Source organism: Brachybacterium sp. AOP29-B2-41 (genome assembly GCF_052378395.1).
Classification (GTDB): domain Bacteria; phylum Actinomycetota; class Actinomycetes; order Actinomycetales; family Dermabacteraceae; genus Brachybacterium.
This window is the reverse complement of record NZ_JBQSXR010000007.1, coordinates 1-56,309: the sequence shown is the minus strand read 5'-3', so window position 1 is coordinate 56,309 and position 56,309 is coordinate 1. Positions and strand designations below refer to the sequence as shown.

Annotated in this window: 48 protein-coding genes (1 of these 48 running past the window's edge); 25 read left to right on the top strand and 23 right to left on the bottom strand. The window is 71.3% G+C overall.

The window, feature by feature from the left end:
* The 6 genes from ACT3T9_RS08640 to ACT3T9_RS08615 all read left to right on the top strand — a co-directional run.
* Positions 1-1,593: the 3' portion of a TIGR04028 family ABC transporter substrate-binding protein gene (locus tag ACT3T9_RS08640; RefSeq protein WP_444606326.1), read on the top strand. Its footprint begins 57 nt before the window's first position; 1,593 of the gene's 1,650 nt are visible here — the last part of the coding sequence; its start codon lies off the left edge, out of view; its stop codon occupies positions 1,591-1,593.
* Between the two features lie 8 nt (positions 1,594-1,601).
* Complete coding sequence (locus ACT3T9_RS08635; RefSeq protein ID WP_444606325.1) at positions 1,602-2,597, top strand: ABC transporter permease; 996 nt, start codon at positions 1,602-1,604, stop codon at positions 2,595-2,597.
* Entirely contained in the window at positions 2,597-3,577 is a 981-nt protein-coding gene (locus ACT3T9_RS08630; RefSeq protein ID WP_441443775.1) for an ABC transporter permease, read from the top strand. Before ACT3T9_RS08635 ends, ACT3T9_RS08630 begins: the two co-directional genes overlap by 1 nt.
* Positions 3,574-5,289: a dipeptide ABC transporter ATP-binding protein gene (locus ACT3T9_RS08625; protein WP_444606324.1), complete on the top strand. Its 1,716-nt coding sequence runs from the start codon at positions 3,574-3,576 to the stop codon at positions 5,287-5,289. Before ACT3T9_RS08630 ends, ACT3T9_RS08625 begins: the two co-directional genes overlap by 4 nt.
* On the top strand, positions 5,286-6,335 hold the full coding sequence (locus ACT3T9_RS08620; protein WP_444606323.1) for a putative FMN-dependent luciferase-like monooxygenase: 1,050 nt from the start codon (positions 5,286-5,288) through the stop codon (positions 6,333-6,335). Before ACT3T9_RS08625 ends, ACT3T9_RS08620 begins: the two co-directional genes overlap by 4 nt.
* A gap of 147 nt (positions 6,336-6,482) precedes the next feature.
* Positions 6,483-7,013, top strand: coding sequence for a Dps family protein (locus ACT3T9_RS08615; RefSeq protein WP_444606322.1), 531 nt, complete (start codon positions 6,483-6,485; stop codon positions 7,011-7,013).
* A 9-nt stretch (positions 7,014-7,022) separates the two neighbouring features.
* On the opposite strand, the gene ACT3T9_RS08610 is transcribed toward ACT3T9_RS08615, so the two are convergent.
* On the bottom strand, positions 7,023-8,540 hold the full coding sequence (locus tag ACT3T9_RS08610) for an FAD-binding oxidoreductase (RefSeq protein ID WP_444606321.1): 1,518 nt from the start codon (positions 8,538-8,540) through the stop codon (positions 7,023-7,025).
* 217 nt (positions 8,541-8,757) lie between these two features.
* Here ACT3T9_RS08610 and ACT3T9_RS08605 point away from each other — a divergent pair, with 217 nt between their 5' ends.
* Both ACT3T9_RS08605 and ACT3T9_RS08600 read left to right on the top strand, forming a co-directional pair.
* Positions 8,758-9,951, top strand: a complete 1,194-nt coding sequence (locus ACT3T9_RS08605) for a MalY/PatB family protein (RefSeq protein WP_444606320.1) — start codon at positions 8,758-8,760, stop codon at positions 9,949-9,951.
* Positions 9,952-10,035: 84 nt separating this feature from the next.
* Positions 10,036-11,559, top strand: a complete 1,524-nt coding sequence (locus tag ACT3T9_RS08600) for a hypothetical protein (RefSeq protein ID WP_444606319.1) — start codon at positions 10,036-10,038, stop codon at positions 11,557-11,559.
* 82 nt (positions 11,560-11,641) lie between these two features.
* Here the strand turns inward: ACT3T9_RS08600 and ACT3T9_RS08595 are convergent, their stop codons facing one another.
* From ACT3T9_RS08595 to ACT3T9_RS08575, 5 genes are all read right to left on the bottom strand, one after another.
* The gene (locus tag ACT3T9_RS08595; RefSeq protein ID WP_441443782.1) at positions 11,642-12,061 is read right to left on the bottom strand and encodes a type II toxin-antitoxin system VapC family toxin; all 420 of its coding nucleotides are present in this window, start codon (positions 12,059-12,061) and stop codon (positions 11,642-11,644) included.
* On the bottom strand, positions 12,058-12,294 hold the full coding sequence (locus ACT3T9_RS08590) for a type II toxin-antitoxin system Phd/YefM family antitoxin (protein WP_441443783.1): 237 nt from the start codon (positions 12,292-12,294) through the stop codon (positions 12,058-12,060). The genes ACT3T9_RS08595 and ACT3T9_RS08590 overlap by 4 nt, the downstream gene beginning before the upstream one ends.
* A 323-nt stretch (positions 12,295-12,617) precedes the next feature.
* Positions 12,618-13,271, bottom strand: coding sequence for a dihydrofolate reductase family protein (locus ACT3T9_RS08585; RefSeq protein WP_444606318.1), 654 nt, complete (start codon positions 13,269-13,271; stop codon positions 12,618-12,620).
* A 207-nt stretch (positions 13,272-13,478) separates the two neighbouring features.
* Positions 13,479-13,691 (bottom strand): CsbD family protein, encoded by a 213-nt coding sequence (locus ACT3T9_RS08580; RefSeq protein WP_345081079.1) that lies wholly within the window; start codon positions 13,689-13,691, stop codon positions 13,479-13,481.
* A gap of 175 nt (positions 13,692-13,866) precedes the next feature.
* A complete protein-coding gene (locus ACT3T9_RS08575) occupies positions 13,867-15,813 on the bottom strand; it encodes an aconitate hydratase (protein ID WP_444606317.1) in 1,947 nt (648 codons plus the stop codon).
* Positions 15,814-16,157: 344 nt separating this feature from the next.
* On the opposite strand from ACT3T9_RS08575, the gene ACT3T9_RS08570 reads away from it, so the two are divergent.
* The 4 genes from ACT3T9_RS08570 (at position 16,158) to ACT3T9_RS08555 (ending at position 20,490) form a co-directional block, all read left to right on the top strand.
* Positions 16,158-17,267, top strand: a complete 1,110-nt coding sequence (locus ACT3T9_RS08570) for a 3-deoxy-7-phosphoheptulonate synthase (RefSeq protein WP_442332235.1) — start codon at positions 16,158-16,160, stop codon at positions 17,265-17,267.
* Positions 17,268-17,323: 56 nt separating this feature from the next.
* A complete protein-coding gene (locus ACT3T9_RS08565) occupies positions 17,324-17,950 on the top strand; it encodes a DUF5701 family protein (RefSeq protein ID WP_442332234.1) in 627 nt (208 codons plus the stop codon).
* A 119-nt stretch (positions 17,951-18,069) separates the two neighbouring features.
* On the top strand, positions 18,070-19,623 hold the full coding sequence (locus tag ACT3T9_RS08560) for a DUF1990 domain-containing protein (RefSeq protein ID WP_441443788.1): 1,554 nt from the start codon (positions 18,070-18,072) through the stop codon (positions 19,621-19,623).
* Positions 19,624-19,818: 195 nt separating this feature from the next.
* A complete protein-coding gene (locus ACT3T9_RS08555; RefSeq protein ID WP_441443789.1) occupies positions 19,819-20,490 on the top strand; it encodes a hypothetical protein in 672 nt (223 codons plus the stop codon).
* A gap of 15 nt (positions 20,491-20,505) precedes the next feature.
* On the opposite strand, the gene ACT3T9_RS08550 is transcribed toward ACT3T9_RS08555, so the two are convergent.
* From ACT3T9_RS08550 to ACT3T9_RS08535, 4 genes are all read right to left on the bottom strand, one after another.
* Positions 20,506-20,982, bottom strand: coding sequence for an AAA family ATPase (locus ACT3T9_RS08550; protein ID WP_444606316.1), 477 nt, complete (start codon positions 20,980-20,982; stop codon positions 20,506-20,508).
* A gap of 34 nt (positions 20,983-21,016) precedes the next feature.
* Positions 21,017-22,588, bottom strand: a complete 1,572-nt coding sequence (locus ACT3T9_RS08545; protein ID WP_444606315.1) for a DHA2 family efflux MFS transporter permease subunit — start codon at positions 22,586-22,588, stop codon at positions 21,017-21,019.
* Positions 22,589-22,921: 333 nt separating this feature from the next.
* Positions 22,922-23,650, bottom strand: a complete 729-nt coding sequence (locus tag ACT3T9_RS08540) for a response regulator (protein ID WP_441443792.1) — start codon at positions 23,648-23,650, stop codon at positions 22,922-22,924.
* Positions 23,647-25,008, bottom strand: coding sequence for a sensor histidine kinase (locus ACT3T9_RS08535; RefSeq protein WP_444606314.1), 1,362 nt, complete (start codon positions 25,006-25,008; stop codon positions 23,647-23,649). Before ACT3T9_RS08535 ends, ACT3T9_RS08540 begins: the two co-directional genes overlap by 4 nt.
* Positions 25,009-25,111: 103 nt before the next feature.
* Between ACT3T9_RS08535 and ACT3T9_RS08530 the strand changes: the two genes are divergently transcribed.
* The 5 genes from ACT3T9_RS08530 to ACT3T9_RS08510 all read left to right on the top strand — a co-directional run bounded on the left by ACT3T9_RS08530 (position 25,112) and on the right by ACT3T9_RS08510 (position 29,441).
* Positions 25,112-25,858, top strand: coding sequence for a GAP family protein (locus ACT3T9_RS08530; RefSeq protein ID WP_441443794.1), 747 nt, complete (start codon positions 25,112-25,114; stop codon positions 25,856-25,858).
* A 102-nt stretch (positions 25,859-25,960) separates the two neighbouring features.
* Complete coding sequence (locus ACT3T9_RS08525; protein ID WP_441443795.1) at positions 25,961-26,092, top strand: hypothetical protein; 132 nt, start codon at positions 25,961-25,963, stop codon at positions 26,090-26,092.
* Entirely contained in the window at positions 26,089-27,135 is a 1,047-nt protein-coding gene (locus ACT3T9_RS08520; RefSeq protein WP_444606313.1) for a LacI family DNA-binding transcriptional regulator, read from the top strand. The genes ACT3T9_RS08525 and ACT3T9_RS08520 overlap by 4 nt, the downstream gene beginning before the upstream one ends.
* Positions 27,136-27,140: 5 nt before the next feature.
* Positions 27,141-28,421 (top strand): alpha/beta fold hydrolase, encoded by a 1,281-nt coding sequence (locus ACT3T9_RS08515; protein WP_444606312.1) that lies wholly within the window; start codon positions 27,141-27,143, stop codon positions 28,419-28,421.
* A gap of 81 nt (positions 28,422-28,502) precedes the next feature.
* A complete protein-coding gene (locus tag ACT3T9_RS08510; RefSeq protein ID WP_444606311.1) occupies positions 28,503-29,441 on the top strand; it encodes a hypothetical protein in 939 nt (312 codons plus the stop codon).
* Between the two features lie 437 nt (positions 29,442-29,878).
* On the opposite strand, the gene ACT3T9_RS08505 is transcribed toward ACT3T9_RS08510, so the two are convergent.
* Positions 29,879-30,829: a ribokinase gene (locus ACT3T9_RS08505; RefSeq protein WP_441443799.1), complete on the bottom strand. Its 951-nt coding sequence runs from the start codon at positions 30,827-30,829 to the stop codon at positions 29,879-29,881.
* A gap of 202 nt (positions 30,830-31,031) precedes the next feature.
* Between ACT3T9_RS08505 and ACT3T9_RS08500 the strand changes: the two genes are divergently transcribed.
* The gene (locus ACT3T9_RS08500; RefSeq protein ID WP_444502445.1) at positions 31,032-32,417 is read left to right on the top strand and encodes an exo-beta-N-acetylmuramidase NamZ family protein; all 1,386 of its coding nucleotides are present in this window, start codon (positions 31,032-31,034) and stop codon (positions 32,415-32,417) included.
* 13 nt (positions 32,418-32,430) lie between these two features.
* Positions 32,431-34,194, top strand: a complete 1,764-nt coding sequence (locus ACT3T9_RS08495; protein WP_444606310.1) for a glycoside hydrolase family 3 protein — start codon at positions 32,431-32,433, stop codon at positions 34,192-34,194.
* A gap of 11 nt (positions 34,195-34,205) precedes the next feature.
* Here ACT3T9_RS08495 and ACT3T9_RS08490 read toward each other — a convergent pair whose 3' ends face one another.
* A complete protein-coding gene (locus ACT3T9_RS08490; protein WP_441443802.1) occupies positions 34,206-34,595 on the bottom strand; it encodes a tautomerase family protein in 390 nt (129 codons plus the stop codon).
* 42 nt (positions 34,596-34,637) lie between these two features.
* Positions 34,638-35,894, bottom strand: coding sequence for an MFS transporter (locus tag ACT3T9_RS08485; protein ID WP_442332894.1), 1,257 nt, complete (start codon positions 35,892-35,894; stop codon positions 34,638-34,640).
* 145 nt (positions 35,895-36,039) lie between these two features.
* Between ACT3T9_RS08485 and ACT3T9_RS08480 the strand changes: the two genes are divergently transcribed.
* From ACT3T9_RS08480 to ACT3T9_RS08465, 4 genes are all read left to right on the top strand, one after another.
* Complete coding sequence (locus ACT3T9_RS08480; protein WP_441443804.1) at positions 36,040-36,603, top strand: helix-turn-helix domain-containing protein; 564 nt, start codon at positions 36,040-36,042, stop codon at positions 36,601-36,603.
* 99 nt (positions 36,604-36,702) lie between these two features.
* Complete coding sequence (locus ACT3T9_RS08475; protein ID WP_441443805.1) at positions 36,703-37,110, top strand: GNAT family N-acetyltransferase; 408 nt, start codon at positions 36,703-36,705, stop codon at positions 37,108-37,110.
* A gap of 37 nt (positions 37,111-37,147) precedes the next feature.
* Complete coding sequence (locus ACT3T9_RS08470) at positions 37,148-38,032, top strand: aldo/keto reductase (protein WP_442332893.1); 885 nt, start codon at positions 37,148-37,150, stop codon at positions 38,030-38,032.
* A 249-nt stretch (positions 38,033-38,281) separates the two neighbouring features.
* Entirely contained in the window at positions 38,282-38,779 is a 498-nt protein-coding gene (locus ACT3T9_RS08465; RefSeq protein WP_441443807.1) for an FBP domain-containing protein, read from the top strand.
* Between the two features lie 7 nt (positions 38,780-38,786).
* On the opposite strand, the gene ACT3T9_RS08460 is transcribed toward ACT3T9_RS08465, so the two are convergent.
* The 9 genes from ACT3T9_RS08460 to ACT3T9_RS08420 form a co-directional block, all read right to left on the bottom strand.
* Complete coding sequence (locus ACT3T9_RS08460; protein ID WP_444606309.1) at positions 38,787-39,434, bottom strand: nucleoside/nucleotide kinase family protein; 648 nt, start codon at positions 39,432-39,434, stop codon at positions 38,787-38,789.
* Positions 39,424-42,711: a UvrD-helicase domain-containing protein gene (locus ACT3T9_RS08455; RefSeq protein ID WP_444606308.1), complete on the bottom strand. Its 3,288-nt coding sequence runs from the start codon at positions 42,709-42,711 to the stop codon at positions 39,424-39,426. Before ACT3T9_RS08455 ends, ACT3T9_RS08460 begins: the two co-directional genes overlap by 11 nt.
* The gene (locus ACT3T9_RS08450) at positions 42,708-45,455 is read right to left on the bottom strand and encodes a PD-(D/E)XK nuclease family protein (protein ID WP_442332535.1); all 2,748 of its coding nucleotides are present in this window, start codon (positions 45,453-45,455) and stop codon (positions 42,708-42,710) included. The genes ACT3T9_RS08455 and ACT3T9_RS08450 overlap by 4 nt, the downstream gene beginning before the upstream one ends.
* An 87-nt stretch (positions 45,456-45,542) precedes the next feature.
* Positions 45,543-46,562, bottom strand: a complete 1,020-nt coding sequence (glsA, locus tag ACT3T9_RS08445) for a glutaminase A (protein WP_444606307.1) — start codon at positions 46,560-46,562, stop codon at positions 45,543-45,545.
* A 104-nt stretch (positions 46,563-46,666) separates the two neighbouring features.
* Positions 46,667-47,725, bottom strand: coding sequence for a hypothetical protein (locus ACT3T9_RS08440; RefSeq protein WP_444606306.1), 1,059 nt, complete (start codon positions 47,723-47,725; stop codon positions 46,667-46,669).
* Between the two features lie 75 nt (positions 47,726-47,800).
* Complete coding sequence (locus tag ACT3T9_RS08435) at positions 47,801-48,778, bottom strand: zinc-binding dehydrogenase (protein ID WP_441443813.1); 978 nt, start codon at positions 48,776-48,778, stop codon at positions 47,801-47,803.
* A 146-nt stretch (positions 48,779-48,924) separates the two neighbouring features.
* The gene (locus ACT3T9_RS08430; protein ID WP_441443814.1) at positions 48,925-50,094 is read right to left on the bottom strand and encodes an SPFH domain-containing protein; all 1,170 of its coding nucleotides are present in this window, start codon (positions 50,092-50,094) and stop codon (positions 48,925-48,927) included.
* A 50-nt stretch (positions 50,095-50,144) separates the two neighbouring features.
* Positions 50,145-50,636 (bottom strand): glutathione peroxidase, encoded by a 492-nt coding sequence (locus ACT3T9_RS08425; RefSeq protein ID WP_441443815.1) that lies wholly within the window; start codon positions 50,634-50,636, stop codon positions 50,145-50,147.
* Between the two features lie 79 nt (positions 50,637-50,715).
* On the bottom strand, positions 50,716-51,627 hold the full coding sequence (locus ACT3T9_RS08420; protein WP_441443816.1) for a PfkB family carbohydrate kinase: 912 nt from the start codon (positions 51,625-51,627) through the stop codon (positions 50,716-50,718).
* Between the two features lie 30 nt (positions 51,628-51,657).
* On the opposite strand from ACT3T9_RS08420, the gene ACT3T9_RS08415 reads away from it, so the two are divergent.
* Positions 51,658-53,535: a penicillin-binding transpeptidase domain-containing protein gene (locus ACT3T9_RS08415; protein ID WP_444606305.1), complete on the top strand. Its 1,878-nt coding sequence runs from the start codon at positions 51,658-51,660 to the stop codon at positions 53,533-53,535.
* Here the strand turns inward: ACT3T9_RS08415 and ACT3T9_RS08410 are convergent, their stop codons facing one another.
* Entirely contained in the window at positions 53,536-55,599 is a 2,064-nt protein-coding gene (locus tag ACT3T9_RS08410; RefSeq protein WP_444606304.1) for an oxidoreductase, read from the bottom strand.
* 91 nt (positions 55,600-55,690) lie between these two features.
* Here ACT3T9_RS08410 and ACT3T9_RS08405 point away from each other — a divergent pair, with 91 nt between their 5' ends.
* Positions 55,691-56,308 (top strand): isochorismatase family protein, encoded by a 618-nt coding sequence (locus tag ACT3T9_RS08405; RefSeq protein ID WP_444606303.1) that lies wholly within the window; start codon positions 55,691-55,693, stop codon positions 56,306-56,308.
* Position 56,309 lies beyond the last annotated feature (1 nt).

Here is a 56,309-nt window from a genome sequence, read left to right as displayed (position 1 = left end):
GCCACCCTCGCGGCGTGCGGTGCGAGCAGCGGTGGGGCGGCGGCCGGCGGGGAACCGGCCAGCGGCGGCACACTCGTCTACCTCGAGCCGCAGACCTGGACCACGCTGTACCCGCCGTCGGCCGGCTTCTATCCCAACGGTGGGATCGTCAACAACGTCACCGACCGCCTGCTGCACCAGAACCCGGAGACCCTCGAGCTGGAGCCGTGGATCGCCACCGCCCTGCCCGAGGTCAACGAGGACGCCACCGAGTACACCTTCACCCTGCGTGAGGGCGTCACCTACTCCGACGGCAGCCCGCTGGATGCCGAGAACGTGGTGAAGAACCTCGACCTCTTCGGCCTCGGTGACGCCGCTCGCGCCCTGACCGTCTCCGAGGCGATCAACAACTACGACCGCGGCGAGGTCATCGACCCCGTCACCGTGCGCTTCCACTTCACCGCCCCGGCGCCGGGCTTCGCCCAGGCCGTCTCGACCATCAACTCCGGCCTGCTCTCCTCGGCCACGCTGGACCGTGACGGGCAGCAGTTCGGCCCCGGCAACGCGACGGAGATCATCGGCTCGGGGCCCTTCGTGATCGCCGAGGAGAAGCTCGGCACCCAGGTCAACCTCGCCGTCCGTGAGGACTACGACTGGGCGCCCGCCTCCCTGCAGCACACCGGCCGCGCGCGCCTGGACGGGATCGACATCATCGTCGCCGCCGAGGACAGCGTGCGCGTGGGCACCGTGACCTCCGGCCAGGCCCATCTCGCCCGTCAGATCGAAGCACCGGACGAGCCCCAGTTCGCCGCCGAGGGGCTGTCCCTGCACGCCGCGGCGACCAACGGCGTGAACAACGGCCTGAACTTCCGCTTCCGAGACCCGCTCTTCGAGGACATCCGCACCCGGCAGGCACTGATCGCCGCGATCGACCGGCAGGCGATCGTGGACACCCTGTTCACCGCGAACTATTCGCTGGCCACCGGGGCGCTGGCCACCACGGCGCTGGGCCACCTCGACACCTCCGCGCACTACGCCCACGACCCCGAGCTCGCGATCTCGCTGCTCGAGGAGGCCGGCTGGGTCGCCGGGGCCGATGGCACCCGGGCCAAGGACGGCGTCCCGCTCACCCTCACCGCCAACGAGGCCCTCCCGCAGCCGCGCTCGCGCGAGGTGATCACCCTGATCCAGGAGCAGCTGGCCGAGTTCGGGATCACCGTGACCCTGCTGTCCGGGGACCAGGCCGCGCAGGACGCCGCCCGCGCCGAGCCCGGCACCGTGCAGGTGTACCACTCGATGGTGGGCCGCGCGGACTTCGATGTGCTGAAGTCCCAGTACGCCTCCGACAACCGCAACGTCCTGCTGAACCTCGAGCCCGACGGCAGCATCGGCGACCCGGAGCTGGACGAGCTGCTGGCCGCGGTCGCCTCCACCCCGGGCGCGGAGGGTCGCACCGAGGCGTCGGCCGCCGCCCAGACGCACCTGGCCGAGCAGGCCTATATCCTGCCGCTGTTCGAGGAGCCGCAGGTCTTCGGCCTCGCCGACGCCGTGCAGGGCTTCGCCACCGAGTCCGTGGGCCGGCCGAGCTTCCTCGGCACCTGGCTCGCCGGCTGAGGGCCCCGGTGCACTACGTCCTGCGCCGCACGGGCGGCGCCGTGCTGGTCCTGGTCCTCGCGTTCACCGCCGCCTACGTGATGCTCACCGCCCTGCCCGGGGATGCGGTGATGGCCCGCTACGGCAGCCCTGACCTGGGGCTCTCCGCCGCAGAGCTCGCCGAGATCCGTGCCGCCTACGGGGCCGACCAGCCTGCCCTGGTGCAGTACTTCGACTCGGTCACCTCGTTCCTGCGCGGCGACCTGGGCTACTCCGTGCAGACCGGTGCCTCCGTCTCCGCTCTGCTCACCGAGGCGCTGCCTGCCACGCTGACCCTCGCGGCGCTGGGCCTGGTGGCCGCGGTGACCCTCGCCGTGGTCATCGCCTTCATCGCCACCCACGGGAGCCTCCGCCACCTCGGCGCCACCCGGGCCCTGCGCGGCGCTCTGCGGGGCCTGCCCCCGCTGATGGTCTCGCTGCCGGTGTTCTGGATCGGGATCATGCTGCTGCAGGTGTTCTCCTTCCAGCTGGGACTGGTCCCGGTGCTCAGCGCGAGCCCGCTCCAGGCGCTGATCCTGCCGGTGATCACCCTCGCGATCCCGATCGCGGCGCCGCTGGCCCAGGTGCTGATCCGCTCGATCGACGAGGTCTCCTCCCAGCCCTTCGTCGCCGTCACCCGCGCCCGCGGCGCCTCCACCTGGTGGGTGCTCACCCGCAGCATCGCCCGCAACGCCCTGCTGCCCAGCCTGACCATGGCCGGACTGCTGTTCGGAGAGCTGGTGGGCGGTGCGGTGGTCACCGAGACCGTGTTCGGCCGGATGGGGGTGGGGCAGCTGACCGCGCAGGCGGTCGCCGCCCGCGACACACCCGTGCTGATGGCGGTGGTGGTGCTCTCCGCGGTGGTGTTCGTGCTGATCAACCTGGTGGTGGACCTGCTCTACCCGGTGCTCGATGCCCGACTGCGCAGCTCCGCCTCCGCGCCTGCTGCTCCTGTTCCCGCCAAGAGAGCGATGGTGCCGGCCTGATGAGCATCCTGACCCGCACCACCGCCCCGCGCCCCCGCACCCCCCTCGGGGCCGACGAGCCCGCCCCCGGGGCCGACACCGGGGCCTCCCCCGGGGCCGCCCCGGGGGCCGTCGGGGGCGACCGTTCACCGCTGCAGCGAAATGGCACCCAGCGACTGACTGCCCGGCGCCTCGCCCGGCGCCTCACCAGCCTGCGCCCCACCGTGGCGCTCTCCGCGCTGGTGCTGCTGCTCGCGCTCGCCTGGGCCCTGGCCCCGGGCCTGTTCACCGGCTTCAGCCCCACCGCCTCGACCACCGAGGCGCTCCAGGCCCCGAGCGCCGCACACTGGTTCGGCACCGACTCCACCGGACGGGACCTCTACTCCCGCGTGGTCCACGGCGCCTCCCACTCGATCACCGCCGCGCTGATCGCGGTCGCCGTGGGACTCGTCGCCGGCACCACGATCGGGGTGCTCGCCGGGACCGTCGGCGGACTCGTCGAGGAGGCGCTGATGCGCCTGGTCGACGTGCTGCTGGCCATCCCGGGCCTGCTGCTGTCGCTGTCGGTGGTGATCCTGCTCGGCTTCGGCACCACGAACGCCGCGATCGCCGTGGGGATCACCTCCATCGCGACCTTCGCCCGGCTCTCCCGCTCCCGGGTGCTCGAGGTGCGGCGCAGCGAGTACGTCGAAGCCGCCTACGGCTCCGGCGGCACCCTGCCCGCCATCCTCTGGCGCCACATCCTGCCCAACTCCGCAGCCCCCGTCCTGGCGCTCGCCGCGCTGCAGCTGGGCTCCGCGATCCTGCAGATCTCCACCCTCGGATTCCTCGGCTACGGTGCCCCGCCGCCCACCCCCGAATGGGGGCTGCTGATCGCCGAGGGCCGCGACTACGTCGCCACCGCCTGGTGGTTGACCCTCCTGCCCGGCCTGGCCGTGGCCGCCGTGGTCCTGTCCACCAACCGCCTCAGCGCAGCCCTGGGACAGGGGGAGCAGTCATGAGCAACCCGCCCCTGCTCGAGATCACCGACCTGTCCATCAGCTACCGCAGCCGCCGCGGCGCCGTCGACGCGGTGCGAGGGATCGACCTGTCCGTCGCCCGCGGCCAGGTCACCGCGCTGGTCGGCGAATCCGGGTCCGGCAAGTCCTCCGCCGCCCACGCCGCGATCGGGCTGCTGCCCGGTAACGGCCAGGTCATCGGCGGATCGATCACGCTCGGCGGCCAGCACGGCGCGCGCGAGCAGCTGGTGGGCCTGCCCGAGCATGCCTGGCGCGAGCTGCGCGGCACCCGTATCGGCCTGATCCCGCAGGACCCCACCAGCTCGCTGGACCCCGTGCGCACCATCGGCGCGAGCGTCGCCGAGCCGTTGCGGATCCACGGCTGGCGCGACCGCGACCAGATCACCGTCCGCGTGCACGAGCTGCTGGAGCGGGTGGGCCTGGACGACCCCGAGACCCGCGCCCGCCAGTACCCCCACGAGCTCTCCGGCGGGATGCGCCAGCGGGTGCTGATCGCTGCCGCCCTCGCCCTGGACCCGGATCTGCTGATCGCCGACGAACCCACCAGCGCGCTGGATGTCACCGTCCAGGCCACGGTGCTGGATCTGATCGACGAGCTGCGCGAGGCGACCGGCGCGGGAGTCCTGCTGATCACGCACGACCTCGCCGTCGCCGCTGACCGCGCCGATGAGCTGGTGGTGATGCGCAGCGGCCGCATCGAGGAGTCCGGCCGCTCCGCGGAGGTGCTCGCCGCCCCGTCGGCCGCGTACACCCGCACCCTGCTGGCCGACGCCCCCTCCCTGCGGCAGGTCGTCGAGCGCAGCCCTCACCGACCCGACCCCGGGACCACCCCGCTGGTGCGGGTGCGGGAGCTGCGCCAGGAGTTCACCCGCCCCGGCGGGGAGCCGTTCGTCGCGGTCGACGGGATCTCCTTCGACATCGCCCCCGGCACTACCCACGCCCTGGTGGGGGAGTCCGGCTCCGGCAAGACCACCACCGGGCGGGCGATCGCCGGCTTCCGCCGTCCCACCGCGGGCAGCATCGAGGTGGCCGGCACCGAGGTGACTGCGATCGGGAAAGGCAGGGCGCTGCGGGAGTTCCGCGCCACCGTGCAGCTGGTCCACCAGAATCCCTTCGGTTCCCTGGACCCGAGGCAGTCCATCGCCGCGATCCTCGAGGAGCCGCTGCGCAACACCCGCCGCGGCACCCGGGCCGAGCGCCGCACCGCCGCCCTGCACCACCTCGAGCTGGTCTCCCTGCCGCCGGAGGTCGCCGACCGTCGGCCGCGCGAGCTCTCCGGCGGGCAGCGCCAACGGGTCGCGATCGCGCGTGCCCTGATCCTGCAGCCCGAGCTGGTGGTGCTCGACGAGGCGGTCTCCGCTCTGGACGTCACCGTGCAGGCGCAGATCCTGCGCCTGCTGGCCCGCCTGCAGGAGGAGCTCGGCCTCACCTACCTGCTGATCTCGCACGACCTCGCCGTGGTGCGCCAGGTCGCGGACACCGTCTCGGTGCTGCGCCGCGGCCAGCAGGTCGAGGCGGGCCCCGTGGGCCGGGTCCTGGAGAACCCCCAGCACGAGTACACCCGGGCGCTGCTCGCCGCGATCCCCGGCGCGGACCGTCCCGCGGCGGCACCCGGCCCTTCATCCGCCTCCAGCTCCGCACCCGCCACTGCACCCGCCCGCAGCTCTCTCCCCGAAGAGGTTTCCGCCCCATGACCGGACCCCGATTGGGCCTGTTCACCCGCCTGCTCGAGAACGCCCCCGCTGCCGATCGCTACCGCTTCGCCCTCGAACAGATCCGCCATGCCGATCAGCTCGGCTTCGCCTCCGCCTGGGTGGCCCAGCACCACTTCGGCGAGCACGAGGGCGGGCTGCCCTCACCCTTCGTGCTGCTCGCCGCCGCGGCGCAGCACACCACCGACATCGCGCTCGGCACCGCCGTGCTCACCCTGCCGATCGATGACCCGCTGCGCGCCGCGGAGGACGCCGCCGTGCTCGACGCCCTCTCAGGCCGCCGGGTGCAGCTGGGCATCGCCGCCGGCGGCACCCCCAGCTCCTTCCCGGCCTTCGGCCGCGACCCCGCCGCACGCCGGGAGCTGTACGCCGAGCACCTCGAGGTGCTGCGGAACACGCTCGCCGGGCGCGGGATCCGCGGTACGGACTCGCAGATCTACCCGCCCGCCGGCGACCTCGACGAGCGGATCTGGCAGGCGACGTTCTCCGCCGACGGCGGCCGCCGCGCCGGGCAGGCGGGGGACGGGCTGTTGCTCTCGCGCACCCAGCCGCGCCCCGACGGGAAGCACGACCTGCCGCTGCACGCCCTGCAGCTGCCGATCATCGAGGCCTATCGCAGCGCGCTGCCCGACGGTGCTGCGCCGCGGATCCTCGCCTCCCGCACCGCACTGGTGGTCGACCCTGCGCAGCGTGCCCGCGCCCTGCAGCTCGCCGAGCCCGGGCTGAGGAAGCTCGCCGCGACCCAGCCCGGCTTCGACGCCTCCGGGGCGAGCCACACGGAGCTGATCGCCGTGACCGACACCCACGTCGGCACCGCCGAGGAGGTCACCGCGTCGCTTGCGGCCGACGCCTCGCTGCGCGAGGTGACCGACGTATCCTTCCAGGTCCACTCGATCGACGCCGGGCACGAGCTGACCCTGCGCAGCCTCGAGCTGCTGGCCACCGAGGTCGCCCCGCAGCTCGGCTTCGCGACCGGTCCGGCTGCCGCGCGGGAGCTCCGCGAGGCGCATCGGGTGCCTGTCGCCTGAGCGCCGGGCCGGGCCGGGTGCGGGGCCACGCCCGTTACCGCCCCGGTTCTACCGTTCGGCCCGGAGAGTTGCCGCCCTCTCCCGCACTGAATAGCGTGGAGAGCAGTCCGAGCAGTTCATCGACATGATCGACCAGGAGGAGCTCCCATGAACGACACCGTCAAGGTCCCCACCCCCGCCGGCGCGAAGCGTACGAAGAAGGAGAACGCCGAGAGCGGCTTCCTCGCTCCCGCCGCGCTCGCCAAGAACCTCCAGGCCGTGCTCGTGGACCTCACCGCGCTGCAGCTGGTGGGCAAGCAGGCCCACTGGAACATCGTGGGCCCGAACTTCCGGGACCTGCACCTGAACCTCGACGAGATCGTCGACATCGCCCGCGCCAGCGGCGACCAGGTCGCCGAGCGCATGCGTGCCCTCCATGCCACGCCCGACGGTCGGCCGGCCGTGGTCGCCGAGCAGACCTCCCTGCCCGAGTTCCCCCAGGGCGAGGTGCTCACCCACGATGCGATCGACCTGATGGTCACAGCGATCGAGAGTGTGGTCGGCACCATGCGCGACGTCCACGACGAGGTCGACGAGGCTGACCCCACCTCGGCGGACATCCTGCACGGCATCCTCGAGCAGCTCGAGCAGCAGGCCTGGTTCCTCAGCGCGGAAACCCGCACCCCGAAGACGAGCTGAGGCCGCGCCCTACCCCTCCGGCGCCACGTTGTAGTTCCCGCGGAACAGGTTCCCGGGGTCGTAGCGCTGCTTGACCCGCTGCAGCCGGCGATAGGTCTCCTCGCCGTAGATGCGGCGGGAGTAGTCGTTCAGGGGATGGGCGAACTCGCGGGCCCGGAAGTTCACGTACTCACCCCGCTCGCTGAGCTGGTCCATCACCGCGTGGGCCTGCTCGGCGAAGGCGGTGAGGCGAGCATCCTCCTCCGCGTCCTGCCAGAACCCGTAGATGGCCATCCAGAAGCGGGAGCTGCGATTGGGGAAGGCGGTGGACTCCTCGGGCACGCGGGCGAAGGCTCCGCCGAGGTGGTGGATGTCCACGGCGGTGCCCCTGCCGGGGATCGCCGAGGCGATCGCGGTGAGCGCATCCAGCGCGTCCTCGTCCATCCGGGAGAAGGCCGCGTTGCGCCAGAACCCGCGGGCACCGTCCGGGAACAGCTCGTCCATGGCGCTCTGCCACTGCGGCCAGGAGATCGGGCCCGAGGTCTGGTCATCCGGCGGAGCGGCCCGGCGCAGGCGGTCCAGCAGCAGGTTCCCCGCCCTCACGTCATCTCCCACGTACGCGCAGCGGATGATCAGCCATGCCTCACCGCCCATCCCGAGGTTCTCGGGCATGACCATCACCGTGAGGATCGTGGTGAGCGTATCGGGCAGGTCACGGCTCCAGCGCTCGAAGGCCGCGAGTGCGCGGCGCCAGCGGGCGGGCTGGTAGAACAGGGTCGCGCCGAGCACCGTCTCCGGCAGCGGCACCGCACGGTAGGTGAAGGAGGTGACCACGCCGAAGTTGCCGCCGCCTCCGCGCAGGCCCCAGAACAGATCGGGGTTCTCGCTCGTGCTCGCGGTCAGGTGCGTGCCGGCGGCGGTGATCACCTCGGCGCGCTCCAGCCGGTCCAGCGCCAGCCCGGCTCGTCGCACCAGCCAGCCCACGCCGCCGCCGAGCGTCATCCCGGCGATCCCGGGCGTGGACACCGTCCCGAGCGGTACGGCCAGGCGGTGAGGGGAGGTCGCGGCGTCGACGTCGGCCGCGAGAGCGCCGGGCCCGGCCGTCACGAGGCGGTTCTCCGGGTCCACGGTCACCTCCCGCAGGCCGCTGAGGTCCAGCACGATCCCGTCGTCGTTGGTGCCGAGGCCTGCGATGCTGTGCCCGCCGCCGCGCACCGCGAGCGGCAGCCCGGTCTCTCGGGCGGTCTCCAGCACGGGGATGACCTCGGCCGCGGAAGCGACGCGCACGATCGCCAGCGGATACCGGTCGATCATCCCGTTCCACACCGCACGGGCCTCGTCATAGCTCTCATCGCCGGGTTCGATGAAGGTGCCGTCGATGCGGTCGCGCAGCCGCAGCAGCGCCGGCCTCGCCTCGGGAACCGGGTATCCGTTGATCGTCATCGCTGCCAGAGCTCCCTGCACCGGTGGGCGAGCCTCGCCCACGATCTGGGCGGGTGAACCGCGGACGTCCTCGTCCTCGTATCCGATCAGCCGGACCGGAACCATGCGCGGCACCTGCCATGGTCTGCGTGAATCCTGCTCTCGACGGTACCCCTGCGGGTACGGGGGAGCAATGGCCCAACCGCCCGGCAGGTCGGGCGGGCAGGCCCAGGACGCGGCCACCGATCGCCGGATGCTCCTTGTCCCTCGCCTGACGCCTGCTGGATAGGCTCAGCAGTACTCGCAGCGCCGCCCCCACGCGCGCTGCATCGAAGGAGGATCCGTGCCCAGCATCGTGCAGCTCGACGCCATCACCCAGGACGATCTCGTCGCCGCCGGCGCCACCCGCTGGGCTCGGGGCGGCGACGTGATCGGTGCGTTCGTCGCCGAGATGGACTTCGGGGTTCCCGCGGCGGTCACCGAGCGCCTGCACACCGAGGTGGAGCGGGGAGCGTTCGGCTACCTGCCCGCCCGGCTCGCCACCGAGCTGAGAGAGGCCACCGCAGCCTTCCTGCAGCGGCAGACCGGCTGGGCCGTGGATCCCTCGCACATCCACGAGATGCCGGACGTCATCTCGATCTTCCAAGCCGTGATCGGGAACTTCCTGCGCCCGGACTCGAAGATCATCGTGCCCACCCCGTCCTATATGCCGTTCCTCGAGGTCCCGCCGCTGATGGGACGCGAGGTGATCGAGGTCGAGATGCTCCGCGACGACTCCGGCCGCCACCGCTACGACCTCGCCGCGCTCGAGGCCGCGTTCGACGCGGGCGGCGAGCTGCTGGTGCTGTGCAACCCCCACAACCCCACCGGCAGGGTCTTCACCCGTGAGGAGATGGAGCCGCTGATCGACCTGGTGGGCCGCAGGGGCGGGCGCGTGTTCTCCGACGAGATCTGGATGCCGCTCGTGCTCGAGGGCCGGCACCTCCCGTACGCCTCGCTCAGCGAGACCGCCGCGGGCCACACGATCACCGCCGTCTCCGCGTCGAAGGCGTTCAACCTGCCCGGGCTGAAGTGCGCACAGCTGATCACCAGCAATGAGGCCGACCGCGACCACTTCACCGCCGTCGGTCACTTCGCCCGCCACGGCGCCGCGAACCTGGGCCTGGCCGCCACCTCCGCCGCCTACTCCGAGGCGGAGGACTGGCTGGAGGACATCGTCACCTACCTGCGCCGCAACCGCGACACCCTCACCGAGCTGGTCCGCACCCTGCTGCCCCGGGCCCGGCTGAACTCGATGGAAGGCACCTACGTCGCCTGGCTCGACCTGGGGGCCTACGGCATCACCGGCTCCCTGCACGACCACCTGCTCGAGCACGCACGCGTGGAATGCACAGACGGCACCGATTGCGGCGCTGCCGGAGCCGGGCATGTGCGGCTGATCTATGCGATGCCGCAGCCGCTGCTCATCGAGGCGGTCACCCGCCTCGCCCGGGTGCTGGAGCCCGTGAAGAGCGGCGACGGGTTCGTCGTCAGTTGATTCGTGCACGGAGTGCGCCGTCGGAGAGAGCGCGTCGTGAGCTGGATGTCGCGCGGCATCCCTTCAGCCGTCATCATGGGAGACATGCCGAAGAAGCGCAGAACACGACGCGACCACCGCGAACAGACAGGTCCCGGCCCTGACCGGCACAGCACCGGTACCCGCCGCTGGGAGCGGGATGTCGAGGCGCTGCTCGCACAGTTCGTGCTGTCGCGCCGGGACGCTGTCTCCGTGGCGACGGCGGACTCGGAGGCATCCCATGTCGAGCAGCTGCTGCGACTGAAGGCGGAGCAGCTGGAGAGCCCTGACCCCACCTACTGGACCGGGGAGCTCATCGAGGTGCTGCTCACCGAGGTGGCGCCCCGGAAGGTGGTCCAGCCGCGGGAGATGGTGATGGCGCAGGGCCCGGCGCTCGGGCAGTTCCTCGGCTTCCTGCAGGAGACCGGCCGCCGACGCCCCGACGGGCTCACGGCCGATGACGCCCAGGAGCTCCTGGCGGAGCTGGAGTTCACGACGCTCGAAGCGGCCGACGACCCCTCCCGTCGTACCTTCTCCGGGAACATCCTCACCTACGCCCAGACCCTCGGCGTCGAGCTCGACGACGCCGAGACCCTGGAAGACTTCATGACCTGGTACAACACAGAGCTCACCGTGGTAGAACGCCATGAGCTCAGCGACACAGGGCAGCTGCGGAACCCCTCCTGTCCCTACATCCCCGGTGCTCGCAGCCCAGCGCTCGGAGCCGGCAGCGGCTCCGCCTTCTTCTCCCATGCCCCGGCACCGGAACCTGTCAGCACGGACCCTGCGGCCTCCGCCGGTGCGGAGGCGCTCGGCTGGCCCTGGTTCCTCCCGCAGGACGGGCTGTCGCGCAGCGCCCTGGAGAGCTCCGTCGACGTCGACGAGGACCCGGTCGGAGCGGCGGCCGTCTACGCCGAGATCCCTCTGGTGCGCGGCGCCGTGCGCCTGCTCGAGCACGTGGGCGAGGGCCGCCGGATCACCTCCACCGGCGCGCTGCGCATGGCCGACGTCCGCGCCCTGGTCGAGGCATGGCAGCTCGACCTCGGCGAGCAGAAGCTCACCACGATGTGGCAGGTCGGCCCGATCGTCGGCCCCTGGAACGCCCTGGTCAGCGCCGGCTGGCTGGAGCTGAGCAGCACCCGGGTCACGCCGGGGCAGGGGCTGACGCCCGCGGTCCCGCAGACGGAGGACCCTGCGGCCTTCGTCCGCTTCTCCCGGGCGCTGCTCATGCTGCTGATCCTCGACACCCTGCAGCAGGGGCCCGAGGAGGGTGGCCTGTTCGGCGGCCCCGACACCTTCGCGGCTCTGATGCACACCATCGCGCCCGGCGGACTCGCACTCCCGGCCACGATCCGCGTCGCGCTCGACCGTGACCTGGTCCCGGCGGACCTCGGCGGTGACCCCGACATGGACGAGATCCAGCGGTACTGGCAGACGGGACGGGACCTGGCAGCGCTCGCGACCTACGGACTGCTGGTGCGCGAGGCCTCCCCGGACGGGAACGACCTCCGATTCCACGGCACCGTCGAGGTGATCGTCGAGGCCTTCGGCGCACTGGAGATGCAGGAGGAGTATGAGGGTCTGGGGTGAACACGGCGATGCGGACGTCGCGGACCACATGACGTTCGCCGTCCCGGCGTCGATCCTCTCGCCGTGGATCTGTACGGCGCGGTCACGCGTCGTCCGAGCGCCGCACCTCATGCACCGTGAGTCCGTCGATCCCCTCGAAGTCCTTCGGGTTCGCCGTGTAGACCGGCAGTTCCCGGGACATCGCGACGGCGGCGATCAGTGCGTCGTAGGCGCGGGCGGCAGGCTTGCGGCCTGAGGCGCGCAGCGCCGCGGCGACCAGCCCGAAGGCGCGTGCCGCAGAGCTGTCGAAGGGGATCGGCTCGAAATCTGCTTCCGCCTGCTGCAGATGTGCCTGCCGCGCCGCCCGCACGGAGGCTGACCGGGCCGCGTGAGGGCCGACCGAGAGTTCAGCGAGGGTGATCGCAGTGATGCTAGGCCTCGAGGGCAGGGATGACGGGTCCAGCGAGGCAAGATCGATCAATGCCGAGGTGTCCAGCACTCCATGGCTGTCCGGGTGCGTCACAACGCTGGATCGATCAGCTCGTCGATCTCGGCCTGCAGCTCCGCTGCATCGATCGCAGGCAGCGAACGCCGATGGGCGATCAGCGTCTCGACGGAGAGTGCCCGTCGAGGAAGGGGGCCGACGGCGGCGACGGGCTCGCCGTCCCGCGTCACGGTGAGCGTCTCCCCGTGCTCAACCCGACGAAGCACTTCGGCGCTGCGATTCCGTAGGTCTCTGACCGTCACTCCGTTCATGAAGGGAGTGTATCACCGGTGATACCGAAGCCCATGGCGCAGGTTCTGCGGTCAGCCCCCGATTCGGCGTGCAGGCGGCGTGGTGGGCAGCATTGGCTGCTCAGCTCGCGGCTCTCAGCTCACCGCCCGGCGAACACTGCGACGCTCACGGCGGTCTCCTCCGGCTCGCCCTGATCGACCGAGCGCTGCACCGTCCACGGCTCGCCGCGGTCGAAGGTCTCGGCGATGCCACCAGAACTCTGTCTCCTGTGAGCTGTGAACGGCTGTGGAGCGTTCAAGACCTCACGAGCGACAGAAATCCGGTGGCGAGACCGGTGGCGAGATCAGGCGGAACGCCGCCAGAGGAAGCAGTGCGTCACACCGCTGTCAGCAGTGATCTTCTCCAGGTGGAAGCGGTCCTCGAGATCCTCCGGCCGATCCCAGAGCTTCAGGCCCGTCCCCAGCGCGATCGGCGCGATCGCCACGTGCAGCTCGTCGACCAGGTCTGCGTCGAGGAAGGCGCGCAGGGTGGTGACACCCCCACCGAGCCGCACATCGAGCCCATTCGCTGCCGTTCTCGCCTGTTCAAGTGCCTCAGCCGGGGTGGCGTCGAGGAAGTGGAAGGTGGTCTCGCCCTTGACCAGCGGCGGGCGCGGGTGGCTCGTGAGCACGAAGACAGGGGTGTGGAACGGTGGTTCCTCACCCCACCAGCCCTCCCATGTCTCGTCGGGCCAGGGGCCGGACTTGGGGCCGAACTTGTGACGGCCCATGATTTCGGCGCCGATGCCGTGGGTGAAGTCGCGGGTCAGGCGGTCCTCGAAGCCTCGGCTGCCGCCGGCGTCCGTGCGGTTGGGCCAGCTCGCGGTGCCCGCAGCCCAGCTCATCAGCTCCATCGGATTCACGTCGTGGCCGAAGGGCTGCTCGAGCGTCTGGTCCTCGCCGGCGGCGATACCGTCGCGGGAGACAGTGAAGTTCTGGACGCGCAGGCGCTGCGACATGGGTGGGTCCTCTCGGAGGGGTCCGGGCCGCCCATCCTGCTCCTCGCGGGCGTGGCTGTCACGCCTGGTGCTCACGCCCGAACCCGTCAACCCCACTCTTGGCACTGAAGGGCGGCACGCCCGACCCTCAGGCATGACCGTGGCGGCCCCACCACGTGGAGCCGCCACCGAGAACTGCGCGCAGACCGGGCTCTCGCCCGGGCCGGATCAGTCCCGCTTGTCCTTGTCGCCGAACATGCCCTCAGCGGCACCCTTCACGGAATCGCGGGCGTCCTGGAGCTTGTCCTTCGCCTCGGCCTTGCCCTGCTGGGCCTGACCCTCGGTCTCGGTCTGCTTGTCGCCGGTGGCCTTGCCGAAGCCTTCCTTGGCCTGGCCGCCCAGCTTGTCCTTCGCGTTCTCGAACTTCTCGTCGGTGCTCATCGCGTACCTCCTGATGTCGAGGGTCCGCGCCGATAATGCGCGGTGATGGCGAGTGTAGAACGACAGCGCCGGTCGGGTCCGACCTTCCGGTCGGAGCCGATGCGCCTGCGCGTCAGCCCTTCGACGCCCCGGTGACCGCGTCCCGGAACCAGTCGACGTCACGCCTGGCACACACTCATCTCACCTGCTGCGCCGTCAGCGGGATCCGACCCCCGGCCAGGACCATGCCCACCTGGCGCTCCGAGAGCCGGTGCGCCAGGCGCACCTCGCGCCCGCCGATCGTCGCGCTCAGGCTTCGACCCTCGCGCAGCGCCGCGTGTACGCCCTCGAGGATCACCTCATCGCCGACCGCGATCGACTCCAGATCCGCAGGGTCCTCGAACTCGAGCGGCACGATCCCGAAGTTCGCGAGGTTCTGCCAGTGGATCCGGGCGAAGCTCACCGCGATCACGGCCTGCAGCCCCAGGTGGCGCGGGGCGATCACCGCGTGCTCGCGCGAGGAGCCCTGTCCGTAGTTCTTCCCGGCCACCACCACGTGTCCGCCGTCGGTCTCCCGGGCCCGGCGCGGGTAGTCCTTGTCGATCCGGGTGAAGGCGAAGTCGGCGATGCGCGGGATGTTGGAGCGGAAGGGCAGCACCTGGGATCCGGCCGGGAGGATCTCGTCGGTGGAGACGTCATCGCCCATCACCAGCAGCGTGGGCATCGCCAGGCGGTCCGCGATCGGCGCGAAGTCCGGCAGCGAGGAGATGTTGGGTCCCTTGACCAGTTCGACGGACAGCGCCTCCTGCTCGGGCAGCGGCGGGATCAGCATGTCGCTGATCTGCGCGTACTTCTCGGGCAGCGTGGGCCGCGGATACGGCAGGTCGTGGCTGGCCTCGAGGGTGCGTGGATCGGTGATCGTCCCGGTCAGCGCCGAGGCGGCTGCGGTCTCCGGGGAGCACAGCCACACCGCGTCCTCCTCGGTGCCGGAGCGGCCGGGGAAGTTGCGGGGCATGGTGCGCAGGGAGTTGCGGCCGCTGGCGGGGGCCTGGCCCATTCCGATGCAGCCCATGCAGCCGGACTGGTGGATCCGGGCGCCGGAGGCGACCAGCGACCCCAGCCAGCCGCCGGTGATGAGGTCCGCCAGCACCTCCCGCGAGGTGGGGTTGATGTCCACCGACACCCGCGGGTCGGCCTGCCTGCCGTCGAGGATCTCAGCCACCACGGCGAAGTCCCGCAGCCCCGGATTCGCCGAGGAGCCGACGACCACCTGATTCACCGGCTCTCCGGCCACCTCCGCCACCGGCACCACGTTGCCGGGGGAGGAGGGGCGGGCGATCAGCGGCTCGAGCGCAGCGAGGTCGATGCGCTCGGTCAGGTCGTAGGTCGCGCCCTCGTCGGCCTCCCAGGGCTCGAACTGCTCGGCGCGGCCGACGGCCTCCAGGTAGTCGCGGGCGGCGTCGTCGGCCGGGAAGACTGTCGCGGTCGCCCCGAGCTCGGCGCCCATGTTGGCGATGACGTGCCGGTCCATCGCATCGAGCTGGGCGAGCCCCGAGCCGTGGTATTCGATGATGCGGCCCACGCCGCCGCTGACCCCGTGACGGCGCAGCATCTCCAGCACCACGTCCTTCGCGCTGACCCAGTCCGGCAGGTTCCCGGTCAGCTCGACGCCCCAGATCTCCGGCAGGGTGACGTACAGCGGCTGGCCCGCCATCGCCATCGCGACCTCGAGCCCGCCCACGCCGATCGCCAGCATCCCCAGTGCCCCGGCCGCGCAGGTGTGGGAGTCCGAACCGATCAGCAGCGCGCCCGGACGACCGAAGTGTGCCTGGTGGACGGGATGGGAGACGCCGTTGCCGGCCTTGGAGAACCACAGCCCGAAGCGCTGGGCGGCGGACTGCAGGAACAGGTGGTCGTCGGGGTTCTTCTCATCGGTCTGCAGCAGGTTGTGGTCCACGTACTGCACCGACAGCTCGGTGCGGACCCGGTCCAGGCCCATCGCCTCGAGTTCGAGCATCACCATGGTGCCGGTGGCGTCCTGGGTGAGGGTCTGGTCCACCCGCAGGCCGATCTCGGCTCCCTGCTCGAGCGACCCCTCCACCAGGTGAGCGGCGATGAGCTTCTGCGCGACGTTGCGTGGCATGGCACTGTCCTCCTCGGAGAGCGGTCCGCCGTCGGGGCCCGTCGGTGGACCTGCCTCCACCGTAGGCCTGCCAGCCTGCGAATGCCATGGCGCGGCCGAGCGGTCCTGTCCCGGGCACGGCAGCGTGCCGTGTGGACCCGGTCTTGCCCTCTGCGGGGATCCGTGTACTCTCTCCCGCATGCAGAACCGTTGGTTTACCTATGCGATGTCGGCTCCGGAGGGGCCGGCCGCCGTATAGCGTCCCCAACTCTCCAGAGCCGACAAGGGCAGAGCACATGCTCTGCCCTTCGCCATTCCCCGGCGGGCTCTGAGCATCGGGTCCGCCCCTATGAAGGACAGGACCCATGACTCTTCTCGCCACAGCCCCCGCTGTCCCCGCAGCCCCTGCCGCTCCCGAGCGCCACATCGCGAGCTACACGCCGCTGCCCACCCCCGCTGAGCTCCTCGCTGAGCTCCCGCTCCAGCCCCACCACGCCGCCCAGGTCGCGGCTCACCGTGACCAGGTGCGCGCCGTGCTGGCGGGCACTGATGATCGGCTGCTGGTCGTCGTCGGCCCGTGCTCGATCCACGACCCGGAGGCCGGGCTCGACTACGCCCGCCGCCTCGCCGCGATGCAGGCGGAGGTGGGGGAGGAGCTGCTGCTGGTGATGCGCACCTACTTCGAGAAGCCGCGGACCACCGTGGGCTGGAAGGGCCTGATCAACGACCCGCACCTGAACGGCTCCCACGACATCGCCACCGGTCTGCGCCGCGCGCGGACCTTCCTGCGTGAGGTGACCGCGCTCGGCCTCCCGACTGCGACCGAGTTCCTCGAACCGATCAGCCCCCAGTACATCGCGGACCTCATCAGCTGGGGCGCGATCGGCGCCCGCACCACCGAGTCCCAGATCCACCGCCAGCTCGCCTCGGGCCTGTCCATGCCGATCGGCTTCAAGAACGGCACCGACGGCGGGATCCAGGTGGCGCTCGATGCGATCGCCGCGGCCTCCGCCCCGCAGTCCTTCCTCGGCATCGGGGCCGACGGGCGGGCGAGCCTCGTCGCCACCACCGGCAACCCGGACGCCCACCTGATCCTGCGCGGCGGGGCCGACGGGCCGAACTGGGGTCCCGGCCCGGTGCGGGAGGCCACCGAGCGCCTGGCCGGCGGTGCTCTGCCGCAGCGCCTGGTCATCGATGCCAGTCATGGCAACAGCGACAAGGACCACGTGCGCCAGGCCGAGGTGGCGAGGATGCTCGCCCCCCAGATCGCGGTGGACGGAGCGGCCGTGGCGGGTGTGATGCTCGAGAGCAACCTCGTCGCCGGTGCGCAGAAGCTCGACGTGGATGCCGGCCCCGCCGGCCTGGTGCGCGGCCAGTCCGTGACCGACAAGTGCATGGACTGGGGGACCACCGAGCAGGTGCTCCGCGACCTCGCCGCTGGGGCGCATCGTCGCCGCATGGCAGGGGAGCAGTGAGCGTGAGAGGACTGCCTCGGGCGTCGCGGCCGCCGGCCCCGGTGCCCGCCAGGAATATGCCTCTGCCCGCCCTTGCAGCCCAGGCCGAACGCCTGATCGAGCTCGAGGTCCACACCCTCGCCGGGCTCACCGAGCAGTCCCTGCGCGACGCCGCGGTGCAGTGGGGGAGCGACCGCTCCGACGCCCTGCTCGCAATCGACCCGGCGCTCGCGCCGCCGTCGGCCCTGACCCCGCTGCTGCGCCGCGGTGACAAGCCGGGCTTCGTGGTCGAGGACATGACCGATGCGGACCAGTTCGCCCCGACCGGGATCGAGCTGAGCGGCGAGGCGCTCTATCTGGTCGAGGGCCCGGACCGCGGGGACGAGTTCGAGAACGCCTCCCCGGCGGAGGCACTCACCGAGCTCACCGCCCGCAGCCGCACTCCGCTGCTGCTCACCGAGGGCATCCACTGGGTGCTCCAGCGCCCCGAGGTGCTCGAGCGCAACCACTGCTTCATGACCATCGGCTCGCGCCTGAAGAAGCCCAGCGGCACCTTCGACTCCCGCACCCCGGCGCTGTGGATCAGCAACGGCACCGGTCGCGACGGCAGGGAGCGGAAGGACGCCCCGAAGCTCGGCTGGTGCTGGTGGAACAACCGCCACACCTGGCTCGGCATCGCCTCCGCCGCGGGGCGCGCCGCCTGATCGCTCGGTGGTCGTGCCGTCCTGGACGGAGGCACCGCGGGATGTGGTCGTGCTGGGATCGGACGAGGACCGCGGAATGCGCTGGAGCGACAGCGCCCGCACGATGTACGTTCCCCGTCATGACCGCTTCCTCCGCCCCGACCTGGTGGCACGCCGAGAACGACGCGCTGCGCGCCGCTGACGAGGACGATCCGAGCGTCTCCGAGCAGCTCCTCTCGCCCGAACTCCTCGCACTGCTCGACGAGGTCGAAACAGCCTTCGCGGAGACCGGCGCGGACACCCCCGGCTGGGAGGATCCGCATCTGACCGCCGACGGGGAGTGGCGCGACAGCCTCGACGAGGAGTACAGCCGCTGCCTGGACCCCCACAAGTTCCGGATCCTCTGGGCTCGGGCAGAGGCATGGACACGGGTGCTCACCGCCCGCGGCTGGGCCGACGCGGCGGAGGTGGACGACAGCGGGCAGGTCGACTGGGCGGTCCTGCCGCACGCCGACCGTCACCGCGCCACCGTGCTGCGGCCCCGTCGGCAGGGCGCCCTGCCTCTGGTCCTCGTCCGCACCGCAGCCGAGGAGGCAGCCGGCAGCACCGACCTCGAGAGCAGCGACTCAGAGATCCTCGGCCTGGTGATCGGGATCGGTGATCCGGCGGTGCCCGTGAGCACCACGCCGGACTGCGGCTGCGATGCCTGCGACTCCGGCTCCCGCGACCTGCTCGAGAACCTCGACCGCACGCTGCTGTCGATCGTGGACGGCTCCTTCGAGGTGGCCCACACCACGCAGGGTCACAGCATGCGCACCTCCTTCGGTGCGGAGAGCGGCAGCGGGGTCGGCGACCCGGCCGTCACCCTGACCCTCACCGCGCTGCCCTGGGCCGAGAGCTGGACGCCTCGCCCGCTGAGTCCGGCGATCGATCGGGATGACTCCGCGTGGGCCGACGAAATGATGCGCGAGGGCCGACGCACACTCCTGCTCAATGCGCTCATCGACGCCTTCCCACCGGTATTCGCCGCCCGGCTCCACCGCCTCCGGCCCGGACGCTCGGGCACCGTCTCCTCCTACGTCTACCTGCCGCTGACCGAGCAGCCACTCCTCACCGCACCACTGGACGCTCTTGAGCACCCGCCCGCCGGATACCGCAGAGACCACCGCAGCACCGTGGTCACCGGCATGGACTTCGAGCGCGCCGCCTCAGCGCTGCGCAGCGGGGAGGTGCATCGGCGTGCCGGACTGCAGATCAGCACCACTGAGACCCCGCTGCTGGAGGGCACGGAGATCCACCTGCTGCTCGGTCGCCCGCCGTTCCGGCTCACCGCGCCCTGCCGCGTGCTGTGGGTGATCGATGAGCCGGACCGTGCCGGCTTCGCCTACGGCACGCTGCCCGGGCATCCCGAATCCGGGATCGAGCAGTTCACCGTGACCCGCACCGCGACGGGCCTCGTGCGCTTCCACCTCGACGTCGTCTCCCGGCCCGCCGCCTGGTACGCCCGGCTTGGCGCCCCCGTCTCCCGGCTCGTCCAGGAGCACATCACCCGCCGCTACCTCCGCGCCCTGTCCGCCCCACCTGCGAGGAGCTCTGCCGCGAGGCTACCGGTCCACCGCATCTGCAGTCCTACTACTTCAGTCGGTCCACAGCTACTGCCCGCCCACGGCGTTAGTCGGTGCGGACCACGGTGACGGGGCCCTCGTCGTCCGTCGGCGGCTGGAAGTGGTCGTAGTAGCGCTCCGCGATCTCGCGCGGCAGGCGGAAGTCGTCGCTGTGGCCCACGGCCCGCGGCTTCGCAGCGCTGCTCTGAGGGGCCCGAGCCAGCCGCCCACCACCAGCGCGGACAAAGCCCGGTTTCTCCGCCCCGATTCTGCTTCACTGTGGGCATGCACTATGAAGATCCGCAGACAGGACTCTGGAGCTTCGGAGTCAAGGCCGGCAGCAAATTCCTCGGCGCGAGCTGCGTGCCGACTTTCGTCCTCGAGGTCGAGTCGCGACTGAAGAGGTTCGTGGAGCAGGAGGACATCTCCCAGTGGCATGACGGCTACGAGATCCGGGACGGCTTCTCATCGTTCTTCCTCCGGGATGAGGGCGATGGCTTCGTCATCGAGGTCCCTGACTTCTGGCAGAACCCCGAGCATGACCGCACCGAGGATCTCTCCGACCTGTGGCGCATCGAGCGCCGACAGGCGGAGATCGTCGCGATTGCCGGTCGTCAGCAGGGACCACCGGTGCACTATCTCGACCTCGTCTTCGGCCAGGAGGGCTGGCAGAGGGCGTCCGGCGTGCAGATGACCCGGGATCTCTCCGACCTTTCGATCCGGGATGACGGGATCGATTCCGGCTGGTTCATCCAGCTCACGAGCGGCCCCGAATGGGCTGACGATGCACTGACCGTGCATCCTGCGTGGGAGGCGCTGCGCATCAACCCCGGCGTTGCCAACGGCTTCCAGCTCCCCGAGGGGTTCGCGGTGCTCGTGGACGACTATCGGGTCAGCGACGTCATCGATCGGGCTTCCGGCGACTCCCTCGGTGCGCAGACGTCACCGTCCACCTGAGACCGGTCTCGCGAGTCAGTCCGTGTGCACCACGGTGATCGAGCCTTCGTCGTCCGTCGGTGGCTGGAAGTGGTCGTAGTAGCGCTCGGCGATCTCGCGCGGCAGGCGGAAGTCGTCGCTGTTACCCACGGCCCGTGCCTCGACCCGTGCGAGCGCCGTCTCCCGGGAGGCGACCACGTGCACGATCTCCGGGACGATGCCCGACGGGGCGAGCAGCGCCCGCCAGTCGTCCCGCATCTGCCGGGACCAGAACGACAGGTCCAGCACCACGTCCTGCCCCGCGCGCACGCACGCCAGCAGGCGCTGCTCGAGCACGGTGATGATCTCGGCGGCCACCGCCTCGGGCAGCGGCATCGTGCGGTGCCCGCGGGCCCAGGCCTCAGAGTCCACGGACAGCCGCACCATCCCGGCGGCCTCGAAACCGCGCGCGACGGTCGACTTCCCCGAGCCCGCCGGCCCGCACATGAAGATCACCCTGCTCATCGCGCTCATCGCGCCAGCTTAGGGAAGTCGCCGCGGCGTCCGCTCAGGCGGCGGGCTCGTCCTGGGCAGGGGTCGACTTCAGCGTGATGGCCAGCACGGTCGCGACCGTGGTGATCACGCCACCGAAGACGAATGCCCAGGAGATGCCGCTGGCCTGGGCGGCCTGCGCCGAGGCACCGGACTCTGCGGCGATGACCGCGCCGAGGGTCAGCAGGGCGATGAACACCGCGGTGCCGAGCGCCCCGGCGAGCTGCTGCAGGGTGTTGAGGATCGCCGAGCCGTGGCCGTACAGCGAGCGCGGCAGCGCCCCCAGCGACAGCGTCAGCAGCGGGGTCATCACCATCGCCATGCCGATGCCCAGCGGGATGTTCAGCGCGATGATCAGGCCCTGGGTGGCGTCCGCATCGAGCAGGAACACCTCCAGCCAGCTCACCACTGCCATCAGCGCCATACCCGGGACCACGATCGGTCGCGGACCGACCCGGTCGTACAGGGCGCCGATGAACGGGCCGAGCAGGCCTGAGGCCGCCGCACCGGGCAGCATCGTCAGGCCGATCTCGAGCGTGGTCATCTCGAGCGCGCCGGTCATGTACAGCGGCAGCGCCACGACGGTGCCGAGCATGGTCGCGAAACCGATCAGGATGACCAGCACCGAGACCGTGAAGGTGCGCACCTTCAGCGGGCGCAGGTCCAGCAGCGGCTCGTCACCACGGGAGAGCATCCGCAGCTGGCGGAGGGTGAACACCGTCAGGGCGAGCACGCCGATCCCGGCGACCAGCAGTGGGATCAGGCGGCTGGTGCCCGAGACGATCTGGCTGATCGAGGCCAGCGCGTAGATCACGCCGCCGAAGCCGATCGCGGAGAGGATCACCGAGATCGCATCGAGGCGCACCTTCTCCGGCTCGGTGTAGTTGCGCATGAAGAGCAGGCCGATGATCAGGGCGACCACGATGATCGGCAGCATCAGCAGGAACAGGTCATGCCAGGTGCCGTGCTCGAGGATGAACCCGGAGATGGAGGGGCCGAGGGCGGGTGCGGCGGAGATGACGACGCCCACCAGGCCCATCACCAGACCGCGGGACCGGATCGGCACCAGCGCCAGGATGGTGGTCATCAGCAGCGGCAGCACCATCGCGGTGCCGGCGGCCTGGATCACGCGAGCGCCCAGCAGTACCGGGAAGTTCTGGGAGAACATGGCGATCGCGGTGCCCACCAGGAACAGCAGCATCGCGGTGAGGAACACGTGCCGCACGGACAGGCGCTTCATGAGGAAGCCGGTGGTGGGGATGACCACGGCCATGGTGAGCATGAACCCTGTGGAGAGCCACTGCGCGGTGACCGCGGTGATCGACAGGTCGTCCATCAGCGTGGGCAGCGCGACGGACAGCAGGGTCTCGTTGAGGATCATCACGAAGGCGGAGACCACCAGCACGGCGATGATCGGGGCGACCTTGACGGAGACGGGCGGCTGCCCGTCCACCACGGTGGTCGAGGGGTTGTCGGCGCCGTCGCGCGTGGCGGACTCGGCCTCAGCGGCGGAAGAGCCCCCCGCGACGATGCCGGAGGACTGGACCGCGGGGAACTCTCCGGTGGGGGTGGGGGTGTACGTGGTCATGAGAGCAGGACGTGCTTTCTTCGTCGAGGAACCGAAGGGCCGGAACCCGCATGTACGCACGCCCCCGGTCGGGGGAGCCCTGGGCGGGCTGGGGCGGGGCAGTCAGGTCACCGTTCGGTGCGGCCGACGGGCGTTGCCGACGACCTGGATAGTTCTTTCAGGAGCGCACGTCTCCCCGTAGGGAATGTGCCGTACGCATCCCCCAACGCCGGTCCGCGCCACCGCATTCCCGGTGAGAGCATCCAGTTTTCATGACTTTCCTGGCGTCGGTCTCGCACGCCCAGATTCGCCCGCAGCCCCGCGCGCGGCCCTGCCCGCAGCCCCGCCCGCGGGTCAGCCGCGGTGCTGCCGCCACCACAGCGCCGCCTGCACCCGGGAGTCGAGCTGCAGCTTCATCAGGGCATGCGAGAGATGGGACTTCACCGTGGAGATCTCGACGAAGAGCCGCGAGGCGATCTGCTGGTTGGAGAGCCCCTGGGCGACCAGGGCGAGCACATCCTCCTCCCGACCGGTGAACACGGGCTCGGCGCTGGTCTCCGACCGCGGGCCCGACGCCGGACTCCCGCCGGCATCCATCGACGAGGGCGCCTGCTCCGATGCCGGAGCGGTCACCGACCTGTCCCGCAGCGCTCCGACCACAGCGCGGGTCGCCGCCGCGGAGAGCACCGCGTCCCCGCGGTGCACATCCCGCACCGCAGAGAGGATCCGCTGCGGATCCTCGGTCTTCACGAGATACCCGTCGGCCCCGGCCGCGAGCGCGCCGAGCACATAGTCATCCAGGTCGAAGCCGGAGATCACCAGCACGTTCGCACCGGTCTCGCGGAGGCGCGGGGTGATCTCGATGCCCGTCGCACCCGGCATTCGCACGTCGGTCAGCACCACATCCGGGCGGTGCTCCCGGGCGGCGGCCACGGCGGCGTCCCCGTCGGCCGCCTCGGCGACCACGGTGATGTCCGCAGCGGAGTCCAACAGCGCCACCAGGCCCGAGCGCACAGCGGGGTGGTCATCCGCGACCAGCACCCGGATCGGGGAACGGGCCGGCCGGGCAGCGGGAATAGTCATGAGCGGGACTCCTCGGGGACGGCACCGGGCGCGGTGTCGGAGGTGGTGCGGGGGGAGATCGTGGCCGAGTCGGAGGTATCCTCGCCGAGCGGCGCGGCAGCCTTCACCGGCAGCTCCGCGAGGACCCGCCAGACGCCGGAGTCCGCTCCCGCGCCGACCGCGCCGACCGCGCTGACCGGCCCGGACCTCGCGCTGCCACCCACAGCGGCGGCCCGGTGCGAGAGCGCGCCACGGCCCACGCCGGTGCCCGGCACCGACGCCTCCGATCGGCGGTTGCGCAGCTCGAGCACCACGGTCGCGGCCTCCACCCGGACGTCCAGCGTGATCGGGGCCTGCCCGTGGCGCACCGCATTGGTGACGGCCTCGGCGCCGATGCGCAGCAGCGCGGCCTGCACCGCGGGCTCGACCAGGGTGGGGTCGTCGACCGCGGGATCGATGCTGACCCGCGCCTCCGGATCGCGGCCGTACAGGCGGGCGGTGAGCGAGGGCCAGTCCAGGGTGACCTCGGGCAGAGCCCCGGACTCCGGGCCAGAGAGCATCCCGATCATCGAGCGCAGATCCCGCAGCGCGGCATGGGCGGAGTCCCGGGCGGTGTCCAGGGACCGGTCGCGGGCGGCGGGGTCCTCGAGGGAGGAGGCGAGGTTGGTGTGCAGGGAGACGGCGCTGAGGTGCCCGGCGATCACATCGTGCAGGTCGTGCGCGATGCTGCGCCGCTCGGTCTCCACCGCATGGGCGGCGCGGGTCGCGGCGAGCTCATGCTCGAGGCCCGCGAGCCGCTCGGCGGCCTGCCGGGCGCCGCGATGATGACGCACCTCCCAGCCCCACAGCAGCGGGGTGATCACCACGAGGACGGCGACCATCGCGAGGACGAACACCGCCTCGCCGGGGAGGCCGGAGAAGAGGACGGCCAGCATCCCGGCAGCCCCGAGCACGATCGCAGCCCAGGTGGTCCGTACCGCCAGGGGGCGGCTGCCGTGCATGACCGGATCGAACAGCGCCTCGAACAACAGGAAGTACGCGGAGATCTGCCCGCCCACCAGGATCTCCACGACACTCAGGGGCCCGGCGACGACGAGGGTGATCGCCGGCCGCTGGCGACGCCAGAGCAGGCTCGCACAGGCCACCAGCATCAGCGCGACCGACACCCCTGCTGGCCATTCCCGCCCCTGGAGCAGGAACCCGGAGTTCTCCGTGCCCGAGGCCGCCAGCAGCACGACGATCGCCGCATAGACCGCGACGACCAGCAGGTCCCGTGCCCCGATCGGGGGCTTCCCCTGGTCCTCGGAGGGCGCCGGCTCGAACAGCAGTGGGACCGCGCGTGCGGGCGAGCTGCTGCGCGGAGCGGGAGCATCGGTCATGGTGAGAGGCTACGTGGCCGCTCTCCGCACGTCGTGCTCGACCACCCCACTTCCTCCCAAGGGAGGAGGACTGCGCGGGGTCGCCGGCACCACCATGGAACCCATGGAATCACTGATGGATGTTGCGGGGCCGCTGGGCCTGCTGGTGCTCGCCCTGGTGGACTCGACCTCGATGGGCACGCTCGTGATCCCGGTGATCCTGCTGGTGGTGGGGGAGGGCGGGGCACGCCGCGTCGCCGGCCGCACACTGCTGTTCCTGGCGGTGATCGGGGTGTTCTACCTCCTGCTGGGCATCGCGCTGCTGGCCGGCCTGCTGCCGCTGATCGAGTCCTTCGGGCATCTGCTGGCCTCGCCACCGGTGATGGTGGTGCTCGCCGTGATCGGGGTGCTGCTGGTGGTCTACTCCTTCCGCATCGATCCCAAGGCGGTCGCGAAGCGCGGAGGCGACCCCGAGGCCTCCGCCCGGAAGTGGACCCGGCGCGCGCGCCACGCCTCCGGTCGGCCCGCAGTGCTGATCGGCCTGGCGTTGACCGCCGGCCTCATCGAAGCGGCCTCGATGATCCCGTATCTCGCGGCGATGGGGATCATCGTCGAGAGCGGTGTGGGGCTGGCTGGCGGCATCCCCATCCTGGCGGTGTACTGCGCGGTGATGATCGTGCCGGGCGCGGTGCTGTGCGGGATCCGCGCCGTGCTCGGGGATCGGGCCGACTCCTTCCTGGACCGCGCCCACGAGTGGGCGGTGAAGAACGCGACCAGCGCCTTCTCGTGGGCGGTCGGCATCATCGGCGTGATCATCGCGCTGAACACGATCGGCCCGGCGCTCACCTGGCTCACCGGCGGCGGGGCCTGACCCGCGCCCTCCGGCTCCGAGCCGGGAGACCGGCCGGTAGACTCCCAGGATCTGCTCATGGTCGCGGGCCTGCCGCGCGATGCACCGCGAGGGAAGGATCCGATGACGCACTCCGTGTCCTCGCCCCAGGCTGTCGCGGGGGCTGAGTTCGAACGCTCCGCCCAGGGCGTTCGCAGCCGTCGCGAGTGCTTCGAGCTCGCGGAACCCGCCTCCGAGGAGGCGTCTCCGCGATGAACGGCGATCCCCGTGGTCCCGTGCCCCGCAGCACCGTGACCCTGGCCGATGTTGCCCGGGCTGCCGAGGTGTCGCTCGCGACCGCCTCCTTCGTGCTCTCGGGCCGTGGCGGCTCCCGGTCGGCCGGTTCGGCGGCCACGAAGGCCAAGGTGCGGGCAGCCGCGGCCTCGCTGGGCTATGTCCCGAATCGTCACGCCCAGGCCATGCGCACCGGCCGCAGCGGCGGCATCGTGCTCGCCCTCGGCACCCTGGACGATCCCTGGGGCGTGCAGCTGACCACCCAGGTGCGGGACGATGCGCTCGCGCACGACCTCTCCACCCTGGTCCTGGCCGATGAGCGCTGGTTCGAGTACCTGCTCGGCGCCTCCGCCGATGCTGCCCTGCTGACCAGCATCGACTTCGTGGAGAACGGTCCCGAGCTGGTCCGCCGCCTCGCCGCCGCGACGCACAGCGGGCTCGTCGCCTTCAGCGCGAAGATGGAGCCGGAGGACTTCGACGTGGTCTCCTCCTCGCCGTCCTTCGCGATCCGTCGGGCCTATGAGATGCTCCGCGCCCGCCACCGACGGGTCCAGATGCTCGCCCCCGACCTCGAGCGGCGGGCCGGCGGCGCCCTCGCCCATTCCCGCACCGGAGCCTTCCTCGACGCGGTGCGCGAGCTCGGCGACGGACCCGCGGAGGCGCTCGTGCACGTCGTCCCCGAGGGCAGCCACGAGACCTACCTCGCCGCGATCGAATGGCTGCAGGGGCCGGACCGCCCGGAAGCGGTCATCTGCTTCACCGGCTACCAGGCGGTGGCGCTGCGGCTCGCCGCCGAGCGCGTGGGAGTGAAGGTCCCGGAGGACCTCGAGTTCATCTCCATCGGCGACGTTCCCGCGAAGACCGAGTTCTTCGGCCCCATCAGCTACTACGGCGTCGACGACGTCTTCGCACGGCTCTCGAGCATCATCATCGACCGCGCGATCGACCGGGAGGAGACTCCTGGTCGGCTCGTCACCTTCGACTGGGAGTTCTTCCCCGGCACCACCACTCTCGACGACGAATGAGCGACATGACCACCTGGACCCTGCCCGGCCTGCAGCTGCGCGACCTGACCCTGACCGTCCCGCTGGATCATGCCGATCCCACCGGTGCGCAGATCGAGGTGTTCGCCCGGGTGATCGCCGAGGAGGGCGGGGAGGACCGCCCCTATCTCGTCTACCTGCAGGGTGGTCCCGGCTCCGAGGCGCCCCGCCCGCTCTCACCCGGCTCCACCCCCTGGCTGCCCCGCGCCCTGCGCGAGCACCGGGTGGTGATGCTCGACCAGCGCGGCACCGGCCGCTCGACCCCCGTCGGCCCGGACACCGCGCTGCCCGAGGGAGCGATCCCCGGTGCCGCGACCCTGCGCGACGCGACAGCCGCGCAGCAGGCGCAGTACCTCACCCAGTTCCGGGCCGACGCGATCGTGGCCGATGCGGAGGTGCTGCGTGAGCACCTCGGGGTCCCGACGTGGTCGCTGCTCGGGCAGTCCTTCGGCGGGTTCACCGCTCTGCGCTACCTCAGCGCCGCCGCGGGCAGCATCGAGAAGGCCCTGTTCACCGGGGGACTGCCGACGGTGGGCCCCGATATGGATGCCGTCTACGCGACCACCTGGCAGGGCATGATCGGGCGCAGCGAGCGCTACTGGGCCCGCTTCCCGGGGGATCGCGACCGCTTCCGCCGCTTCGCCGACACCGCTGATGCCGGGCGGCTCCGGCTCCCGGACGGGCAGCGGGTGGGTGTGGAGCGGCTGCGCCGCCTCGGCCACCTGCTCGGCGCCTCCCAGGGGGCGGAGCGACTGCACTACCTGCTGGACATCGACCCCGCCTCCCCGGCCTTCGCCCATGACCTCGCCGCCGCACTGCCCTTCGGCGGCCGGAACCCCCTGTATGCGGTGATCCATGAGAGCTGCTGGGCCGACGGCACCGCCACCCGCTGGGCGGCGGACCGGATGATGCCGACCGAGATGCGGCAGGACCCGACCTTGCTGGGCGGAGAGCACATCCACCGGGATCTCTTCACCGAGGATCCGGAGCTCGCATTCTGGGCCGAGGCTGCGGAGCTGCTGGCCGAGCACGACTGGCCGCAGCTCTACGACGAGCAGGCCCTGCGCCACTGCACCGTGCCCGGTGCCGCCGCGGTCTACTACGACGACGCCTATGTGCCGCGTGAGTACTCGATGGCCACGGCGGCGCTGCTGCCCGGTCTGCGACCCTGGGTCACCAGCGAGTACGAGCACAACGGTCTGCGGGCCGGCGGCGAGGCGGTGCTCGACCACCTGCTCGACCTCGCCACGGGGCGCCGCGCCGCCTGAGCGCTGGCGTCGGGCGGCGAGCCTGCTGCAGGGTGCAGGACCACGCAGTGGCGGCCCAGCGCGTCCGGATACGATCCGGTCATGAGCGAGAGTCCTGCGGATCCCGGACCGGAGCAGACACCTAGAGCAATGCGCGCACCTCTGCGGCCATTGGTACTGGCTCGGCCGCTGAACGCACAGTGGCGATGGTGGGCCGTGGGCCTAGCACTCGCGCTGTACTTCGTGCGCTGGGGACCCTCGACGGTGCGTGCTGTCGCCTATCTGATCGAACCCACGGAACGTGCGGCCCCCACGGTGGGCTCCTCAGTGCAGACAATCGTCGGATCAATGGCGTTAGCTGGTGCCGGCCTGATCGTGCTTGCTGTCATTGCTGCTGCGACAGAAACTCCCCGCGAACGCATCGGACTGGGCAGACGGCCCACGTATAGGAAGCGCACTGCGGTGCTCGTTTTCCTCACCGCATTGATGCTGGTCAACCTCACCCAGTGCTTTGGCACCTTGCTGGTCAGCCTGTTTCCGTGGATGGCGGGACCGAGCATTGAGGAGCACCCGGTCTCCGACACATTTGCCGGTGCTGTCTTCGACACGATCGCCAGCGGCGTCGGTGGAGCGGTCGAGGAGGTGATCGTCCTCGCGCTACTTATCGTCGCTCTGCGGGCCGCACGCGTCTCATGGCCCGTGGTGTGCGCGGTCGCTGTCGTGCTCCGCGTTGTCTTCCACATCTACTACGGGCTCGGTACATCCATCGGTATGATTATTTGGGCGGCAGGACTCGTCGGGCTGTACTACCTGTTCGGCCAGTTCATCCCGATCCTCCTCGCCCACCTGGCCTTCAACATGCAGCTCACAGCCGTCGCGTCGATCAACGAGTTCGCGGGCGGGCGGGGGGCGGCACTGGCGAATGCTGGCAGCGGCTTCCTCGACGTGGTGGTGATGGTTCTGGGCCTGCTCTGTGCCGCATTCATCTTCGTCCAGCTCTGGCGCAGTGACGGGATGGAGCTGAAGCGCGCGGCGGGGTGAGATCGCCTCCGCACGAGGCGCATCGGGTGTCGTGCACACACCGAAAATCTGTTACTTGCCTGCCGAGCGCATTGCCCGCATCACCATTGCGCTGATGGAAGGGCTGTAGCCCCAGTGGCTGCTCGATCCCGGGTTCGATATGGCCACGCACGCGCCCACGTCGAGGAGCTTAAGTGGCGCCGGGGCACCGGATACCGCTGAGGGCGCGCGCCTTCAGGTGGCGACCGCGAGCCGGAAGCACTTGTTCCCGCTTGCGTCCCTAGCGGCGGTCGAGGAGCGGGTCGCGACCCGGTACGGGGTGCAGTACGAGTCGTGGCATAGGTAGGAGCCGCCACGCAGCACCTGGCACGACTCCGGTGAGCGACCACGCCTGTCCGGTCGTCCGTTGGTCGCTGCACCACTCCCAGTTCCCGGCCCCTAATAGAAGCCGGTCCTGCTCATGTCCTCGTCCCTTCGGCCAGCAGCTCGCGGACCTCCTCGAGCCCCGGGATGCTGGGGGAAGCTCCGCGCCGGGTCACCGCGAGCGCTCCGGCCGCCCCGGCCCGCTCGATGGCCGCGACCAGCCCGTGCCCGGCCGCGAGCCCTGCTGCGAGATAGCCCGCGAAGGCATCCCCGGCCGCGGTGGTGTCCACCACCGTGACCGGGTGGGGTGCGAGGTCGTGCCGCTCTCCCGGCGTGACCAGCACGCTGCCCGCGCCCGCCAACGTGATCAGTGCGGCGCCCACGCCGCGGTCCAGGAACCACTGCCCGGCGCGCACCGCATCCTCCCGGCTCTCCACCGCGATCCCGGTGAGCAGCGTCGCCTCAGTCTCGTTCGGGGTGACCACATCGATCAGCGGCCAGATCTGCTCGTCCAGCTCGCGCGCCGGGGCGGGATCCAGCACCACGGTGAACCCGCGGGACCGTGCACCTCGGATCGCGTGCATGGTCGCGGCCGCGGGGATCTCCAGCTGGGTGAGCAGCACTCCGCCGGCGGGTGCGGCCTCCTCGAGCGCCGCATCGATCTGGGCCGAGCCCAGCGCATCGTTCGCGAGCGGCACCATCACGATGTCGTTCTCGCCGGCGCCATCCACCCGGATGTGCGCGATACCCGTCTGTCCCGGCACCTCGCGCATGTGCGCGAGGTTCACCCCCGCGGCGGCCAGGCCCTCCCGCACCACCGGCGCGAACATGTCCTCGCCCACGCAGCCCACGAAGCGGGTCGCGGCCCCGGCGCGGGCGGCGGCCACGGCCTGGTTCGCGCCCTTCCCGCCCATCACCAGCGAGAACGAGTCGCCGAGCAGGGTTTCGCCGGGCCCCGGCAGTCGCGTGGAGAAGGTGGTCAGATCCACCGTGGCTGAGCCGATCACGAGCACCTGGCCACTCTGCTGGCTGCTGCTGTCGGGCATCAGGTCTCCTTCGTCGCCTCCCACGGCGTCCACCGCCGCTCCGACCTCACGGTAGCCGGAACGCCACGCGGTCCCACATGGGGTGATGTTGCAACCGGTGGTGACCCAGCACACAGGGTTGCTAGCGTGCATGCTCGTGCGCCCTTCTGCGGACCGCAGCTCCCGCGCGCGCACGATCCGACAACGATGACGGAGGTCCCTCGTGAACCAGGCAGCACCCAGAGAGCCAGCATCCGGACAGCCAGCACCGGCGGCCGACGACACGGCGCGACCCGCACGACGCCGTGTCCTCGCCACCTTCGGAGCGCTCCCCGCTGGGGCGGTCCTGGCCGCCGCCGGCACCGCCCACGCCGCCCCCGCCGAGCGAGGCAAGGGCAAGGGCAAAGGGAGAGGCGAGGGAAAGGGCGACTTCCGGCTCGGCATCGAGAACCTGCTGGATCCCGAGACGCTCGAGACCCTGCGCGGAGCGCGCGTCGGCCTGATCACCAATCCCACCGGCACCGACCGCGAGCTGCGCTCCACGATCGACCTGCTGGTCGCAGCGCAGGAAGGCGGCGGCTTCACGATGGCCGCGCTGTTCGGCCCCGAGCACGGGGTGCGCGGAGCGGAGCCGGCCGGCGGCTCCGTCGGCGACTACATCGATGAGAAGACCGGACTTCCCGTGCGCTCGCTGTACGGCGCGACGCAGAAGCCCACTCCGGAGATGCTCGCCGACGTCGACGTGCTGATCTTCGACATCCAGGACATCGGCACTCGCTTCTACACCTACATCTGGACCCTCTACTACGCCATGGAAGCCGCGGGCGAGAACGACAAGCGGTTCCTCGTGCTGGACCGCCCGAACCCGCTGGGCACCGACATCGAGGGCTTCGTGCTCGAGCCGGAGCTGTCGAGCTTCGTGGGGCTGCGCGAGATCCCGCAGACCCACGGCCTCACCGTGGGCGAGCTCGCCATGCTGTTCAACGGCGAGTTCCTCAGCGGTGCCACCAGCCTCGAGGTGATCGAGATGAGCGGCTACGACCCGGAGGATCCCGCCGCCGCGGATCTGCCCTGGGTGCTGCCCTCCCCGAACATCCCCACCCCGGACACCGCCGTGGTATACGCCGGCACGGGCCTCATCGAATCGCTGAACATCTCCGAGGGCCGCGGCACCACCACCCCGTTCCTCTGGTTCGGCGCCCCGTTCATCGGGGAGGCGCAGATCGACGCCATCATCACCGACCTGCAGAGCGCGGAGCTCCCGGGCGTGCTGTACCGGCCGATGTTCACCACGCCCGCCTCCTCCAAGCACGCCGGCGAGTTCTGCGGTGGTCTGCAGCTGCACGTCACCGACGCCTCGGCGTACGAGCCGGTGCGCACCGGCATCCATGTGCTCGCCGCCCTGCTGCGCAATGTCGACGAGGTCGACTGGCGCGAGGGAGAGGACTGCCGCACCGAGGAGGACGTCTGCTGGATCGACAAGCTCTCCGGCACCAAGCGCACCCGCGCGATGCTCGAGGCTGGGGACAGCCCGGAATCGATCGTCGCCGCCTGGCGCCGCGAATCCCGCCGCTTCGACGCCACCACCCAGCGCTACCGTCGCTACTGAGCAGGAGCAGACCATGACCTCTCCCCATTCCCCTCTCAGCCGCCGCGCCTTCACCGCGGCCGCCCTTACCGGGGCAGGCGCCGCCGTCGCGCTGCCCGCCACCGCCCACGCCTCACCTGGGGGCGGCCGCGACGCCGCCCAGATCGACGAGCTCCTCGCCGACATGACCCTCGAGCAGAAGATCGGCCAGCTGTTCGTGGCCGTCGGCTATGGACCTACCGCCGATGCGCCGCATCCCTCCAATACGAGCTCCACGGGCGTGGACACCATCGCGGAGATCGTCCGCACCCACCACGTGGGCGGGCTGATCTACTTCGTCTGGAGCGAGAACCTCCAGGACATCGAACAGATCGCGACCCTCTCGAACGACGCCCAGGACGCCGCCCTCGACTCCGGCGGGATCCCGCTGATCATCAGCGCTGATGAGGAGCGCGGGGTGGTCTACCGACTGCCCGCCCCCGCGACACCGCTGCCCGGGCAGATGGCGCTCGGCGCCACCGGCTCCCGCGCCCACGCCCGCAAGGCCGGGGACATCGTCGGTGCGGAGATGCGTGCCGCGGGCCTCCACCAGGCCTTCTCCCCGGTGGTCGACGTCAACATCGAGGCACAGAACCCGGTGATCGGCGTCCGCTCCCTCGGCGCGGACCCCAGCGCGGTCGCCCGTCTCGCCGCCGCCCAGATCAAGGGCCTCCAGGGGGCGAACTGCTCGGCCGCCGCGAAGCACTTCCCCGGCCACGGCGACACCGCCACCGACTCCCACCTCGGGCTGCCGGTCATCGACCACACCCGCGAGGAGCTCGACACCCTGGATCTGCCGCCCTTCGTCGCGGCGATCGAGGAGGGCGTGGACGCCATCATGACCGCGCACATCGTGGTCCCGGTGCTGGATGACTCCGGGGTGCCCGCCACCCTCTCGCACCCGATCCTCACCGGTCTGCTGCGGGAGGAGCTCGGCTACGAGGGCGTGATCGTGACCGATTCGCTCGCGATGGAGGGTGTGCGCACCCTGTTCGGTGATGACCGGGTCCCGGTCGAGGCGATCCTCGCCGGCGCCGACCAGATGCTCATGCCGCCGGATCTCGTGGTCGCCATCGGCGGTGTGCGCGATGCGGTCGCCAACGGTGAGATCACCGAGGAGCGCCTGGATGAGTCGGTGCGCCGCATCCTGGCCCAGAAGCTGCGCCGCGGCCTGTTCGACCAGGTGCACGTGGACCCCGCGACCGCGGCCGACGCGATCGGGACCCCGCGCTCGGTGCGCACCGCCCAGAAGATCGCCGACGACGCCATCACCCTCATCGCCGATGATGCCGACGCGATCCCGCTCGCCAAGGGCACCTCAGTGCTGATCACCGGCGCCGGCACCGCGGAGAAGATCGAGGTCGCCACCCAGGCGCTCGAGGCGCACGGACTGCAGGCGGTCCCGCTGGCCGGTGCGACCCCGGAGCAGGCCTCCGCCGCGGCGGCCGACGTCGACGTGGCCCTGGTGTTCACCTCGGCCTCCGGCTTCACGACCCCCGCCTCCCAGGTGGCGGTGGTCACGGCGCTCGCGGAGACCGGCACGCCGGTGGTCCACGTCTCGCTGCGCAACCCTTACGACGTGGTCCACATCGGCGAGGTCGCCGCATCGCTGGCCGCCTATGGGAACTCCGACTGCAACCTCGAGGCCGTCGCCGGAGCGCTCGCCGGGGATGTCAGCCTGCGCGGAACGCTCCCGGTCCCGATCCCCACGGCCGACGGCACGGGGGAGGCCTACCCGGTCGGGCACGGGCTGCGCTGAATCCAGGGTTCTCAGACCTCGACGCGGTATTCCAGTGCGAGGTCCGCAGCGTTGACCCCGCGGATGCCCCAGTTGACCTTCGGAGTCTCGGTCAGCGTGATCTCGACGCTGTGGGGATCGATGCCCACCGCCTCTTCCAAGTGGGAGAACAGCTCCTGGATCAGCACGCGTTTTGCGGCCTCGGAGCGACCTTCGAACAGCGAGATCTCGAGAATGGTGTAGTCCTCGCCGCGGTCCTCGGGGTAGACGAAGTCTGCGGGGTCGAGGGCGATGAAGCGGTGGAACCGCTTCTCGGCCGGGTAGTCGAGCGCCTGCATGACGGCGCCGTGGACCGCGTCGGAGATCGCTGCGCGTCGGCCGTCGAGAGAGGAGCGCAGGCCGTAGATGAGGACTTGTGCCATGGCTTCACTGTAGAAGGCGATCCTGGAGGTGGCTCGCCGTGCTCAGCGAAGCGCGGGCGGGGAATCTGCCGCGTCGTGTGCCCGGCTTTCAGCTGCCTCCCGAGCGAGGCGCCGCCGGCGGGCCCTCACCCAGCCCGTGGTGAACACCAGCCCGGCCACCACCATCACCGCCGTCATCAGCGCCATCACCACGGTGAAGGTCACCTGCAGGGTGACCAGCGAGAGCAGCGCGCTGGAGGTGATGATGCCCAGCGCATTCGCGGTGCGCAGCTGCGCGAACACCTCTGCGCGATGCTCGGGCGCGACCAGCTGGTCCAGCACCAGGGAGTAGTAGGTCGCCAGCGGAGCGAGCACCGCGCCGACCAGCAGTGCGCCGATCACCGTGGCGGCCACCGAGTTCCCGAAGCCGACGGCGGCCACGCCGAGCGCGGTGACCGCGAGCCAGGCGAGCACGGTGCGGCGCCGCGGCATCCGGTTGTGCACGCTCACCCAGATCCCGCCGACGATCGAGGACGCGCAGATCGCAACCGGGAACAGCACGCCCCAGGCCGCAGGCAGGCCGAAGGAGACCGCCATCGAGACCGCACCGATCTCGATCGCGGCGATTGCGGCGGCACTCGCCCCGCCGCACACCAGCCACAGCACGATCATCGGGGACAGGCGCAGCCGGGTCCTCCGGTGCTCGGGACCGGGTGCCGTGGCAGTGGCGATCCGCGGCAGCAGCACCATCGGCCCCATCCCCAGCACCACCATCGCCCAGGCCGCAGCCTGGGGTGAATAGCTGCCCAGCACTGCGGCGAGCACCGGGGAGGCCACGAAGGTGACCTCGTTGAGCGTGGCCGCGACGCCGAGCGCGCGCGGAAGCCGCCCCGCGGGCACCAGGTGGTTCAGCACCGCACGCAGATTCCCATAGGCGGCGCCGTTGACCAGGCCCGCGAGCGCCGCCCCTGCCACCACCAGCGCGAAGGGGGCATGGAGCCCCGCGAGCACCGCGATCCCGATCAGTGCGAGGGTGCGCAGCCCGATCAGCACCCGCAGGAAGGGGATCGGGGAGAAGCGTCGGCCCAGGCGCGTGATCGGCACCGCGCCGAGCACCTGCGCGATCGTCATCGCGAGCATCATCGCCGCACCGCTCGCGGCATCACCGGTCAGCGGCAGCGCGATCAACGAGAACGCGATCGGCGCCGCCGCCTGCGGCACCGCGAAGGATCCATAGGAGACGAACCAGCGCAGCAGCGCTCCGTCCGGCCGACGCACCGGGGTGCGCTGCACGGGGGCGACGGCAGTGCGTCCAGCCATGGGGGACCTCCTTCGAGGCGTCGATACGCAGGGGAGCAGGGGAGATGACCCCTCTGCGCAACATAATGCGCAACACCCCTGATGTGCAATATAGTTCCCGTCACCCTCGCTAGGATCGGACCTCCAGCACCATGAGGAGGACCGGATGAGCGGTGGGATGCGCCCTGCAGTCGTCGCGCAGCTCGGCGACCGGATCCGTGCCGCACGCCAGCAGCAGGACCTCAGTGTCGGCGCCCTCGCCGAGCTCAGCGAGGTCAGCCGCCGCATGCTCACCCAGATCGAGCTCGGCCAGGCGAACCCCTCGGTCGCGACCCTGGACCGCATCGCCGCCGGGCTCGGCACCACCTTCGCCGCCCTGATGGGAGTGGGGGCGGACGATGCCCCGGAGGGGGTCGAGGTCTGGTCCACCGACACGGGCAGCTGGGCGGTGCTGCTGGACGCCGTGGACACCGAGGCGCTCTCGGTCGAGACCTGGAAATGGAAGCTGCTGGGGGAGGACATCTACGAGGGCGGCGCAGGCATCCCGCTCCCCGGCCTGATGCACCATGTCATCGAGGGAGCGCTCGAGATCGACACCGGAGACGACGTCCAGGTCGTCGAGGCCGGCGGCTCCGGCCGGATCGCCACCGGCGGCGCCTACCGCTACCGGGCCCACGAGGGTCAGGCGGCGGTCTTCTTCAGCATCGCCCTGCTCGCACGCCGTCAGTAGGGTGGAGCGCACGCCGCAAGCTCTCGAGCTGGCTCGGGTGGGTCAGGGATTCTGCAGAACCCCTGACGGGGCGGGGTCGCACCCTGCACACTGAGTGCCATGGAACCCACAGATCCGCTCCGCTGCGCCTGGCGCGAGGCGATCGATGACCAGGAGCTCTCGGCGCTGCATTCCGCAGCCTTCGACCTCGAGGGCGGAGTCCAGCCGTGGAGCGAGCGGCTCGAGCGCTACTCGCTGGGCTGGATCACGGCACGGCGCGGCGAGACCCTGATCGGCTTCTGCAATGTGATCACCGACGGGGGCCGTCATGCCTTCCTGCTCGACGTGGTGGTCCACCCCGACCACCAGGGCACCGGGATCGGGCGCTCCCTGGTCCTGCACGCGATCGAGGAATGCCGCTCCACCCCGGTGCAGTGGCTGCACGTCGACTTCGAGGCCGACCTCGGCGACTTCTACATGGCCGACGGGCTCTTCCGGCGCACGACGGCCGGGATCCTGAAGCTCTGAACGCGGCGCCGCGTGGATCTGGGACTACGCTTACCGCATGACCACCCCCACCCGCCGCCTCGGCTCCTTGACCGTCTCCGCCCTGGGCCTCGGTGCCATGCCGCTGTCAATGGGCCGCGGTGAGCCCGCCCCACACGACCGTGCCATGGCCACCCTCCACGCCGCCCTCGACGCCGGCGTGACCCTGCTCGACACCGCTGACATCTACGCCCCCACCTGGGACACCATGGGGCACAACGAGAAGCTCGTCGGCGAGGCGCTGCGCAGCTGGCAGGGCGATCGCTCGAACATCGTCGTCGCCACCAAGGGCGGCATCACCCGCTCCGCGGAGGGTGGGGGTCGCGACGGCTCTGCCGCCTATCTCCGCTCGGCGCTCGAGAAGTCGCTGGCGAAGCTCGGCACGGACACGATCGACCTGTACTACTGGCACCGCCCCGACCGCAGCATCCGCTACGCGGACGGCGTCGAGGTGCTCGCCGCCTTCCAGCAGGAGGGTCTGATCCGGGAGATCGGCATCTCCAATGCGAACGTCGAGGAGATCGACGTGGCCCGCGACGTGCTCGGCGAGGGAGGGCTCGCCGCGGTGCAGAACGAGTTCTCGCCGACGTTCTTCCACACCAGCCGGAACGAGCTGCGCCACTGCGGCGAGCACGGCATCGCCTTCGTCCCCTGGTCGCCGCTGGGCGGCACCGGCGGCGGCGCCGGCGCGGTGGGCGAGCGGTTCCCGCAGATCCAGGGCATCGCCGAGGCGCACGGGGCCAGCCCGCAGCAGGTCGTCCTCGCCTGGGAGCTGTCCCTCGGCGAGCACGTGATCCCGATCCCGGGAGCCAGCCGCCCGGAGTCGATCACCGACTCCGCACGCGCCATGAACCTCGAGCTCAGCACCGAGGAGCTCGAGCAGCTCAACCAGATCATCGCCTGAGCTGAGCGTGCTCGGTGGCTGAGCGCTGCGCCTCTGTTCCGTTGCCACACCTGGAGCAGAGGCGTACCGTGGCCGCGTCCAGGACAGGAAGAGAGACGGCATGCGCACCACGCCTGCAGGAAGCGGGGCGGCCCACGAGGCCTGCTCGGCGTGAGCCGGCGTGCTCGCACGCCAGTCACCGCTGACCGTCATCTCCCGCGCCGGGACCCCGCCACCGGGGTGCTCCCGTGCGCTTTCCTTGAGGACCCCATGATCACCCTGTCCGATTCCCAGATCCGCTCCAGCTTCGTCAACGCCACCAAGGGCGACGCCACCCGGGCCGAGCTGCCCGACCTCTCCGCCGTGCGCTGGGAGTCCATCGACTATCTCGGCTGGCAGGACGCCCGCAAGCCGCAGCTGCACTACGTGGTGCTCGAGGTCGAGGGCGAGCCCGTCAGCCTGATGCTGCGTGGCACCGGCCGGCCGCCGAGCCGCAAGATGCTCTGCGCCTGGTGCGAGGACGTCGTCGACGGCGTCCGTGCGGCCTCCTTCGTGGCGCCCCTGGCCGGCGCCTCGGGGCGTCGCGGCAACACGATCGGCACCGCGATCTGCGCCGACTTCCGCTGCTCCCGCAATGTGCGCCGGGCACCGGCGACCTTCGAGCTGCGCACGGAGGACCCGGCTGTGCTGGCCTACCATCGCGAGCAGCGCATCGCCGGCCTGCAGGAGCGCAGTGCGGGCTTCGCTCGCGCGGTCATGCGCGGCTGACCGGGTCTCAGCTCAGCTGCACCACGACGTCCGCCCGGTCGCGGGTTCCCGCGATCAGGCGGGCGTTGTCCTCATCGGGCCCGAGCGCCCATTCCCGCGCAGCCGCCGGTGACTTTCCGAAGCGCTCATGGCGCTCGATCAGCCACTGGTGCCGCAGCTCCTCGGGTGCCTCGACGAACCAGCGGGCGTCCAGCATCCCGCGCACCTGTGCCCACGGCCCGTCCTCGCACAGCAGATAGTTCCCCTCGGTGATCACCAGCGGCACGTCGGCAGCAACCTCGATCGCCCCGGCCAGCGGCTGCTCGAGGTCCCGCTGGAACATCGGAGCCCACACGGGCGGATCCTGCGGCATCGCCGTCCGCAGCCGCTGTAGCAGCGCCACGTAGCCCGCGGCGTCGAAGGTGTCCGGCGCGCCCTTCCGCCCGCTCCGACCGAGCCGCGTGAGCGCCACATCCGCCAGATGGAAGCCATCCATCGGCACCACTGCGCAGGACCCCACCGGCAGCTGCTCGGCCAGCAGCGCCGTGAGCGAGGACTTCCCCGACCCGGGCGCTCCCGCGATGCCCAGCACCCGTCGCGCCCCGGACCGCAGCGCCTCGTCCAGGAGCACCCGCGCGGCGTCGACCGCCTGTTCGGCGCTCAGCTCAGCGGGCATGTGCAGCCAGCTCGATCTCGACGATCTCGCCGAGCAACGGCAGGTGCATCAGGATCCGATCCGGCGCCCGTCCCGCCGCCGCCAGCGCCCGGGCGTAGGTCGCCATCTGCCCCAGATACTCCCTCCGCACGTGCCCCACCGGGTCCCCGCCTGGATACGACTTATGATCCACCAGCACGATCTCCCCGGTGGGCAGTCGCAGCAGGGCGTCGACCCAGCCCTCCATCACCTGGTCCTCCTCGTTCCACCAGCTGATCGGCTGCTCGGTCAGCTCCTCCGCGCCGGGGAAGGCGGCATCGAGGTGGTCCAGCCAGGCCTGCCCCGCGCCGATCAGCGCCTCGGTCCCGAGCGCCCGCTCGACGGTCCACCGCTGCACGAGGCGCCGCGCGGCCCGCTCGCGCTGCTCCGCGTCGAGGGAGCGCAGGGGCAGGGCGAGGTAGCCGTGCACGGCCTCTCCCACCCGCTCCCAGCCCTGACCGCCTGCCGGGACCAGCCGCGGACCGATCCGCATCGGCTCACGCACGTCCCCGAGGTCCTCGCGGGAGTCGACGCCCGAGGCCTGGAAGCGTGCCGCCGCACCCCCGGCAGCGGCCTGCCGCTGCGGCGTCAGATCGGTCGCCGCCAGCGGGCTGCGCCCCGAATGATAGGAGGGCGAGTCCTCGTCCGTCTCCGTCGCCGTCCCCCGGATCACGGCGGGCAGCGTCACCGGCCCTACCCGGAGCTCCTCGGCGCCCACCTCCCAGCTGAGCAGCGGCTCCTCTCGCGCCTCCGGCAGCAGCGCGTCCAGCACTGGGGCGGAGCCATGGCCGCTGAGCACGGTGACGTCCCGCGCCCGGGTGAGCGCCACGTACTGCAGCCGCCCGGCCTCGTCCCGATCCGTCGCGGCGCTGCGCAGCGCATGCGCGGAACCGGCGAGCCGCTCCTGCAGGGGTGCGAAGCGGGGGAGCACCTTCGGCCAGTAGCGCAGGGAGCGGCCGGCCAGAGGCTGCATCACGTCCAGCTCCTCCGCCGGGACCACGAACACCCCGCTGGTGGCGGCGTGTTCCTTGGCGTCCTGCTGCATCACCACCACTCGGGGCCACTCCAGGCCCTTCGCGCCGTGGATCGTGCCCACCCAGACGGTGCCCGGGGTGCCGGCCAGATCGGGGCCGCGGGCGGTGTCGTCGAGCGCCGCGCGCAGCCCGGTCAGCGTGATCGGAGCGGAGACCGAGCGCGCCTGATCCGCGTACTCCTTCGCGACCTTGCGCACCGCGTCCAGGGTGCGCAGCCGCTGGTCCGGGGTGGACCAGGAGCGGATCAGCTCGGGCAGGTCGAGGGCGTCGGCCAGCGCGGTGATCATCTCGACGGGGGTGAGGGAGATGCACTCCTCGCGCAGGTTCCGCAGCCCGGCGAGCACATCGGCCTGCCACCAGGAGCGGAACACCTCCTGACGGGCCGCGTCACCCTTCGCCTCCGTGAGCGCGGAGAACCAGCGGCCGTGCGCCGGATGCCCGGTCAGCAGATCCACCAGCTCGGTGAGGGCCAGGGTGTCGCTGCCGTCGAGGGTGACCGCGAGCGCGGCGCGCAGGATCCGACCCTCCCGGGAGACGAGGAATGGCACACCCTCGCCGGAGGCGGGGATGCCGCGGGCGGTGAGCGCCCCGACCACCTCCGCGGCCTGGGCGTTCGAGCGCACCAGCACGGCCACATCCTCGGGCCCCACCCCGTCATCGCCCAGCAGCGCGAGCACCCCGTCGGCCACTCCGCGGGCGTGCTTGGCCTGCGAGGGCCGACCGCTGTACTGCGGGGTCCAGGCCTCGAGCCTTCCCTCCGGGTGACCGCGCCGGGCTCGCGTCTGCGCGGCGGCGGGCGCCGCGGTGAGCACCACCTGCTCCCGCGGGAGCTTCGGGAAGATCTGGGGGAACACCTGGTTGACCAGCTCGAGCACCGGATCCTGGGAGCGCCAGGAGTGCTTGAGATCATCGACCGTGCCCTCGCCGAGCGTGGAGGAGCCGGCGCGGATCTCCCTGAGCACGCCGAGCATGAGGTCCGGGTCCGCATCGCGGAAGCTGTAGATCGCCTGCTTGGGGTCGCCCACCCAGATCAGGTCCTCGACGAGCTCACCGAGCGCCAGGAACAGGGCGAGCTGGATGGGGGAGGTGTCCTGGAACTCGTCGACCGCGAGCAGCCGGAACCGGGAACGGACGGCGGTCCGGGCCCGCTCGCTGCGGCGCAGCACCTCCAGCGCGAGGACCTCCTGGTCGACGAAGTCCATCAGCCCCAGCTCGTCCTTGTACCGCGCGTAGGCGTCCAGAGAGGTCGCGGCGGTGGACATGACCAGGGTGATCAGCGAGCGGACGTCGGCCAGCAGCTGCGGATTCGAGGGCAGCTCGGCCTCGATCTGCAGCGCGAGGCCCGCCAGAGCGGTGTCGGTGTCCTTGCCGTAGACGTACCCCTTCTCGCCGCCGACGGCTTTGGACGCGGTGACTGCGGCGAGCTTCGCCCACTGCGACCAGGGCGCCCGGTCGCGGCGCTCCAGGGTGCGGCGCAGTGACTCCAGGGCGTCGATCCCCTTGCGCACCGAGTTCAGCGACCCCTTGGCGATCGGTGGCTTCCCGGCACCGGGCGCGGGATCCTCCGAGGCGGCGAGATCGTCCTTCAGCCCGCGGATCGCGGTGTCCAGGCCGCTGAGCCAGGCGGCGCGACGGTCGGCGCCCTCCTCGAGCCTTTGCCCCTGGAACCCGGCTGCCTCGCGGTACTCCTGCCAGGCGGCGTCTGCCGCACCGCGCAGCTGCTGGGCGTCGATGCCGTTGGTGCGGGCCTTCTCCGCGAGGGTGCGCACATGAGCCCGCCAGGACGGCGAGCTGCCAAAGGTGAAGGCCGGGTCCTCCTCACCGTCGTGCTCGGTCCGGGCCAGCAGATCGCTCGCGAGGGAGCCGGCCTCGGCCGCGGCCTCGTCGATCGCGGCGGAGAACGCGGCCCTCTGGCGCACGTCGTCGAGCTCCTGCACGTCGGGCGAGATCCCGAGATCCAGGGCGAACTCGCGCACCAGGCGACCCGCCACCGAGTTGACGGTGCCGATCAGCGCGCTGCCGATGCCCTGGGCGTCATCGAAGCGGTGCTGCTCCAGCAGGGTGCGGTGCACGCGGTCGACCAGCTCGGAAGCGGCCTTGCGGGTGAAGGTGGTCGCGATCAGCTGGGAGGGATGCAGGCCATCCCGGATGCGGCCCGCGATCTCGTGGGTGAGCCGGTGGGTCTTGCCGGAACCCGCCGAGGCGTTGATCAGGGTGAAGCTCATCGTCCGTCTCCGATCAGCCCGCACAGCTGGGCGTAGTCTCCGATGCCGCAGTGGTCCTCGACCAGCACCCGCCCGCGCCCTCGGGCCGCCTCACGGGCCTTCCCGATCGCAGTGCGGCGCTTGGCATAGGGGGCGTCGGTGTCCAGGCCTGCTCCGTCGAGCAGGCTCCGACAGCCGAGCCGCACCTGCCCCGTGGCGATCTCGTCGAGCGCCTCGGAGGCGCTCGCGAGCATCCGCTCCCAGGCGTCACCGACATCCATCGGAGCACGACGGTGCGGATCCAGGGCCCGGTCCGCGGCGACGAACTCCCCGCTGCGCAGCAGGAAGTAGCCGACCTCCGCCGACTCCCCAGCACCCACGCCCTCCTGGGCGAGAGACCAGGCGTAGGTGGCGAGCTGGATCGCGTCACCGCTGTCGTACAGATCGGCGTAGCGCCGCAGGCTGCTGGTCCATTTGAGATCCAGGATCAGGGGGTTCCCGACGGCGTCGAGGGCGTCGACGTCCCGCGAGCCGGCGATCACCACCGGATGCGGCCCGGTCTTCAGCGGCAGCTCGAGCGGCAGCTCGAAGCGGGTCTCGGTACCGGTGATCTGCAGCCCCGCGGCGGCGGTGCGCCCGAACAGCTCGGCGAGGGAACGGCGGGCCCGGCCGCGGATCTCGGCGCGCTCGGCGGAGCGCCCGGGCAGGTCCAGCTCGGAGGCGAGCTGCGGGACGAGCTGGTCGAACACCTCCTCGATGCGCTCACCCGACGGGGGCGTCAGCGAGCGGCCACGCTCCTGGACGAGGGTCTCCACCACCGCATGGACCAGGGTGCCGATCATCCGTGGGCCGGTGGGCAGGGCCGCGACGGAGGCCGGGCGGATCTTCAGCGCATACTCGAGCACCCAGCGGTGCGGGCAGGCGATGAGCGTGTCGAGCTGGCTGTAGGAGACGCGGCTAGGCAGCAGGTGGGTGAGGTCCCCGGCCGAGCGCTCTGCGGAGGTGTCGGGGGAGGGATGCTCCTCGGCGGGGACCTGCACCTCGAGGCTGCGGCCCGTAAGCGACCAGCGGTCCCCGCTGACTAGCGACTCCGGGGTGAGCCGGTCACCCTCGGTGCGCCCGGCGTCGGTCTCGAGGCGCGCGAGCAGGCTGCTGGGCCGCCCGGCCTCCTCGAGCCGCCGCCCCGGCAGCACCGCGACCACAGTGCCCGCCCCGGCCATTCCCGCGGACCCGGCCTCGACCCGCAGGGCGGCGAGGGCCTCGGGCGCGAGCAGATGAGCCCCGGCAGCGGTCAGCGCGGCGGCCTCCCCCTGATCCCAGACCACCGGCGGCGTGACCTCGTCCGCCTCCGGTCCCCACCACAGCACGGTGCCGCCGGTGGCGGGCAGCTGGGCGGGGCGGGTGGTCACGGTCCATTCCGCGACCTCGCGGCGGGCGAGGCTCGAACCGCCTCCGCCACCGCAGGCATCGATGACCTGCTGCAGGGTGCGGCGGCTGAGCGTGGTGGAGGGGTCGAGCATCCCGAGCACCTGGCGCAGCGTCTGCACCTGGGTGAGGCTCGCCCGCAGATCGCTGTCGCGGTGGCCAACGGCACGCAGCCTGTCCGCGAGCCAGCCCAGGCGGGTGGACAGCGCTTCGGGGCGCAGGGCCTCGGCCGGGAGCGGGTCGCTCACCAGGCGGTCGATCTCGCGGGCGGAGACCATCACCTTCGCCGCATCCTCGCGCTCCTCGAGCCGGGCGAGGGCCGCCCGCCAGGCCGGACCGCCCACTCCGGGCTCGCTCGCCAGTGCGCGCAGCAGGGCCCGGCGCACCGGGGCCGGCACCAGTCCGATCGGATCTCCCTCGGGCTCGAGCGCGGGCAGTACCCGCAGATCCAGCAGCGCGGCGAGCTGATGGACGTCCACCGGGGCGATCGCGACGTCGAGGTACAACCCCAGCACCTGGTGAGAGGCACGGTCGGTCGAGCTCTCCACGGCGCCGACGGCGGGCAGGCCCCGGCGGTGCAGGGCGGCGTCGAGCACGGCGGTGTCCGTGGTGGCCAGCAGGTGCAGCCCCTCCCGCGGCCCGGCGGAGAGGTAGCGGGCGGCGACATCCGCCGCGGTCCACTCATCGCGGCACTGGACCACGACCACCTCGGGCCGCCCACCCGCTCGGGCTTCCGCCCGGGTGACCTCGACCCCGGCCCTGCCCAGCAGCTCGAGCAGCCGCGGCCACAGGCCGGGCAGGGCTGCCGGGTCCTCCTGCGCCACCAGCTGCTGGATCCCCAGCGGCCAGCCGACGGCCCCGAGCTCGAGCTCGGCCACCATCTCGGCGAGGTCGTCGGCCGCGCCCGGGGCGAGCGTGGCGGGATTCCCCGCGGCGTCGGTCGTGCCGACCATCCCCACCACCGCACGGCGCTCGATCGTGGCCAGTGCCGCGAGCCGCGGCGGCAGGATGGTGCCCTTCGGATCCGGACTCCAGCCGGCCTCCACCGCGGCGTCGCGCCAGCGCAGCAGCTGCCGGGCGGTGCTCCACGGGTCCAGGGCGAAGGAGCGAGCAGGCCAGAACTGCGCCTTGTCGGTGGGCGACTCGATACATTGCTCGATGAGCCGCAGGTACTGCGCGATCCGCACCGCCTGATCGACGGCGGGCCGGGTCAGCCCGAGCCTGGTCTGCAGAAGCCCGAGCAGCCCGCGCGGCCCGATCCTCACCTGCCCGGTCATCCCGCCGGAGGCGGCGTCGGCCCAGGAGGCGCCGTCGAGGGACCAGCCGAACTCGATCCGCATGCAGATGCTCCTCCGTCGCAGGTGGCGGGCTCCGGTGGCGACCGCGCTCCCACCTTAAGGGAGGGTGCCGACGTCCGGGCGGCGGTGTCACTCGCGAGTCGCGGCGCCCTTGACCGGGTGTGGGAGCGAGGCGAAGAGGTTCAGACCGAGAGCCCGGGAGAGGAAGGCGCAGGCTCGCTGCCCGCGGACGCTGTTGCCCGCGGCATCCAGGGGCGGGGAGAAGGTGCCGAGCGCGCCCTTGCCGGGGGCGATCGCGACGATGCCGCCGGAGACTCCGGACTTCGCGGGCAGCCCGATCTCGAACAGCCATTCCCCGGAGGTCTCGTACATGCCGCAGGCGGCGAGCACCGACAGGGTGTCCCGGCAGACCTCCGCCGAGACCACGCGCTGCCCGGTGACGGGATTGACGCCGCCGTCAGCGAGGGTCGCGCCCATCACCGCGAGGTCATCGGCCGTGACCAGCAGCGAGCACTGCCGCGTGTAGACGTCGACGATCTCGGCCGGGTCCCCCAGGAGCCGTCCGTAGGAGGTCAGCAGATCCGCGATTCCCTGATTGCGGTGGTTCGACGCGGATTCAGACGCGAGCACGCGCTCATCCAGCTCGAGCCGACGCCCGGCGAAGCGGCTGAGCCCCTCCCGCACCGCCTCCCACTTCTCCTCGGCGCTGTCCCCGGGCATCAGTGCAGTGGTGGCGATAGCTCCGGCATTGACCATGGGGTTCATCGGGCTGCCGTGGTTGAGCTCGAGGGCGATCACCGAGCTGAAGGGGAGGCCGGTGTTGTTGACGCCGACGATCCGATGCACCTCCTCGTGGCCGATCTCCTCGCACACCAGCGCGAGCACGAAGGCCTTCGAGATCGACTGGATCGAGAAGGGGACCTCCGAATCCCCGACGCGGTGCACGGTGCCGTCGACCTCGGTGAGCGAGAGGCCGAACAGTGCGGGATCCGCCTCCGCGAGGGCGGGGATGTAGTCCGCGACGACCCCGGCCTGCTCGCCCGCGTAGCGCTCATGGGCCTCGAGGAGGAGGCCGGCGACGCGGGACTCGGCGGGCAGGTCGCCGGTCAGCGCTCGCTGCGGAACATCGAGCGCATCGGTCTCGAACACAGCTGCCCTCTTCATCGGCGCGCCGCAGTGAACAGCGCTCGGACCACGACACTACGCGTGCGGATACGCGAAGGGAACCGCAACCCCGAGTCCGTCAGCGGCTGTCAGCGGTTGAACGGATCGTCCGCGCGCACGCCCCAGCTGAACCCGCGCTCATAGAGCACCATCGCGGAGTCGTCCGGAGCGAGCACCAGGTCCTGCCCCTCGCCGCTCACGCGCAGCGTGCCGTCGGCCTGCTCCTCGAGCGTCAGCGTGAGCGCGACGGGCTCGATCGCGGAATGCTCCTGCAGCGGTGTGCCCTGCTCGCGCAGCGGACCGAGCGACAGCTCGACGGTGTCCGGCCCGGTGCGCTGGTAGCTGCCGGTCAGCAGCTCACCGTTCGCCTGGCGGAGCTGCACCGCGGAGCGGCCGTCGTACTCCACCTCGCCGAAGGCGAGTGCGTTCCATCGTGTGTCCTCGTGCAGCTGCGCGGCGGGTTCGGCGGCATCCTCCTGCACGGTCCACACCCCGGCCGGTGAGGACTCGTCGACGCTCCGCTCGGGATACATCGCGCTGACACCCCAGCCCAGCACGACCACCAGCGCGAGCGCGGCGATCGGGCCGGCGATGTTCGTGATCCGGGCGGCGGGGCGCCACGGCACCAGCGTGGGCAGCGGGCCCTTCCCGATCTCCCCGTGGCCCAGGAACGCCTTGGCCAGTCGCGGCATCCAGGGGATCAGCACGAGCAGCGCCATCACCAGCAGCGCGAGGGCGATCTGTTTGACGGGGACGTCGTAGCCGAGGTTCAGCACCAGCACCAGCGCCATCGATCCGGCGGAGATCGCCGCTCCCAGCGGCACCGAGCGCCGCCACAGCAGAGCGATCGCGGCGCCCCATTCGGCCAGGCCCCCCAGGAACTGGAACAGCGGGGAGAAGGCGACCAGCCTCCACAGCATCCCCATCGGGCTCATCTCACCCTGGGTGATCAGCGCATCGCCCATATCGGCGACCCCGAACTGACCGAGCACGAGCTTCGCGTAGCCGTAGTAGAGCATCGCCGCCGCGAGCAGCAGACGCACGCTGCCGTGCGCCCACCAGCCCAGGGTCACGGCGGCGGTGCGGGCCAGCCGCTTCTCGGCGGAGTAGTCGGCGGTACCCGCAGGGGAGGCGGCAGAATCGTTCATGCCCCCAGCTCATCGCAGAGGCCGACCCCGCAGGAAGCTCCCGTGGGGTGGGCCCGATACGACTTTCGGAGGAGATCAGCCCTCGTAGCTCGCCACGTATCGCCCGATCACGCCGCCTGCGCGGAGCTTGTCGATCGCCGCGGGGATCTCCGCGTGGGTGATGTGGTTGATCGGCGGGTTCAGCTCCCCGGAGGCCATCAGCTCGTAGAGTCCCTCGAGATCTTCCTTGGTGCCGGAGTTCGAGCCCTTGATCGTGAGCTGCTTGGTGATCAGCTCATAGGTGTTCAGGGGTGCTTCGAGCTTCCCCATGCCCACCTGCACGAAGGTGCCGAACTTGGCGAGTGCCTCGAGGCCCTGCGCGGTGGTGGTGCCGAAGCCGGCATAGTCCACGACCAGCTCGAGGCCCAGGTCCGAGAACTCGGTGATCGACTCGGCGACCCCGGCCAGGCCGATCTCGTCGGCGAGCTCGCGGGTCTCGGGGTTGATCTCGGCGCCGTACACCTCGGCCCCGGCGAGTGCGGCGACGCGGGCACCGATGTACCCGAGCCCGCCCAGGCCGATCACACCGACCTTCATGCCGGGCGTCGCGCCGCCGAGGGTCATGATCGCGTGGTACGCGGTCAGGCCCGCATCGGTGGCCATCGCTCCTAGGTCGAAGGAGACGGCGTCGGGGAGCCTCACGAGGTTGTCCTCGGTCGCTCGGAGCTTCGGACCGAAGCCGCCGTCCCAGGGGCCGTAGCCGAGCGCGGTGCCGTCGGACATCATCGGCGCCAGGCCCACCCGGTCGCCGACCTTCCACTGCTCCATGCCCTCGCCCACCTGGCTGATGACGCCGGCGGATTCGTGGCCCATGGTGCGGGGGAGGCCCTGCTGGAACAGCGCCATCCAGCCCTCGTCATCGAGCGCGGCCACGTCGGAGTGGCACACGCCCGTGGCCTTGACGTCCACGACGACCTCTCCGGGGCCCGCCGTGGGCTCCTCGACCTCGTTCAGCTCAAGAGGCTTTCCGGTACCGGTGAACTGCCATGCCTTCATCGTGAATCGCTCCTTCATGCGTCGACGTTGATGCTCTCGAATCTACATGAACTTTCAATCACGTGTCGGGCCATAGGTCCCGCGGCGGACGGGACGCTGCAGCTCAGAGCTGTGCGAACCCTCGCGCCCGTCCAGCGCGGCGACCCCCTCCAGAGAGCGATCGGTCAGCCCTGGTTCGCGCTGCCCGGGTGCGTCCACGGCGGGACGCTCCCACCGGGGTAGCCGTTCGGGGCCTGCCGAGGCGGCTGAGCCTGCTGGGCCTGCTGGGCCTGCTGCCTCGCCTCACGGGCACGCTGCTCGGCCTGCGCCCGGGCTCGCTCGGCCCGCTGCTGCTCCTGCTCCCGGAGCTGCTCGGCGGAAATGCGCTTGCGGGAGTCGGCGTCGGCGACATCGGCGTCCTGGCTGGCCGCGGCCGCTGCCTGCGACTGCAGCATCGCGGTGCGGATCTCGTCGCCCATGGTGCCCACGGCGCCCGGGTTCGAGGGCAGGTAGAGCACGTTGGAGCGGGCGTTGCGCGCCACGTCCTGCATGGTGTCGAAGTACTGCGTCATCAGCAGCAGCTGCTCGGCGGAGTTCTCGATGCCGACCTTGCGGAGCATCTCGTACTGCTCGGCGATGCCGAGGGCGATCGCCTTGCGCTGGGCGGCGACGCCCTCACCCTGGAGGCGCTTGGACTCGGCTTCGGCCTCAGCCTGGGTGACGCGCTTGATCTTGTCCGCCTCGGCGAGGGACTGGGCGGCGACCCGGTCGCGCTGGGCGGCGTTGATGGAGTTCATCGAGTCGCGCACCCGCTGGTCCGGGGAGATGTCCTGGACCAGGGTGTTGATGATGTTGAAGCCGAACTTCTGCATCGAGGTCGCGAGGGTCCGCTCTACGCTGCTGGCGATGTCGTCCTTGGACTCGAAGGCCTGATCCAGCTCGAGACCGGACAGCGCCGAGCGCACCGTGTCGAAGACGTACGAGCGGATCTGCGCCTCGGGGTTCGACAGCTCGTAGTACGCCGCGACGACCTGGTCCTTCTCGATCTGGTACTGGACCGCGACCGGCACGTTGACGAACACGTTGTCCTTGGTCTTGGACTCGATGTTCACCTCGAGCTGCTGCACGCGCAGCGAGACCGGCTTGGTGATGTTGTCGATGAAGGGGGTCTTGAAGTTCAGGCCGGCGTGCGCGACGCGCTTGAACTTGCCGAAGCGCTCGACGATGACGGCTTCCTGCGTATGCACCGTGAACATCAGCGAGGTGCGCAGACCGCCGAACAGCAGCGCCCCCACGATCACGAGGAAGATCAGGAAGCCGAAGCCGAGGACGAGGAAGAGGATGACGCCTTCCATGAGGGCACCTTTCAGGTAGGTGGTGGGTTGTGACCCACGCTACCAACCCTTCATGGGCGCTGGCCCAGTTCGGCCTCGATGCGCCGGGCGATGCGCGAGGGCGGCACCGGCGGAGCGTAGCGGCGCAGCACCTTCCCCTCGCCGTCTATGAGGAACTTGGTGAAGTTCCAGGCGATGCGCCCGCCGATCACCCCGGCCTTCTGCGTGCACATCCACTGCCACAGAGGATGAGCGGACGGGCCGTTGACATCGATCTTCGAGAACAGCGGGAAGGTGACCTCGTAGCTCGAGGTGCAGATCTCCTGGATCTCGTCATCGGCCCCGGGCTCCTGATGGAACTGGTCCGAGGGGAAGCCGAGCACGGTGAAGCCGTGCGCGGAGAAGCGGTCATGCAGCTCCTGCAGACCGGTCAGCTGCGGCGTGAAGGCGCACAGCGTGGCCGTGTTGACGACGAGGACCAGGCGCCCGCGGTACTCACTCATCGCCCGGAGCTCGCCGTCGATGGTGAGCGCCGTGAAATCGTGGAAGGTCGGGTCGGCCATGGTCTCCTGACTCGGATCAGAGGGTGATGTGCGCCTCCATCCTAGATCCGGACCCTGATCAGAAGCAGGGACTTAGCGCTCAGGAGAGGAACGCATCGACCTCGGCCCGGGTGGGGCAGCTCTCCGTGCCGTGGCGGGTCACCGCGATCGCGGCGGCGGCGTTGGCCCGGGTCGTCGCGGACTCCCAGTCGGCGCCGAGCGCCCGCTCGGCCAGCATCACCCCGGTATGGGTGTCGCCCGCACCATTGGTGTCCACCGCCTTCTGCGGGAAGGCGGGGATCTGGGTGCCCCGGCCGTGGTGGAACACCAGGCAGCCGCGATCACCGTCCCGCACCACCACCACCGCACCGGGGGCGAGACGTCGACGGATCGCCTCCGGGGTGTCCTCGAGGTCGTCGAGATCGGTGAGCGCCCGCGCCTCGTCGGCATTCGAGGTCCACACCGTGGTGCGCGCCAGCATCCGCCGCTGGATCTCACGGGGGAAGCTCGCGAAGGGGTCGCCCGGGTCGAGCACCACATCCACCCCGTCAGGCAGGGCGTCGAGGAACTCGAGCAGCGGATCGCGGGTCGGCTCGAACAGGCTGTATCCCGAGACGCACACCAGGTCTCCGGCCTGCGGGTCCAGCGTCGCCAGGGACTCAGCGGTGATCTGCCGCTCTGCCCCGTACACGGTGAGGAAGGTGCGTTCGGCCGACGGTTCGAGCAGCACCGTGCAGTAGCCGGTATCCGCCTCGGGACGGATCGCGTCCGAGAGGGTCACGCCGTCTCGTGCGAGCGACTCGCGGATCAGGTCGCCGTGCGGGCCGGTGCCGTGGGCTCCGCCGTGCACCGCGACCGCGCCGGTGCGGGCGGCGGCGATCAGCGTGGTCACCGCGCCTCCGGCGTACCAGCGCTCGCTGCGGGCATTGGCGTTGCCGCCGCGTGGGGGCAGCTCGTCGATCTCCAGGATGACGTCGACGAGCGCTTGGGCGGTGTGGAGCACTCGGGGCATGCGCACGAGTGTAGGTGGGAGCATGGGCCCATGGCCTCCTCTTCGACCCGCCGAGCCCCCCTGCTCATCGTGATCGCCGTGCTCGCGATCGCCGCCCTCGTGGTGGCCGGTCTGCTCTGGCGCGACCGGCTCGGCGGGGGCGAGGAGGAGGCGGAGGCGCTCGCCGCCGCACTCGCCCGGGCCGATGCCCCCGAGCATCAGCGCATCCTCGGCCCGCTCATCGAGGCGAGCGGTGCCGCCCCGCAGGTCGAGCTCGTCGACGCCGGGACGGCGGAGGACGGGGCGCGCACTGCGACTCTCGCCTGGACCTGGACCCTCCCGGACGACGCCGGCACCTGGGAATACACCACCGAGGCGACCCTGCGCCGCGGCGAGGACGGCTGGGCGGCGGAGCTCCGCCCCGAGGTGTATGCCCCGGGCCTGGGCGGGCAGGAGCATCTGGACCTCGTGACGGTGCAGGCGAAGCTCGGCACCGTCACCGATCGTGACGGCGACATGCTGTACGGGGAGCTCCCGGTGAAGGTGCTGGGCCTGGACAAGACCCAGCTCGAGGAGGACGAGCAGGAGGGCGCGGCCCGCGATCTCGCCGGGCTGCTGGGCACCGACCCCGACCGCTACGCCCAGGCAGTCGCCGACAACGGCCCCGAGGCCTTCGTCCCCGCCCTCACGATCCGCGTCGAGGCCGAGGGGGAGTACTCGCTGGAGGACGCCGCGCAGATCACCGGCTTCCGCGCGCTCGAGCAGAACCGACCCCTCGCCGTCGAGCGCGACGTCGCCCCCGGGGTGCTCGGCTCCTTGCGGGAGGCGAGCGCCGAGGACATCGAGAAGTCCGAGGGCGAGCTCGTCGCCGGGGATCTGGTCGCGAGCGGCGGCGTGGTCGCCGCCCGGCACGACGCGCTCGTCGGCACCGACGGCTCCGAGGTGGTCGCGGTGGCCGACGACGGCGGTGAGCAGCGCTCTCTGCACCGGGTCGATCCGCTCGACGGTGTGGCCGTCCCCACGACTCTCGACACCGACCTGCAGCGCCGGGCCACCGCGGCGATCGCCGATGCTGGGTCGCCCGCCGCGGTGATCGTGCTGCAACCCTCCACCGGCGACGTCCTGGCCTCCGCCCTCGGGCCCACCGGCCAGTCCTATCCGGTGGGTCTCGTCGGCCAGTACGCCCCCGGGTCCACCTTCAAGGCAGTCACCGCCCTCTCGCTGCTGCGGGCGGGCCTGACCCCGGACAGCGAGCTGGAGTGCCCTGAGACGGCGACCATCGACGGCGCGAGCTTCAAGAACGCCGACTCGATGAACCCGTCCCTGTTCGGCACGATGCCGCTGCGCAGCGTCATCGCGCATTCCTGTAACACGGCCCTGCTGCTGCAGCACGACACGGTGGACCAGCCTGCGCTCGCCGACGCCGCCACCACTCTGGGGATCGGGCAGGAGGCGCCGGAGGGCCTGGAGGCGTTCATGGGATCCGTGGATCCGGAGGACACGGGCACCGAGCATGCCGCCGCGATGATGGGCCAGGGCCGGGTGCTCACCTCGCCGCTGTCCATGGCGGTGGTGCTCGGGAGCGTCCAGAACGGCGCCACGGTGGCCCCGCGGATCCTCGCCGACGTCGATCCGGTGACCACTGACGTGCCGCATCCGTTGACGGCCGAGGAGACCGCGCAGATGCAGGAGATGCTGCGCGGTGTGGTCACCGACGGCAGCCTCCGCGACTTCGCGGACCTGCCCGGCGAGCCGGTGATCGGCAAGACCGGCACCGCGGAGTGGACCAACGCGGAGGGCGAGCTGAAGCTGCACTCCTGGGTGGTCGTCGCCCAGGGCGACCTCGTCGTCGCAGCGTTCGTCGAGGACGGCAGCTACGGCTCCGTCACCGCCGGGCCGATCGCCCGTGAGGTGCTCGAGGGCGCCTAGCTAGAGCCCAGCGGCGACCTCGACAGCCTGACGGATCGCGCGCTCGGCGTCGAGCTCCGCGGCGACGTCGGCCCCGCCGATCACGTGCACGCGGGGCGCCCGACCCTTGCGCGCGGCGGCGATCTCGTCGGCCAGGGAGTTGACGCTGACCTGCCCGGCGCAGACCACTACGGTGTCGACTTCGAGCACCCGGGCCTCCTCCCCCTCGAGGATGTGCAGGCCCTGCTCATCGACGTGGCGGTAGGTGACGCCGCGGTGCTGGATCACGCCGGCGTGGCGCAGCTCCGCGCGGTGCACCCAGCCGGTGGTGCGGCCGAGTCCGGCCCCGATCCGGGTCTCCTTGCGCTGCAGCAGGTGGACCTCGCGCCGCGGCTCCTCGACGGGTCGGGTGGTGACGCCGCCGCGATGCTCTGCGTCGGCCTCGACCACGCCCCAGTGCTGCTTCCAGGCGGCCACATCGAGCGTGGGCGAGGGCCGTGGGGCGCTGAGGAACTCGGCGACGTCGACCCCGATGCCGCCCGCGCCGATGATCGCGACCCGGTCCCCGGCCTCGGCTCGGCCCTCGAGCAGATCGGCGTAGCTGATCACCTGCGGCCCGCCCGTCGCCGGCAGGTCGATCTCCCGCGGTGTGACCCCGGTGGCGACGATGACGTCGTGGAAGCCGAGCAGCTCGGAACCCGTCGGCCGGGTCTCCAGCCGGATCCCGACGCCGGCCGCGGCCAGTCGCATCCGCCAGGACTGCAGCGCCTGGGCGTAGTCCTCCTTGCCGGGGATGCGGGCGGCCAGGCGCAGCTGCCCGCCGATCTCGGCAGTCGCCTCGAACAGGGTCACGATGTGGCCGCGCTCGGCGGCGGCGAGAGCGGCCTCGAGCCCGGCGGGCCCCGCGCCGACCACGGCGACCTTGCGGGCGCGGCGCTCGATCACGGGCTTCAGCACCAGCTCGGTCTCGTACCCGGCCCGTGGATTCACCAGGCAGCTGGCCCGCTTGCCGTCGAACACCTTGTCCAGGCAGGCCTGGTTGCAGGAGATGCAGGCGACGACCTGGTTCGCCCGGCCGTCGGCGAGCTTGTTCGGCAGCTGCGGGTCCGCCAGCAACGGCCGTGCCATCGAGACCAGGTCCGCCTGGCCGTCGGCGAGGACCTGCTCGGCGACGGCGGGGGCGTGGATCCGGTTCGAGGCGATCACCGGCACGTCCACCAGTTCCCGCAGCGCGGCGGTGTTCTCGGCGAACGCCGCTCGCGGCACCGAGGTGACGATCGTGGGCACCCGCGCCTCGTGCCAGCCGATCCCGGAGGACAGCACATCCACCCCGCGCTCGACGAGGCCCTGGGCGAGCGCGGTCGTCTCGTCCCAGGTCTGGCCGCCCGGCACCAGGTCCAACAGGGAGAGGCGGTAGCTGAGCAGGGACGCGTCCCCGATCGCCTCGCGCACGGCGGCGGCCACGGCGAGCGGCAGGGCACGTCGACCCTCGGCGCCGCGGCCCCAGCGGTCCCGCCGCCGGTTGGTGACCGGTGCCAGGAACTGGTTCAGGAGATACCCCTCGGAGCCCATGATCTCGACGCCGTCGTAGCCCGCTTCGACCGCCCGCCGTGCAGCCTCGGCGAAATGCTCCACGGTGCGGCCCACCCCGCGCCGGGTCAGGCGCCGGGACCGGAACGGGGACAGCGGCGACTTCCCGGAGGCAGAGGACGCGGCGAGGGGATGGAAGGCGTAGCGACCCGCGTGCAGCAGCTGCAGGATGATCCGACCGTCGGCCTCATGGACCTCGCGGGTGATCACGCGGTGGCCGCGCAGGGTGCGCGTGTCGGCCTGGGCTCCGCGCGGGGTGAGCCGACCGGTGCGGTCGGGGGAGAAGCCGCCGGTCACGATCAGCCCGGCACCACCTCGGGCGCGCTCGCAGAGATAGGCGGCGAGCTTCTTGACGTCGCCCGGGCGGTCCTCGAGGCCGACGTGCATCGAGCCCATCACGATGCGGTTGCGCACCTCGAACGGACCCAGATCCAGCGGCGAGAGCAGCCGGGGGTAGGTGCGGGGCGCGATCGGGTGGGGAAGCGACGCTGACATGCGAGCGATTGTGCCAGGCTCCGAGGAGATGGGGTTCAACGGGGCACTGCGTACGCTGGGCGGACCCCCTGTCACCGGAGCGAGGAGTGCCATGTCGTCGCGCATGCTGATCATCGTCGATGTCCAGAACGACTTCTGCGAGGGCGGTGCGCTCGGCGTCGACGGGGGTGTCGAGGTCGCACGGAAGATCGCCGAGCAGGTGCGGGTCCATGGTGCCGGGTATGACCGCATCCTCGTCAGCCAGGACTGGCATCGCGGGGACACGGACAATGGCGGGCACTTCGCGGTGCCGCCCGCAGAGCCGGATTTCTCCGAGACCTGGCCAGTGCACTGCGTCGCGGACACCGAGGGTGCGGCGCTGCATCCGGAGGTCGCGGCGCTCGCTGCCGAGCTGGGGGAGCGGCTCGAGATCGTGCGGAAGGGGCAGGGGATCCCGTCGTACAGCGTGCTCGAGGGGATGGTCGTCGCGACGGGGGAGCACGTGGCTCCGCTGATTGCCGAGGCGGAATGGGAGCGGATCGACGTGGTGGGATTGGCGTACGACTTCTGCGTACGTGCCACGGCACACGGCGCGGCAGAGTCCGGTGCACCGGTGCGGGTGCTGCGGGATCTCACTGCGGCGGTGCACCCGGCGCGGATCCCTGCCCTCGAGGAGGAGCTGTCCAGCGCCGGGGTCGATGTCATCGTCGCGCCGGGCCGTACTGCCTGAT

What these genes read in the sequence shown, in the direction of transcription:
- ACT3T9_RS08630 (WP_441443775.1), top strand. Translation starts at nt 2,597, where the DNA reads ATGAGCATCCTGACCCGCACCACCGCCCCGCGCCCCCGCACCCCCCTC.
- ACT3T9_RS08625 (WP_444606324.1), top strand. Translation starts at nt 3,574, where the DNA reads ATGAGCAACCCGCCCCTGCTCGAGATCACCGACCTGTCCATCAGCTAC.
- ACT3T9_RS08620 (WP_444606323.1), top strand. Translation starts at nt 5,286, where the DNA reads ATGACCGGACCCCGATTGGGCCTGTTCACCCGCCTGCTCGAGAACGCC.
- ACT3T9_RS08615 (WP_444606322.1), top strand. Translation starts at nt 6,483, where the DNA reads ATGAACGACACCGTCAAGGTCCCCACCCCCGCCGGCGCGAAGCGTACG.
- ACT3T9_RS08610 (WP_444606321.1), bottom strand. Translation starts at nt 8,540, where the DNA reads ATGGTTCCGGTCCGGCTGATCGGATACGAGGACGAGGACGTCCGCGGT.
- ACT3T9_RS08600 (WP_444606319.1), top strand. Translation starts at nt 10,036, where the DNA reads ATGCCGAAGAAGCGCAGAACACGACGCGACCACCGCGAACAGACAGGT.
- ACT3T9_RS08590 (WP_441443783.1), bottom strand. Translation starts at nt 12,294, where the DNA reads ATGAACGGAGTGACGGTCAGAGACCTACGGAATCGCAGCGCCGAAGTG.
- ACT3T9_RS08585 (WP_444606318.1), bottom strand. Translation starts at nt 13,271, where the DNA reads ATGTCGCAGCGCCTGCGCGTCCAGAACTTCACTGTCTCCCGCGACGGT.
- ACT3T9_RS08580 (WP_345081079.1), bottom strand. Translation starts at nt 13,691, where the DNA reads ATGAGCACCGACGAGAAGTTCGAGAACGCGAAGGACAAGCTGGGCGGC.
- ACT3T9_RS08575 (WP_444606317.1), bottom strand. Translation starts at nt 15,813, where the DNA reads ATGCCACGCAACGTCGCGCAGAAGCTCATCGCCGCTCACCTGGTGGAG.
- ACT3T9_RS08570 (WP_442332235.1), top strand. Translation starts at nt 16,158, where the DNA reads ATGACTCTTCTCGCCACAGCCCCCGCTGTCCCCGCAGCCCCTGCCGCT.
- ACT3T9_RS08565 (WP_442332234.1), top strand. Translation starts at nt 17,324, where the DNA reads ATGCCTCTGCCCGCCCTTGCAGCCCAGGCCGAACGCCTGATCGAGCTC.
- ACT3T9_RS08560 (WP_441443788.1), top strand. Translation starts at nt 18,070, where the DNA reads ATGACCGCTTCCTCCGCCCCGACCTGGTGGCACGCCGAGAACGACGCG.
- ACT3T9_RS08555 (WP_441443789.1), top strand. Translation starts at nt 19,819, where the DNA reads ATGCACTATGAAGATCCGCAGACAGGACTCTGGAGCTTCGGAGTCAAG.
- ACT3T9_RS08550 (WP_444606316.1), bottom strand. Translation starts at nt 20,982, where the DNA reads ATGAGCGCGATGAGCAGGGTGATCTTCATGTGCGGGCCGGCGGGCTCG.
- ACT3T9_RS08545 (WP_444606315.1), bottom strand. Translation starts at nt 22,588, where the DNA reads ATGACCACGTACACCCCCACCCCCACCGGAGAGTTCCCCGCGGTCCAG.
- ACT3T9_RS08540 (WP_441443792.1), bottom strand. Translation starts at nt 23,650, where the DNA reads ATGACTATTCCCGCTGCCCGGCCGGCCCGTTCCCCGATCCGGGTGCTG.
- ACT3T9_RS08535 (WP_444606314.1), bottom strand. Translation starts at nt 25,008, where the DNA reads ATGACCGATGCTCCCGCTCCGCGCAGCAGCTCGCCCGCACGCGCGGTC.
- ACT3T9_RS08530 (WP_441443794.1), top strand. Translation starts at nt 25,112, where the DNA reads ATGGAATCACTGATGGATGTTGCGGGGCCGCTGGGCCTGCTGGTGCTC.
- ACT3T9_RS08525 (WP_441443795.1), top strand. Translation starts at nt 25,961, where the DNA reads ATGACGCACTCCGTGTCCTCGCCCCAGGCTGTCGCGGGGGCTGAGTTC.
- ACT3T9_RS08520 (WP_444606313.1), top strand. Translation starts at nt 26,089, where the DNA reads ATGAACGGCGATCCCCGTGGTCCCGTGCCCCGCAGCACCGTGACCCTG.
- ACT3T9_RS08515 (WP_444606312.1), top strand. Translation starts at nt 27,141, where the DNA reads ATGACCACCTGGACCCTGCCCGGCCTGCAGCTGCGCGACCTGACCCTG.
- ACT3T9_RS08510 (WP_444606311.1), top strand. Translation starts at nt 28,503, where the DNA reads ATGAGCGAGAGTCCTGCGGATCCCGGACCGGAGCAGACACCTAGAGCA.
- ACT3T9_RS08505 (WP_441443799.1), bottom strand. Translation starts at nt 30,829, where the DNA reads ATGCCCGACAGCAGCAGCCAGCAGAGTGGCCAGGTGCTCGTGATCGGC.
- ACT3T9_RS08495 (WP_444606310.1), top strand. Translation starts at nt 32,431, where the DNA reads ATGACCTCTCCCCATTCCCCTCTCAGCCGCCGCGCCTTCACCGCGGCC.
- ACT3T9_RS08490 (WP_441443802.1), bottom strand. Translation starts at nt 34,595, where the DNA reads ATGGCACAAGTCCTCATCTACGGCCTGCGCTCCTCTCTCGACGGCCGA.
- ACT3T9_RS08485 (WP_442332894.1), bottom strand. Translation starts at nt 35,894, where the DNA reads ATGGCTGGACGCACTGCCGTCGCCCCCGTGCAGCGCACCCCGGTGCGT.
- ACT3T9_RS08480 (WP_441443804.1), top strand. Translation starts at nt 36,040, where the DNA reads ATGAGCGGTGGGATGCGCCCTGCAGTCGTCGCGCAGCTCGGCGACCGG.
- ACT3T9_RS08475 (WP_441443805.1), top strand. Translation starts at nt 36,703, where the DNA reads ATGGAACCCACAGATCCGCTCCGCTGCGCCTGGCGCGAGGCGATCGAT.
- ACT3T9_RS08470 (WP_442332893.1), top strand. Translation starts at nt 37,148, where the DNA reads ATGACCACCCCCACCCGCCGCCTCGGCTCCTTGACCGTCTCCGCCCTG.
- ACT3T9_RS08465 (WP_441443807.1), top strand. Translation starts at nt 38,282, where the DNA reads ATGATCACCCTGTCCGATTCCCAGATCCGCTCCAGCTTCGTCAACGCC.
- ACT3T9_RS08460 (WP_444606309.1), bottom strand. Translation starts at nt 39,434, where the DNA reads ATGCCCGCTGAGCTGAGCGCCGAACAGGCGGTCGACGCCGCGCGGGTG.
- ACT3T9_RS08455 (WP_444606308.1), bottom strand. Translation starts at nt 42,711, where the DNA reads ATGAGCTTCACCCTGATCAACGCCTCGGCGGGTTCCGGCAAGACCCAC.
- ACT3T9_RS08450 (WP_442332535.1), bottom strand. Translation starts at nt 45,455, where the DNA reads ATGCGGATCGAGTTCGGCTGGTCCCTCGACGGCGCCTCCTGGGCCGAC.
- ACT3T9_RS08440 (WP_444606306.1), bottom strand. Translation starts at nt 47,725, where the DNA reads ATGAACGATTCTGCCGCCTCCCCTGCGGGTACCGCCGACTACTCCGCC.
- ACT3T9_RS08435 (WP_441443813.1), bottom strand. Translation starts at nt 48,778, where the DNA reads ATGAAGGAGCGATTCACGATGAAGGCATGGCAGTTCACCGGTACCGGA.
- ACT3T9_RS08430 (WP_441443814.1), bottom strand. Translation starts at nt 50,094, where the DNA reads ATGGAAGGCGTCATCCTCTTCCTCGTCCTCGGCTTCGGCTTCCTGATC.
- ACT3T9_RS08425 (WP_441443815.1), bottom strand. Translation starts at nt 50,636, where the DNA reads ATGGCCGACCCGACCTTCCACGATTTCACGGCGCTCACCATCGACGGC.
- ACT3T9_RS08420 (WP_441443816.1), bottom strand. Translation starts at nt 51,627, where the DNA reads ATGCCCCGAGTGCTCCACACCGCCCAAGCGCTCGTCGACGTCATCCTG.
- ACT3T9_RS08415 (WP_444606305.1), top strand. Translation starts at nt 51,658, where the DNA reads ATGGCCTCCTCTTCGACCCGCCGAGCCCCCCTGCTCATCGTGATCGCC.
- ACT3T9_RS08410 (WP_444606304.1), bottom strand. Translation starts at nt 55,599, where the DNA reads ATGTCAGCGTCGCTTCCCCACCCGATCGCGCCCCGCACCTACCCCCGG.
- ACT3T9_RS08405 (WP_444606303.1), top strand. Translation starts at nt 55,691, where the DNA reads ATGTCGTCGCGCATGCTGATCATCGTCGATGTCCAGAACGACTTCTGC.